47 protein-coding genes, 1 tRNA gene and 6 pseudogenes (1 of these 54 cut by a window edge) are annotated in these 57,538 nt (G+C 61.9%); 29 read left to right on the top strand and 25 right to left on the bottom strand.

The genetic code is table 11. From position 1 onward, the window contains the following. Window positions 1–1,345, top strand: partial view of an anthranilate synthase gene (locus NKH60_RS15015; protein WP_352837278.1) — the 3' portion only. Its footprint begins 845 nt before the window's first position; only the last 1,345 of its 2,190 coding nucleotides appear in the window; the start codon falls outside the window, past its left edge; its stop codon occupies window positions 1,343–1,345. 32 nt (window positions 1,346–1,377) lie between these two features. Beyond that, on the top strand, window positions 1,378–2,307 hold the full coding sequence (locus tag NKH60_RS15010) for a cation diffusion facilitator family transporter (RefSeq protein ID WP_502895031.1): 930 nt from the start codon (window positions 1,378–1,380) through the stop codon (window positions 2,305–2,307). Between the two features lie 222 nt (window positions 2,308–2,529). On the opposite strand, the gene NKH60_RS15005 is transcribed toward NKH60_RS15010, so the two are convergent. Beyond that, a complete protein-coding gene (locus NKH60_RS15005) occupies window positions 2,530–3,618 on the bottom strand; it encodes a hypothetical protein (RefSeq protein ID WP_352872601.1) in 1,089 nt (362 codons plus the stop codon). Between the two features lie 101 nt (window positions 3,619–3,719). Between NKH60_RS15005 and NKH60_RS15000 the strand changes: the two genes are divergently transcribed. From NKH60_RS15000 to NKH60_RS14975, 6 genes are all read left to right on the top strand, one after another. Continuing rightward, complete coding sequence (locus NKH60_RS15000) at window positions 3,720–4,172, top strand: DsrE family protein (RefSeq protein WP_352835031.1); 453 nt, start codon at window positions 3,720–3,722, stop codon at window positions 4,170–4,172. 171 nt (window positions 4,173–4,343) lie between these two features. Next, window positions 4,344–5,141 carry an SDR family NAD(P)-dependent oxidoreductase gene (locus NKH60_RS14995; RefSeq protein ID WP_352835029.1) on the top strand — a complete coding sequence of 266 codons (798 nt, stop codon included), beginning with the start codon at window positions 4,344–4,346 and terminating at the stop codon, window positions 5,139–5,141. A gap of 49 nt (window positions 5,142–5,190) precedes the next feature. Then, the gene (locus NKH60_RS14990; RefSeq protein WP_352450553.1) at window positions 5,191–5,499 is read left to right on the top strand and encodes a putative quinol monooxygenase; all 309 of its coding nucleotides are present in this window, start codon (window positions 5,191–5,193) and stop codon (window positions 5,497–5,499) included. A 270-nt stretch (window positions 5,500–5,769) separates the two neighbouring features. Further along, window positions 5,770–6,858: an AbrB family transcriptional regulator gene (locus NKH60_RS14985; protein WP_352835026.1), complete on the top strand. Its 1,089-nt coding sequence runs from the start codon at window positions 5,770–5,772 to the stop codon at window positions 6,856–6,858. A 182-nt stretch (window positions 6,859–7,040) separates the two neighbouring features. Continuing rightward, on the top strand, window positions 7,041–9,128 hold the full coding sequence (locus NKH60_RS14980) for a TonB-dependent siderophore receptor (protein WP_352872598.1): 2,088 nt from the start codon (window positions 7,041–7,043) through the stop codon (window positions 9,126–9,128). Beyond that, on the top strand, window positions 9,128–10,342 hold the full coding sequence (locus NKH60_RS14975; RefSeq protein WP_352835020.1) for an MFS transporter: 1,215 nt from the start codon (window positions 9,128–9,130) through the stop codon (window positions 10,340–10,342). The genes NKH60_RS14980 and NKH60_RS14975 overlap by 1 nt, the downstream gene beginning before the upstream one ends. A gap of 20 nt (window positions 10,343–10,362) precedes the next feature. On the opposite strand, the gene NKH60_RS14970 is transcribed toward NKH60_RS14975, so the two are convergent. The 4 genes from NKH60_RS14970 to NKH60_RS14955 form a co-directional block, all read right to left on the bottom strand. Beyond that, on the bottom strand, window positions 10,363–11,439 hold the full coding sequence (locus NKH60_RS14970; RefSeq protein WP_352872595.1) for a siderophore-interacting protein: 1,077 nt from the start codon (window positions 11,437–11,439) through the stop codon (window positions 10,363–10,365). A gap of 195 nt (window positions 11,440–11,634) precedes the next feature. Beyond that, the gene (locus tag NKH60_RS14965; protein ID WP_352835014.1) at window positions 11,635–11,949 is read right to left on the bottom strand and encodes a YybH family protein; all 315 of its coding nucleotides are present in this window, start codon (window positions 11,947–11,949) and stop codon (window positions 11,635–11,637) included. Between the two features lie 18 nt (window positions 11,950–11,967). Next, a complete protein-coding gene (locus NKH60_RS14960; protein WP_352620494.1) occupies window positions 11,968–12,744 on the bottom strand; it encodes an esterase family protein in 777 nt (258 codons plus the stop codon). A gap of 4 nt (window positions 12,745–12,748) precedes the next feature. Further along, window positions 12,749–13,915, bottom strand: a complete 1,167-nt coding sequence (locus tag NKH60_RS14955; protein WP_352872593.1) for an ATP-grasp domain-containing protein — start codon at window positions 13,913–13,915, stop codon at window positions 12,749–12,751. A gap of 675 nt (window positions 13,916–14,590) precedes the next feature. On the opposite strand from NKH60_RS14955, the gene leuA reads away from it, so the two are divergent. The 4 genes from leuA to NKH60_RS14935 all read left to right on the top strand — a co-directional run bounded on the left by leuA (window position 14,591) and on the right by NKH60_RS14935 (window position 20,050). Continuing rightward, on the top strand, window positions 14,591–16,327 hold the full coding sequence (gene leuA / locus NKH60_RS14950) for a 2-isopropylmalate synthase (protein WP_352835010.1): 1,737 nt from the start codon (window positions 14,591–14,593) through the stop codon (window positions 16,325–16,327). A gap of 143 nt (window positions 16,328–16,470) precedes the next feature. Then, window positions 16,471–18,267: a tetratricopeptide repeat protein gene (locus tag NKH60_RS14945; RefSeq protein WP_352835007.1), complete on the top strand. Its 1,797-nt coding sequence runs from the start codon at window positions 16,471–16,473 to the stop codon at window positions 18,265–18,267. 227 nt (window positions 18,268–18,494) lie between these two features. Continuing rightward, complete coding sequence (locus NKH60_RS14940) at window positions 18,495–19,298, top strand: alpha/beta fold hydrolase (RefSeq protein WP_352835005.1); 804 nt, start codon at window positions 18,495–18,497, stop codon at window positions 19,296–19,298. Between the two features lie 134 nt (window positions 19,299–19,432). Continuing rightward, window positions 19,433–20,050: a hypothetical protein gene (locus NKH60_RS14935; protein ID WP_352469693.1), complete on the top strand. Its 618-nt coding sequence runs from the start codon at window positions 19,433–19,435 to the stop codon at window positions 20,048–20,050. A 75-nt stretch (window positions 20,051–20,125) separates the two neighbouring features. Here the strand turns inward: NKH60_RS14935 and NKH60_RS14930 are convergent, their stop codons facing one another. Beyond that, window positions 20,126–21,058, bottom strand: a complete 933-nt coding sequence (locus NKH60_RS14930; RefSeq protein WP_352835043.1) for a metallophosphoesterase family protein — start codon at window positions 21,056–21,058, stop codon at window positions 20,126–20,128. 53 nt (window positions 21,059–21,111) lie between these two features. On the opposite strand from NKH60_RS14930, the gene NKH60_RS14925 reads away from it, so the two are divergent. Beyond that, complete coding sequence (locus tag NKH60_RS14925) at window positions 21,112–21,609, top strand: NUDIX domain-containing protein (RefSeq protein WP_352835002.1); 498 nt, start codon at window positions 21,112–21,114, stop codon at window positions 21,607–21,609. A gap of 306 nt (window positions 21,610–21,915) precedes the next feature. Here NKH60_RS14925 and NKH60_RS14920 read toward each other — a convergent pair whose 3' ends face one another. Next, window positions 21,916–22,065 carry a hypothetical protein gene (locus tag NKH60_RS14920; RefSeq protein WP_352540966.1) on the bottom strand — a complete coding sequence of 50 codons (150 nt, stop codon included), beginning with the start codon at window positions 22,063–22,065 and terminating at the stop codon, window positions 21,916–21,918. A 119-nt stretch (window positions 22,066–22,184) separates the two neighbouring features. After that, a pseudogene (locus NKH60_RS14915) lies at window positions 22,185–23,173 on the bottom strand (glutathione S-transferase family protein). Between the two features lie 281 nt (window positions 23,174–23,454). On the opposite strand from NKH60_RS14915, the gene NKH60_RS14910 reads away from it, so the two are divergent. The 4 genes and pseudogenes from NKH60_RS14910 to NKH60_RS14895 all read left to right on the top strand — a co-directional run bounded on the left by NKH60_RS14910 (window position 23,455) and on the right by NKH60_RS14895 (window position 26,126). Further along, window positions 23,455–24,009, top strand: coding sequence for a GNAT family N-acetyltransferase (locus tag NKH60_RS14910; RefSeq protein ID WP_352815212.1), 555 nt, complete (start codon window positions 23,455–23,457; stop codon window positions 24,007–24,009). A gap of 63 nt (window positions 24,010–24,072) precedes the next feature. Then, window positions 24,073–24,836: pseudogene (locus tag NKH60_RS14905) on the top strand (SDR family NAD(P)-dependent oxidoreductase). A gap of 16 nt (window positions 24,837–24,852) precedes the next feature. Continuing rightward, window positions 24,853–25,614 carry a HugZ family pyridoxamine 5'-phosphate oxidase gene (locus tag NKH60_RS14900; protein WP_352834995.1) on the top strand — a complete coding sequence of 254 codons (762 nt, stop codon included), beginning with the start codon at window positions 24,853–24,855 and terminating at the stop codon, window positions 25,612–25,614. A 173-nt stretch (window positions 25,615–25,787) separates the two neighbouring features. Beyond that, complete coding sequence (locus tag NKH60_RS14895) at window positions 25,788–26,126, top strand: ArsR/SmtB family transcription factor (RefSeq protein ID WP_023679553.1); 339 nt, start codon at window positions 25,788–25,790, stop codon at window positions 26,124–26,126. A 73-nt stretch (window positions 26,127–26,199) separates the two neighbouring features. On the opposite strand, the gene NKH60_RS14890 is transcribed toward NKH60_RS14895, so the two are convergent. Continuing rightward, complete coding sequence (locus NKH60_RS14890) at window positions 26,200–27,204, bottom strand: L,D-transpeptidase (protein WP_352469686.1); 1,005 nt, start codon at window positions 27,202–27,204, stop codon at window positions 26,200–26,202. A gap of 311 nt (window positions 27,205–27,515) precedes the next feature. Here NKH60_RS14890 and NKH60_RS14885 point away from each other — a divergent pair, with 311 nt between their 5' ends. Continuing rightward, a complete protein-coding gene (locus tag NKH60_RS14885; RefSeq protein ID WP_352835040.1) occupies window positions 27,516–28,313 on the top strand; it encodes a TrmH family RNA methyltransferase in 798 nt (265 codons plus the stop codon). A 37-nt stretch (window positions 28,314–28,350) separates the two neighbouring features. Here the strand turns inward: NKH60_RS14885 and NKH60_RS14880 are convergent, their stop codons facing one another. Together NKH60_RS14880 and NKH60_RS14875 are read right to left on the bottom strand one after the other, a co-directional pair. Continuing rightward, entirely contained in the window at window positions 28,351–29,514 is a 1,164-nt protein-coding gene (locus NKH60_RS14880; protein ID WP_352834992.1) for a coiled-coil domain-containing protein, read from the bottom strand. Window positions 29,515–29,661: 147 nt separating this feature from the next. Further along, entirely contained in the window at window positions 29,662–30,243 is a 582-nt protein-coding gene (locus NKH60_RS14875) for a DUF1134 domain-containing protein (RefSeq protein WP_023679557.1), read from the bottom strand. A gap of 340 nt (window positions 30,244–30,583) precedes the next feature. Between NKH60_RS14875 and chpT the strand changes: the two genes are divergently transcribed. Together chpT and NKH60_RS14865 are read left to right on the top strand one after the other, a co-directional pair. After that, a complete protein-coding gene (chpT, locus tag NKH60_RS14870; RefSeq protein ID WP_352452917.1) occupies window positions 30,584–31,213 on the top strand; it encodes a histidine phosphotransferase ChpT in 630 nt (209 codons plus the stop codon). A gap of 238 nt (window positions 31,214–31,451) precedes the next feature. Next, window positions 31,452–31,820 (top strand): response regulator, encoded by a 369-nt coding sequence (locus tag NKH60_RS14865; protein ID WP_352772470.1) that lies wholly within the window; start codon window positions 31,452–31,454, stop codon window positions 31,818–31,820. 105 nt (window positions 31,821–31,925) lie between these two features. On the opposite strand, the gene ctrA is transcribed toward NKH60_RS14865, so the two are convergent. Continuing rightward, complete coding sequence (gene ctrA, locus NKH60_RS14860; protein ID WP_006203583.1) at window positions 31,926–32,621, bottom strand: response regulator transcription factor CtrA; 696 nt, start codon at window positions 32,619–32,621, stop codon at window positions 31,926–31,928. A 450-nt stretch (window positions 32,622–33,071) separates the two neighbouring features. Here ctrA and NKH60_RS14855 point away from each other — a divergent pair, with 450 nt between their 5' ends. Beyond that, window positions 33,072–33,449 (top strand): flagellar export protein FliJ, encoded by a 378-nt coding sequence (locus tag NKH60_RS14855; protein ID WP_023719275.1) that lies wholly within the window; start codon window positions 33,072–33,074, stop codon window positions 33,447–33,449. A 61-nt stretch (window positions 33,450–33,510) separates the two neighbouring features. On the opposite strand, the gene NKH60_RS14850 is transcribed toward NKH60_RS14855, so the two are convergent. Continuing rightward, a complete protein-coding gene (locus tag NKH60_RS14850) occupies window positions 33,511–33,906 on the bottom strand; it encodes a winged helix-turn-helix transcriptional regulator (RefSeq protein WP_352683855.1) in 396 nt (131 codons plus the stop codon). A gap of 93 nt (window positions 33,907–33,999) precedes the next feature. Between NKH60_RS14850 and NKH60_RS14845 the strand changes: the two genes are divergently transcribed. Next, window positions 34,000–34,926, top strand: coding sequence for an NADP-dependent oxidoreductase (locus NKH60_RS14845; RefSeq protein WP_352849939.1), 927 nt, complete (start codon window positions 34,000–34,002; stop codon window positions 34,924–34,926). 57 nt (window positions 34,927–34,983) lie between these two features. Here the strand turns inward: NKH60_RS14845 and sciP are convergent, their stop codons facing one another. Beyond that, complete coding sequence (gene sciP, locus NKH60_RS14840; protein ID WP_023679563.1) at window positions 34,984–35,259, bottom strand: CtrA inhibitor SciP; 276 nt, start codon at window positions 35,257–35,259, stop codon at window positions 34,984–34,986. A 261-nt stretch (window positions 35,260–35,520) separates the two neighbouring features. Between sciP and mnmA the strand changes: the two genes are divergently transcribed. Next, the gene (mnmA, locus tag NKH60_RS14835) at window positions 35,521–36,711 is read left to right on the top strand and encodes a tRNA 2-thiouridine(34) synthase MnmA (protein WP_352456412.1); all 1,191 of its coding nucleotides are present in this window, start codon (window positions 35,521–35,523) and stop codon (window positions 36,709–36,711) included. Window positions 36,712–36,724: 13 nt separating this feature from the next. Here the strand turns inward: mnmA and NKH60_RS14830 are convergent, their stop codons facing one another. Continuing rightward, the gene (locus NKH60_RS14830; protein ID WP_352834986.1) at window positions 36,725–37,699 is read right to left on the bottom strand and encodes a Gfo/Idh/MocA family protein; all 975 of its coding nucleotides are present in this window, start codon (window positions 37,697–37,699) and stop codon (window positions 36,725–36,727) included. Window positions 37,700–37,935: 236 nt separating this feature from the next. Between NKH60_RS14830 and NKH60_RS14825 the strand changes: the two genes are divergently transcribed. Beyond that, window positions 37,936–38,012, top strand: a tRNA-Met gene (locus NKH60_RS14825). Here the strand turns inward: NKH60_RS14825 and NKH60_RS14820 are convergent. Beyond that, window positions 37,969–39,597, bottom strand: a complete 1,629-nt coding sequence (locus NKH60_RS14820) for a recombinase family protein (RefSeq protein WP_352872639.1) — start codon at window positions 39,595–39,597, stop codon at window positions 37,969–37,971. The two genes, NKH60_RS14825 and NKH60_RS14820, sit on opposite strands and share 44 nt — an antisense overlap. A gap of 426 nt (window positions 39,598–40,023) precedes the next feature. Continuing rightward, window positions 40,024–43,392, bottom strand: a complete 3,369-nt coding sequence (locus NKH60_RS14815; RefSeq protein ID WP_352872587.1) for an AAA family ATPase — start codon at window positions 43,390–43,392, stop codon at window positions 40,024–40,026. Between the two features lie 500 nt (window positions 43,393–43,892). Between NKH60_RS14815 and NKH60_RS14810 the strand changes: the two genes are divergently transcribed. Beyond that, on the top strand, window positions 43,893–44,174 hold the full coding sequence (locus NKH60_RS14810; protein ID WP_352473173.1) for a hypothetical protein: 282 nt from the start codon (window positions 43,893–43,895) through the stop codon (window positions 44,172–44,174). Window positions 44,175–44,520: 346 nt separating this feature from the next. Next, window positions 44,521–44,677, top strand: a pseudogene (locus NKH60_RS14805) (ferritin-like domain-containing protein); the annotation flags it as partial. Between the two features lie 200 nt (window positions 44,678–44,877). On the opposite strand, the gene NKH60_RS14800 reads toward NKH60_RS14805, so the two are convergent. From NKH60_RS14800 to NKH60_RS14780, 4 genes are all read right to left on the bottom strand, one after another. Beyond that, window positions 44,878–46,398 (bottom strand): FAD-dependent oxidoreductase, encoded by a 1,521-nt coding sequence (locus NKH60_RS14800; RefSeq protein ID WP_352872585.1) that lies wholly within the window; start codon window positions 46,396–46,398, stop codon window positions 44,878–44,880. Between the two features lie 751 nt (window positions 46,399–47,149). Continuing rightward, complete coding sequence (locus tag NKH60_RS14790) at window positions 47,150–48,997, bottom strand: adenylate/guanylate cyclase domain-containing protein (protein ID WP_352872583.1); 1,848 nt, start codon at window positions 48,995–48,997, stop codon at window positions 47,150–47,152. 194 nt (window positions 48,998–49,191) lie between these two features. Then, complete coding sequence (locus NKH60_RS14785) at window positions 49,192–49,665, bottom strand: hypothetical protein (protein ID WP_352872581.1); 474 nt, start codon at window positions 49,663–49,665, stop codon at window positions 49,192–49,194. After that, a complete protein-coding gene (locus tag NKH60_RS14780) occupies window positions 49,662–49,925 on the bottom strand; it encodes a hypothetical protein (protein WP_352872579.1) in 264 nt (87 codons plus the stop codon). Before NKH60_RS14780 ends, NKH60_RS14785 begins: the two co-directional genes overlap by 4 nt. A gap of 119 nt (window positions 49,926–50,044) precedes the next feature. Here NKH60_RS14780 and NKH60_RS14775 point away from each other — a divergent pair, with 119 nt between their 5' ends. Beyond that, complete coding sequence (locus NKH60_RS14775; protein ID WP_352872578.1) at window positions 50,045–50,275, top strand: helix-turn-helix transcriptional regulator; 231 nt, start codon at window positions 50,045–50,047, stop codon at window positions 50,273–50,275. Between the two features lie 77 nt (window positions 50,276–50,352). Here NKH60_RS14775 and NKH60_RS14770 read toward each other — a convergent pair whose 3' ends face one another. Beyond that, window positions 50,353–52,464: a DUF3363 domain-containing protein gene (locus tag NKH60_RS14770; RefSeq protein ID WP_352872576.1), complete on the bottom strand. Its 2,112-nt coding sequence runs from the start codon at window positions 52,462–52,464 to the stop codon at window positions 50,353–50,355. Between the two features lie 641 nt (window positions 52,465–53,105). Continuing rightward, a pseudogene (locus tag NKH60_RS14765) lies at window positions 53,106–54,187 on the bottom strand (IS110 family RNA-guided transposase). A gap of 522 nt (window positions 54,188–54,709) precedes the next feature. Here NKH60_RS14765 and NKH60_RS14760 point away from each other — a divergent pair. Together NKH60_RS14760 and NKH60_RS14755 are read left to right on the top strand one after the other, a co-directional pair. Continuing rightward, window positions 54,710–55,456, top strand: coding sequence for a transposase (locus tag NKH60_RS14760; protein WP_352872574.1), 747 nt, complete (start codon window positions 54,710–54,712; stop codon window positions 55,454–55,456). Between the two features lie 460 nt (window positions 55,457–55,916). After that, a pseudogene (locus tag NKH60_RS14755) lies at window positions 55,917–56,375 on the top strand (Ros/MucR family transcriptional regulator); the annotation flags it as partial. A 185-nt stretch (window positions 56,376–56,560) separates the two neighbouring features. Here the strand turns inward: NKH60_RS14755 and NKH60_RS14750 are convergent. Both NKH60_RS14750 and NKH60_RS14745 read right to left on the bottom strand, forming a co-directional pair. Continuing rightward, window positions 56,561–56,848 (bottom strand): annotated as a pseudogene (locus NKH60_RS14750) (DUF736 domain-containing protein); the annotation flags it as partial. A 374-nt stretch (window positions 56,849–57,222) separates the two neighbouring features. After that, the coding region (locus tag NKH60_RS14745; RefSeq protein WP_352872572.1) for a hypothetical protein at window positions 57,223–57,538 on the bottom strand (316 nt) is incomplete at its 5' end.

The following is a 57,538-nucleotide window of genomic DNA, read 5'->3' as shown; positions in this document are numbered from 1 at the left end:
CGAGATTTCCCGCAAGCTGAAGAGCATCAACCCTTCGCCCTATTCCTTCTTCATCAATCTCGGCGAGGGCGAATATCTGATCGGCGCCTCGCCGGAAATGTTCGTGCGCGTCAACGGCCGCCGCGTCGAGACCTGCCCGATCTCCGGTACCATCAAGCGCGGCGACGACGCCATCTCCGACAGCGAGCAGATCCTGAAGCTGCTCAATTCGAAGAAGGACGAATCCGAACTCACCATGTGCTCGGACGTCGACCGCAACGACAAGTCGAGGGTCTGCGAGCCGGGCTCGGTGCGCGTCATCGGCCGCCGCCAGATCGAAATGTACTCCCGCCTGATCCACACCGTCGACCACATCGAGGGGCGGCTGCGCGAAGGCATGGACGCCTTCGACGCCTTTCTGTCGCATGCCTGGGCGGTCACCGTCACCGGCGCGCCGAAATTATGGGCCATGCGGTTCATTGAGCAGAACGAGAAGAGCCCGCGCGCCTGGTATGGCGGGGCGATAGGCATGGTCAATTTCAACGGTGACATGAACACCGGCCTGACGCTTCGCACCATTCGGATCAAGGACGGCATCGCCGAGGTGCGCGCCGGCGCCACGCTGCTCTTCGACAGCATTCCCGAGGAAGAAGAAGCCGAAACCGAACTGAAGGCATCCGCCATGCTCTCCGCCATCCGCGACGCCAAATCAGGCAATGCCGCCAGCACCGAACGCAGCACCGCGCGTGTCGGCGACGGCGTCAACATCCTGCTGGTCGACCACGAGGACAGTTTCGTCCATACGCTCGCCAACTATTTCCGCCAGACCGGCGCCAACGTCTCGACGGTGCGCACGCCGGTGCCGGACGAGATCTTCGACCGGCTGAAGCCAAACCTGGTCGTGCTGTCGCCCGGCCCCGGCACGCCGAAGGACTTCGACTGCGCCGCCACCATCAAGCGGGCCCGTGCGCGCGACCTGCCGATCTTCGGCGTCTGCCTCGGGCTGCAGGCGCTGGCCGAGGCCTATGGCGGCGAGCTGCGCCAACTGCACATCCCGATGCATGGCAAGCCGTCGCGCATCCGCGTGTCGAAGCCGGGCATCATCTTCTCCGGCCTGCCCAAGGAGGTGACGGTCGGCCGCTATCATTCGATCTTTGCAGATCCGGTGCGGCTGCCCGATGGTTTTGTCGTCACCGCCGAGACCGAGGACGGCATCATCATGGCCTTCGAGCACCGCAAGGAGCCGATCGCCGCAGTGCAGTTCCACCCGGAGTCGATCATGACGCTCGGCCACAATGCCGGCATGCGCATCATCGAGAACATCGTCGCGCACCTGCCGCGCAAGGCCAAGGAAAAGGCCGCTTAATTCGAGGGCTCAGTGTTGGGATCTTTTCCCCAGTGACCGCGGCGGAAATCAAAGCCGCCGCCAGGCAGAAGGTCGCCAGCCTCGCCTTCTGGTCGATCGTCGTCGCCTGCGTCGTGCTCGGCCTGAAGCTGGTGGCCTGGTACGTCACCGGTTCGGTCGCGCTTTATTCGGACGCGCTGGAATCGATCGTCAACGTCATTGCCTCTGCCGCCGCCTATTGGGCGATCCAGGTCAGCTACAAGCCAGCCGACCAGGACCATCCGTTCGGCCACCACAAGGCCGAGTATTTCTCGGCCGTCCTCGAAGGCGTGCTGATCGTGCTTGCCGCCTTGCTGATCCTCAATGAGGTCTGGTGGTCCTGGCAGCATCCCGCCCTGCTGGAACAGCCATGGACCGGCCTTGCCGTCAATGGCGTCGCAACGGTCATCAACGCTGTCTGGGCCTTGACGCTGATCCGCACCGGCCGAAGCGAAAAATCGCCGGCTCTCGTTGCCGACGGCAGGCACATCATGACCGACGTGGCGACCTCGGTCGGTGTGTTCATCGGCCTGGTCGGCGCCGTGCTGACCGGCTGGCAGGTTCTCGATCCGGCTCTTGCCGTGATCGTGGCGCTGAACATCCTGTGGCAGGGCTGGCACGTCATCGGCTCGTCGATGAACGGGCTGATGGACCGCGCCGTCGACACCCAGGAACATATCCGCATACGCGACATCATCTCGGCCAATTGCAAGGGCGCGCTCGAGGTCCACGACCTGAAGACGCGCATCGCCGGCCGCGCCACCTTCATAGAGTTCCACCTGGTCGTCGACGCCGACATGTCGGTCGGCGCCAGCCACGTCATCTGCGACCGCATCGAGGACGCGCTGCAGGCCGAAATCCCTTCCGTGCGGGTCATCATCCATGTCGAACCCGACGATGAAGCGAAACTGCCCAAAGGCACGACCGCCGTGCCCTTCGCGTGAGGTGGCGTCGCGGAGAAAAATCGCTCAGTCGTGATCCTTCGCGCCCCCCTCTGTCCTGCCGGACATCTCCCCCTCAAGGGGGGAGATTGGATGTCGCTTCGGCTTTCGCCAATCTTCAAAGAAGAACGCTGTCGGTGAAGCTGCCGATCTCCCCCCTTGAGGGGGAGATGTCCGGCAGGACAGAGGGGGGTGCTGTCTCGCCGGCATCGCGTCTCTGAACTGCTACAGCCCGCAGGCAGCCTGCGGCATAGGCTCCAGCCGGTAGACCTTGTCGTCGGAGCTGGTGTCGCCTTCCGCCGCTTTCGAGCACAGATCGATGATCGGCAGGCCGCTGTTCGGGTTGGCCAGCATCACCGTGCCGTTGGCGCCGCGGCGAAGGAAGACCTCCCTTTGCGCGATGTCACACGACGCAGCACCCGTCTTCGAGCTCGCCGCGCAGCGCCACTGGTCGCCCTCGCCCTGACAATTATAGACCTGCGTGACCTTGGCCGATTTCTGCCGCGTGGTAACCGAAACGGCGATATCGGCGCCGCTTGGCCAATTGGCCGGATCGCCCTCTTTGGCGAAAGACGCCAGTTCGACCGCTCCGCGGAAAACCCTGATCGACTGGGTCAGCTGGTCGGGATGCGAGCCGAGATGCCCGGCGTCGTAGTCGCGTCCGTAGCAGAAGGGCTGGTCCGGCTTCAGCCGCTCGCGCAATGGCGGGTCAAGTGCCGGGTCGATCGGGTCGATGCGCGCGAACTCCGCCTTGCAGGTCGCGGCCGGCATCGGGTCGAGCCTGAAGCCGTTATCGTCCTTGCCCAGCGCCTGCCTTTCGTACTCCGCCTTGCCGAGCTCGTCTTCCGATCCCGCGTCGAGATAGAGGTCGGGCTGCACGTCCGAGACGATCAGCCGGCCTTTGTCGTCGACCTTCAGCGAAGCCATGGTGCGGTCGCAGTCCATGCCGCAACGGATCGGGCCGGTCTTGCCGTCCTCCGACTCATGACTGCACCAGCCGCCAAGCCATTCAGGCGCCTCGGCGCCGCGCACCGTCGTCGCCATGAAGCCATTGTAGGAGGAATCGAAGCCGGTGCTTGGCTCCTCGTTTGGCCGGCTGACCGGATCGCGGCCGTAATAGAAGAAGATGCGCGTTACCTTCTGCTGCGGATGCGACTTGAGATGCGCGGCGTCATAGACGCGGCCGAAGCAGGCGTCCTTGCCGTCGGGGCTGAGCTCGGTGAGTTTGAGCGTGTCATCGGCGAAAGCAGAGCCGGCGACGGCAGCAAGCAAGGCAACCCCAACTCCGGCGCCCATCACGGTCCTTGATATCATGCTGGCTCCCCCTGCCCCGACAAGACGTGGCTTCAATTTATGCTAGGATCGAGGCCGAGGCCACGCAATTTGCGCGCGCCGGCCAAATGGGAGATGAAGCCATGCGACGCCGCGATATTTTCCGCGTCGGTCTTGCCGGGGCCGCCGGGCTTTTCGGGCTGCGCCCCACCAAGGCGGCAGCCATTGAAGTCAAGGCCGTCGAAGAGGAAAGGCAAAAGGTCGCCTATCACCTCAGCGATCTCGACAAGGTCAATTTCGTGCTCGGCAACATCAAGAACCACTTCGAAGGCACCGACGGCAAGGTCGACATCGCGCTTGTCGTGCACGGCCCAGCACTTGCCGCCTTCAAGTCGAAGTGCATATCGGCCGCCATTTCCGGGCGGTTCGCCGGCCTTGTCCAAGATGGGCTCAGCCCGCACGCTTGCGCCAACACCATGCACGGCATGGATATCGGCCTGGCCGACCTGCTCGACGGCTTCCATGCAGCCGACAGGGGCGGCGTCGTCAAGCTCGCCGAATTGCAACGCCAAGGCTACGCCTATCTCAGGCCATAGGGCAATTCCAGGAAAAGTGTGAAACGGTTTTCCGTCCGGAATTGCGTCAAGACAAAGAGGGAGCGGTTCGCCGTTTCCGTGAAACGGTGAACCGCTCTAAACTTTTACGGACTTGAACGCGAGGACTGCGAGGGCCTACGAAGAGCAGGCAGAGTCCCCGGAGGAATAGACGTGCCAGCCACCACCACCCTTGTCAGCCCCTCTCTGGTCATCCCCGACCTTGACGGAAAGGCGGTCCTGGTCACCGGCGCCTCGACCGGCATCGGCGCGGCGCTCGCGCTCGCCTATGCCGCGCAGAAATGCCGCGTCGCGCTGCATTACAATTCGAGCCGCGCGGCTGCCGAAAACCTGGCCGCGACCATTCGCAACGGCGGCGGCGACGTGTTCCTCGCCCAGGGCGATTTCTCGATCCCCGCCGATGTCGAGCGCGTCGTCGAGGACAGTGCGCAACATTTCGGCCGGCTCGACGGCCTCGTCAACAATGCCGGCGGCATGCTCGGCCGCGTGCCCTATGCCGAGCAGACCGAGGCGCATTACGACGCGGTGATGGACCTCAACGCGCGTTCCGTGCTGACAGCTTCGCGCAAGGCAATCCCATGGCTGAAGCGGCAGGGCGGCTTCATCGTCAACACCTCCTCGATCGCCGCGCGCAACGGCGCCGGTGGCGGCGCCGGCCTTTACGGCTCGGCCAAGGCCTTCGTCTCCAACGTCACGCGCGGCATGGCCAAGGAGCTGATCGGGTTCAACATCCGCGTCAACGCGGTGGCGCCCGGCACGATCGCGACACCTTTCCACGAGCGCTACTCGACCGACGACCAGATGAAAGGCATGATCGCCACCATCCCGCAGGGCCGCGCCGGCACCGCCGAGGACTGCGTCGGCGCCTATCTGTTCCTCTCCTCCGATCTGTTGAGCGGCTACATCATCGGCCAGGTGATCGAGGTCAATGGCGGGCAGTTGATGCCGTAGACGGCGAACTGCATACTCCCGGTTGCGTCATCTCAACGGAGCAAAGCGAATGTACGGACTGATCGGCAAGATGCGGGCGATGCGCGGCCAGCGTGACGCAATGATGGATATCCTGCTCGCCAGCACCGGTGCCATGCCCGGCTGCCTGAACTACATCATCGCCACCGACCCGGCCGATGCCGACGCGATCTGGGTGACCGAAGTGTGGACCGACGCCGAAAGCCACAAGGCTTCGCTGCAGCTGCCCGAAGTCCAGGCGGCAATCGCCAAGGCACGGCCGATCATCGCCGGCTTCGAGTTCCAGGTGGAGACGCATCCTGTTGGCGGGTTCGGGTTGCCGGCGGTGAAGGCGGGATAGAGGGAGAGGCCTATGGGACAGCGCCCCCCTCTGGCCTGCCGGCCATCTCCCCCTCAAGTGGGGAGATTGGCAGCTTCGCCGACAGCGCTCTTTTTTGGAGATTGGCGAAGGCCGACGTGACATCCAATCTCCCCACTAGAGGGGGAGATGTCCGGCAGGACAGAGGGGGGCGCGAAGGATCGCTGCGGATGGTTGGTGCCATTACCACCCAAGCCCTTTTCCGCGCAAAAAGGGTTCGCATTTTTTCGCCACCGGTCTAAGAGCCCATCTATGGATTCTTCCCCGAACCCGCCGGCCATCGAGCACCTGGCGCGGATCCACAAGGCCTGGCAGTGGCCCGTCCTGGTGGTGGTCTCGGTGCTGTTTGCCGGCGTGCTGGAGCTCGCCGCCCTGCCCGCCGCGCTTTTGATCGGACCGATGCTGGCGGCCATAGCTGCCGGCACCAACGGCGCCACGGTGCGCGTGCCGCGGGTTCTGTTCGGTTCAGCCCAGGCGGTCGTCGGCTGCCTGGTCGCCAGCTCCATCTCGGCCGATATCTTTCCCGTCTTCTACAGGGAATGGCCGCTGTTCCTTGGCGTCGTGATGGCGACGGTCGCGGCATCCAGCCTGCTCGGCTGGCTGATCAGCCGCTGGCGCATCCTGCCCGGCACCACCGCGGTCTGGGGCTCGTCGCCGGGCGCCGCCACCGCCATGGTGCTGATGGCCGGTGCCTTCGGCGCCGACCAGCGCCTCGTCGCCTTTATGCTATATCTGCGCGTCATCTGCGTCTCGATGACGGCAGCCCTGGTGGCCAAGCTCTGGGTCGACACCTCGGGCATCGAGGTGCCGGCCACCGTCTGGTTTCCGCCGATAGACCCGCAAGGCTTGGCCGCAACATTCGGCGTGGCGCTGGTCGGCGGCCTCGCCGGAAAGCTTTTCCGGCTGCCGTCGCCGTTATTCCTCGGCACCTTCATTTTCGGCACCGTGATCCATCTCGGGCTCGGCGTGACCATGCAGTTGCCGCCCTGGCTGCTTGCCTTGAGCTATACGATGATCGGCTGGAGCATCGGCCTGAATTTCACCAGGGCCATTCTGCGCCACGCGGCCCGCGCGCTGCCGCAGATCGTCGGCTCGATCATTGCCCTGATCGTCTTTTGCGGCGGCCTCGCCTTCCTGATCAGCCGCCTGCTCGGCATCGATCCGCTGACCGCCTATCTGGCAACCAGCCCCGGCGGCATGGACAGCGTCGCCATCATCGCCGCCGCCGCACAGCATGTCGACATCTCCTTCGTCATGGCGCTGCAATCGGCACGCTTCCTGATCGTGCTTCTGGTCGGCCCAAGCGTGGCGCGGCTGGTGGCGAGAAGCCTCAAATCATAGCAGCTTGCCTCTCCCTGATTGGTAGCCTGTTTTCCTGAAACCGGTCGCACTTTGCTGTCGCCGACCGTATCGGGCCAGCACCCGCACGAGCTCAAAAAATAACTTGACTCAAATACTCAGATTTGAGAGCCCCTTCCGTCAATGTACGGAAGAGTGGAGACGAGTTGATGCGGAAACGGACGATGACATGGCTCCTGGGGTTATCACTGCCGGGCAGCGTTGCCCTGCTCGGCCTGTCCGGGCCGGCTCACGCTCAGGACCAGGGCGGCGTCACGGTTCTCAACAAGATCGAGGTCGATGCCGAGAGCGACGAGATCCTCGTGCAGGACGGCTATGTCGCCAAGAAGGACCGCATCGGCACCAAGACCGACACGCCGATGGTCAAGATTCCGCAAGCCGTTTCGGTTGTGACGCAAAAGCAGATCGAGGACCAGAAGCCACGCACGCTGAACGAATCGCTCGGCTATGTCGCAAGCGCCAATCCCAACAGCTTCGGCTTCGACACCCGCTACGACGCCTTCTTCCTGCGCGGCTTCCAGGCCTTTTACAACGGCATGTTCCGCGACGGGCTGCGCCAGTACAACGGCCCCTCGGCCTGGTTCAAGACCGAGCCCTACGGCATCGAGGGCGTCACCATCCTGAAGGGTCCGGCCTCCTCGCTTTACGGCATCAGCGGTCCGGGCGGCATCGTCAATCTGGTCACCAAGCGCCCCAAGGAAGAACAGTTCCGCGAAATCGAAATGCTGCTAGGCGAACACAATCGCTTCCAGGCCGCACTCGACGCTTCCGGCCCGGTGAACGACGACGGCAGCATTCTTTACCGCTTCACCAGCCTCGGCCGCACCAGCGACACCGACCTGCCCGGTTATCCCGACGACAAGATCTATCTGGCGCCGGCCGTCACCTTCAAGCCGGACGAGGATACCAGGCTGACCATCCTCGGCGAATATTCGAAATCCGTCACCGGCGGCACCGCTGCCTTCTACAATTCAGGCGGCGCTCTGACGAACCTCTACGAGGGCGATCCCGCCTGGAACGACTTCGACCAGACCCAGGGCCGCATCGGCTACGAGTTCGAGCACCGTTTCAACGACGTGCTGACGGTCCGGCAGAACCTTCGCTACAGCGCCGTCGACAGCGACATCGAATATAGCGGTCATTACCCGGACGGCGTGGATCTGAAACGCTATTGGGGCCACTACACCGAGACCATGAAGAACTTCGTCGTCGACAACATGGCGCAGTTCGAATTCGATACCGGCCAGGTCAGGCACACGGCGGTAGCCGGCATCGACTACGCCTGGTCGAATTATGACGCCGGCAGCGGTATCTCCTACGTTTCCGTCGGTGACATCAAGGCCGCTCCGGTTCCTTACTCTGGCGGGCAGGAGATGAACCAGCTCGGCGCTTATCTGCATGACCAGATGGAGTGGAACGATTTCACCCTGTTCGCCAGCGGTCGCTACGACTGGGCCGACACCACCTCGACCGCCGCCGACTTCACCAGGTCCAAGCAGGACGACAGTGCCCTTTCCGGCCGGCTCGGCCTGTCCTACCAGACCGAATGGGGCATCACGCCCTATGTCAACTATTCGACGTCGTTCTCGCCCAATATCGGCTTCGTCTATGACGATGTCAGCAGCCCGATCGGTCGCGTCGCCCGTCCGACCATCGCGACGCAAAAGGAAATCGGCGTCAAATACGAGTTTGCCGATTACAACGCCGCCGTCAGCGCCGCTCTGTTCGACATCGACCAGAAGGATGGCGTCGTCTTCGACGCCTCGACCCGGATCAACAAGCAGCGCCAGCTCGACCTGAACTCGCGCGGCGTCGAACTGGAAGCCAGCGCCTCGCTCGACAACGGCCTCAGCATACTCGCCTCCTACACCTATCTGCGCGTGAAAATCGAACGCGGCGCCACGGGAACCGCAGGCAAGGAACTGTCGGCGACGCCAAATCACATCCTGTCGCTCTGGGGGCAGTACCAGTTCGAGGACGGCACGCTGCAGGGGCTCGGGCTGGGCAGCGGCGTTCGCGTTGCCGGCTCGAGCTATGGCGACGACACCAACACCTTCAAGAACGACGCGCGCGCCTTCGTCGACGCCTCGCTCTCCTACGATTTCGGCTACCGCAATCCCAAACTCGAGGGCGTGAAGCTGCAGGTCAACGCCAAGAACCTGTTCGACACTCAAAAATCCATCTGCTCGGCCGGCTATTGCTACCGCGACGAGGGCCGCTCGCTGTTCGCCAGCCTGCGCTACCGCTTCTGATGTCGATCGCCGTTTCCAGCCGGGCATCGACGCCTGTCGCGATCGTCCTGGCGATCGGCGGGCTCTACGTCGCGCAGAGCGTAATCGGCGGCATCACCTGGGCGGGCCTGCCGGCGGTGATGCGCGACCAGGGCCTGCCACTCGACCGGATCGGCCTGGTCTCGCTGATCGCGCTGCCATGGGCGCTCAAGTTTCTATGGGCGCCGGCCGTCGAGCGCTATCGGCTGCCGCCGGTCGGCAAGAACCGCACCGGCACGATCGTCGCCGCCGGTGGGCTCGTGTCCATCGCCGGGTTGTGGGCCGTCGGCGCGCTCGGCCCGGAGGCCTGGTGGCCGGTTCTGGCCTGCCTGACCATCGTCGCCTTCGCCGCCTCGACCGTCGACATTGCCTGCGATGGTTTCGCCGTGCAGAGCCTGGCCAGGGAAAACCACGGCTGGGGCAATGCCGCGCAGGTCGGCGGCGCCTATCTCGGCTCGGCCATCGGCGCCGGCCTGTTTCTGCTTCTGGTCGACACTTTTGGCTGGCGCATCGCCGTTTGGGCGATGGCCTTGCTGCTCCTGCCGCTCGGTCTGCCCTTCCTGCTCGGCGCGGCCAGCCGCGCGCGCGAGGAGACGCGCGAGCATGTTCCCAGCCTCCTCGACGCGTTGAAGCGTCCCGAAATTCGGCGCGGCCTGGCAGCGTCGGCCATCTATGTCCTGGCCCAGAAGGCGGCACTCGCCATGCTCGGACCATTCCTGATCGACGCCGGGCTCGACCTCCCGATGGTCGGACTTGTCAACGGCGTCGGCAGCATGTTCGTCGGCCTGGCTGCCGCACTCGCCGGCGGCGCTCTCGTCAAATGGTTCGGCCCGCGCAACGTGCTCGTCCTGGCGCTTTTCCTGCAGGCCGGATCGCTGTTCTTCTTTTCGGTCTTCGATCTTCTTGGTGGCTTCTCGACCACCGCTTTGATGGCCATCGCGGTGCTCAGCTCGTCCGGCTTCATGGCTCTCGGTTTCGTCGCGCTTTACGCGCAGTTCATGCGCTGGTCAGATCCAAGACAGGCGGGCGTCGACTTCACGCTGTTCCAGTGCATGGACGCACTGATGAGCATGGCCGGCGGGATCGCGGCCGGCTACGCAGCGCAGTATTTCGGCTATGGCGCGTTCTTCGCCGGCGCCGGCCTCGTCGCGCTGCTGGCGGTGCCGGCGATCATCATCGTATCCGACCGCCGGTGACCGCGGAGCATCGTCGCGCACTATTCTTCGCCACCGTCCGCCGCTTGCGCCCCGCGGCGCCAGTAGGCGGTGACCAGATGCCGGTCGCGCGGCACACCCCATTCCTTGCGGACGATCCTGCGGATCTCGCGGAAATCGCCGAACTCGCATCCGGCCCAGACATAGAGATTGTCGGCAAGCGCGGTGCGGTTCCGCTGCCGCAGCACCACCGGCAACAGGCTGGCCGTGCCGCCCTCGCGCCCATGCCGATAGAGCCAGGTGACGGCAACGGCCTCGCCCGCGGCCAGCGGCATCCGATCGTCGGGACCATCGACCTCGATGAACGCTTCGGCGCGGGTTGACGGCGAAAGCTGCTCCAGGATCCTGCCGATCGCCGGAAGCGCGGTGTCGTCGCCGAGCAGCAGCAGGTTTTGCGCCTCGGGCACGCCACCTCCGCCCGGTCCGATCATGCCGATGATCTCGCCGGCAACTGCCTTTTCGGCGAAAGCGGCCGCCGGCGTATCCATACCGGGGTGGAGGACGAAATCGACATCCAGCCAGCCGCTTGCGGCGTCCAGTGCCCGGATCGTGTAGACCCGCACGACGAGCGCGTCCTCGCCCGACGGCCAGACCATCAGGCCGTCGGCGCCCATCGACGGCCACACCGGTGGCCTGCCGCGCGGCGGCAGCAGCAGCCGCACATGCAGGCCGCCACGGCCAAAGCGGCCGAGTTCGTTGCTGGCGAAGCGGACGCGCTGCATATGCGGAGAAATCCGCGTCGAGGACAGCACCGTGATCTCGCGGAAGAACACCGGCGGACCGGCATCGCTGCCGTCGCCCTGCCAGGCGATGCCCCTGGTCGTGCCGAGATGTTGCGAAAAATGGCCGGCGACCGCCATCTTCATGTAGGACAGGCAGGTTTCATCCTCGGCCGCGACGCGGATCAGCACGTTGTCGTCACCGAGCGTCGCCTTCAACGAGCCGTAATGCGTGCGAAATTCCCAATGATCGGCAAGGCCGGTATCGATCTCGGATTCGCCATGCTCGGCGCGCAGCCTGTCCATCACCGACCGGATAGCGGCACCGCTGATCCGGGTTTGCGCACTCAAATGCTCCATCGCTCAGCCTTTCGATGCCGTTGAATTCGAGATCGCCATACGGCGTCCTCGCCACGCCGGAATGCCACAGCCGGCCTGGCGTTTCCACTAAAAGATGATAAATAGAGTCATGTTTTTGGCATCAAGCCAATGAGTCCCGCGCGAGCAACGGCGGCCGTGGCGGCGAGGTGGCCTAAACGGCCCTCAAAATGTCCTTCAGCTAATCACCAGGCTGGAGATGCGGTCGCCGTCCAGGGTGAACGCCATGTCGCCCTCGCCGTTGAAGCCGTTGCCTGTGACAGCGATGCGGACCTTGTAGGTATCGCCCGCCGGTTCGATACGAATGATGCTAAGTTTGGACTGCACGCCGATATTGTCCGACTGGTTCCAGCGCGCAATCTGCTCGCGGCCCTTGAAGGACCGGCCCCAGTCACTCAGGAACGAATCGGGCGTGAACGTCTCGAGGAAAGCTTTGGTGTCGCCGGCGTTGGTGGCTTCGACAAAGCGGCGGATGGCATCGGGCGTGGTCATTTCCTTCCTCCAGGTGGCCTAATCCAGCCGGTGCATCAGATCGTCGTCCAGCCAGCGGGCGAAGAAATAGACCAGTTGCTTGTGCCACCACGGCCAGTCATGGGCGACATCGCCGCCCCAGTAGTCGACCCAGGCCGGAATCGACTTGTCACGCAGGATCTGTTCCAGCGCCTGCGTGTCGGCCAGCATCCGTTCCTCCCAGGCACCCTGCCCGCAGCAGAAGATCAGCCGCAGCGCCTTCAGCCTGACGAGCAGCCCCGGATCGACGATACCCGGCAGGTAGTCGAGCGGCGAGTTGAAGAAAATCTGTCCGTCGAGCGCGCTGCCGAAGAAATCGTGGGTGGAGTAAACCCCCGACAGCGCGATGACGCCGCTGGCCAGTTCCGGAAAGCGGAAGACGAAATTCGACGAATGGTAGCCGCCCATCGAGCAGCCGCAAAACAGCGGCTTCAGCGTACGCCCGCCATTGGCCTCGGCTGCGACAGACAGGAGTTCCGGCAGCGCCTCCTCGCGCACATAGCGGAAATACGCTTCATGCCGGGCGATGCGATGGGCCGGCTCGGCGTGGCGGTCGAAGAAGGATTCCGCATCGATGCCGTCCAGCGTGAACAACTGGATGCGACCGGTGTCGACGAACTCGGCGAGAGCCGAGACGGCGCCGGAATCCTCGAACTGGTAGAACCGCCCTTGCGAAGTCGGGAACACAACCACGGGTCGGCCGGCATGGCCGTAGCGCTTGTATTCCATGTCGCGGCCGAGGTTGCGGCCAAAACCCTTGTGGTAGGAAACGTCCATCGCCTCACGCCTTTTCCGCATGGATGTAGTCGACCGCCCGGCGCAGCGCCTTCGGGTCGGTGGAGCGCAGCTGATAGGCGTAGTTTCCCATGGCGCGGCTGAAAACCTCCTCGATGGCGTGATGATGGACGATCATGTCGCCATGGGCGGCCAGCACGTCGGCATGGCTGTGCACATAGTTGAGGTGCCGCTTGCGGCTGGCATAGGCGGTGAAATACTTGCCCCTGTAAGGGCCGCCGGCGGCGTCCTTGACCACCATGTCGGCCCAGGCGGCATAAACATCGATATCGAAGGTGTAATTGATGGCATCGGTCATCCAGGCGCCAGGCGGCCGCATGTTGACCTCCAGCGCGATGACCCGGTCGTCCCTGGTTTCGAACAGCTCGATGTGGAAGAAGCGCTCGCGCACGTCGAACGCCTTGAGGATTTTCCTGCCGGCCTCCTCGACCGCCCGGCTGATCTCGGGAAAACAGACATAGCTCATATGGCGGTCGCGGTTGACCACCTCCATGACGCTCTGGTCGTAGCGGTGGCTGGCGGCCAGCACCACCGCGCCGTCGCGGTTGACCAGCCCGTCATAGGTCACCACCAGTCCTTCGATGAATTGCTCCATGACGAAGCTGACGCCTTCCGGCTTGTCCCTGAAGAAGCTGTCGAGTTCGCCGGCGTTGGAGATTTTGAAAGTGTTCGAGGCGCCGGAGCCCGAATCCGGCTTCACCACCACGGGATAGCCGACACGTCGGATGAAGGTCATGGCGCCGGCGCGGTCGGAGCATTTGCGTTGCGGGATGGTTTCGACGCCGCTCTTGCGGAAGAACGCCCGCATGCGGCTCTTGCGTTTCAAATTCTTGACGAAGTCGAGCTTGGTGCCGAAGATGTTGAAGTCGGTGCGGATATTGGCTTCCAGCTCCAGCCAATGCTCGTTGAGCGATTCGAACCGGTCGACGCGGCCCCATTTGTGGATGAAATGGCCGATCGCCCGGAACACCGGCTCGTACTCCTCCATGTCGTCGATGCGGTAATATTCCGAAAGGGCTGCCTTCAATTTGCCGTCCAGCGCATCGAACGGCGCGTCGCCAATGCCGAGCACGGTGGCGCCGGCCTTCTTCAGCCGGTCGCAGAAATCGGCGCCATTGGCTGGAAAATGCGGCGAGAAGAACACGAAGTTCATGGACGATCCCTCCCGGCGGCGAGCCATCGCACCCCGCCGACAATCGACTCTGGCGCATTTGCCGGGCTCGGGGAAGAGCAACTGGATCAGGTGAGCGGCTGGACCCGCGAAAGGTGACGCCAAAACCGTGAAATAAAAACCCGCCTCGACAGCGGGTCCTCGGCGCCAGTCAGCACCATACTCAAATTAGTAGCATAGCTGCCGGCACAAAGCAAGAACAAAGTTGCTATAATCAGGAAAAATCGCTTCATGTCGGCGCCGCGCCTTCATTGCAGCTTGGGTTCCTCTCTCCCATTTCGCGACGGCGCGGAACCCCGGTCTTGAGGCTGGATCGGCAGCTTTCTGCGACAGCGAGGCCCCCACTTGCCTCGCTTTGCCCGCTCCTGTATGAAATCCGCCATGAGCCTGCGCGCCACCTCTTTTGCGTCCCGTCCGACCGGCATTGCCGGCCAGACCGTTCGCGCGCTCGCCTCCACCCTGCTGCTTCTCGGCCTTATCGGCGATCGCCGGGTTCGCTGAAGGAGCGCCCGGCGGTCGAATTCGCCGCTCACGCGCACGCTCCTTGGCCAGTTACAAAATTGGCACGTCACATCAAGCGAACGAAATTCTGGTAAAGGCGCCGCTCGCCACCAATCCGCCTGAAGCTGGATCCGCGAGCCGCCGGGAGAAAAGACGATGAACGCACGAGAAGATATTCGTCTGAATGTAGAGGAAACCGCCAGCCCCGCGAGGGGCATGCCGGATGCTGCCCGGAAGTACCAGCCCTATCCGACCGTCGGTCTTGCCGATCGCACCTGGCCCTCGAAAGTGATCGACAAGGCGCCGATCTGGTGCTCGGTCGACCTGCGCGACGGCAACCAGGCGCTGATCGATCCGATGGGCCAGGAACGCAAGGCGCGCATGTTCGCCCTGCTGCTCGACATGGGCTTCAAGGAGATCGAGATCGGCTTCCCGTCGGCCTCGCAGACCGACTTCGATTTCGCCCGCTGGTGCATCGAACAGGGCAACGTGCCCGCCGACGTCTCGCTGCAGGTGCTGGTGCAGTGCCGGCCGGAACTGATCACCCGCACTTTCGAGGCGCTGAAGGGCGCCACCAACCCGATCGTCCATTTCTACAACTCGACCAGCGAATTGCAGCGCCGCGTCGTCTTCGAGAAGGACGTCGCCGGCATCAAGCGCATCGCCACCGATGCGGCCAAGATGATCACCGACATGGCGGCCAAGGCCGGCGGCGGCTACCGTTTCGAATATTCGCCGGAGAGCTTTACCGGCACCGAGCTCGAAGTGGCGCTGGAGATCTGCAACGCCGTCACCGAGATCGTCAAGCCGACGGCGGAGAACAAGCTGATCATCAACCTGCCCTCCACGGTCGAGATGTCGACGCCCAACATCTATGCCGACCGCATCGAATGGATGTGCCGCAATCTCGACGAACGCGAGAACCTGTTGATCTCGCTGCATCCGCACAATGACCGCGGCACCGGCATCGCCACCACCGAACTCGGCCTGATGGCGGGCGCCGACCGCGTCGAAGGCACCCTGTTCGGCAACGGCGAGCGCACTGGCAATGTCGACATCGTCACGCTGGCGCTCAACATGTACACGCAAGGCGTCGATCCCGGGCTCGACTGCTCCGACATCAACCGCATGAAGGACGTCTACGAATACTCCAACCAGCTGAAGATCCCCGAGCGCCATCCCTACGTCGGCGAGCTCGTCTACACTGCCTTTTCCGGCTCGCACCAGGACGCCATCAACAAGGGCATGAAGGCGCTGCGCAAGGCCAACACGCCGCACTGGGAGGTGCCCTATCTGCCGATCGACCCGGCCGATGTCGGCCGCAGCTATGAAGCCATTATCCGCATCAACTCGCAGTCCGGCAAGGGCGGCATCGCCTATGTGCTGCATGCGGATTACGGCCTCAACCTGCCGCGCAACCTGCAGATCGAGTTCAGCCAGGCTATCCAGGCGATCACCGACTCCGAAGGCAAGGAGGTGCCGGTCAAGCGCATCTACGAGCGCTTTCTCGACACCTATGTCGACCAGCCCGGCGCGCGGCTGAAGTTCCTCGACCACCACACCTATCCCGACACCGAGGTCAAGGGCCGGCGCGTGGTCGAGGCGGTGATTCTCGACAAAGGCAAGGAGGTGACCATATCAGGCACCGGCACCGGCCCGATCGACGGCTTCGTCGATGCGCTGTCGCGCCATGTCGGGGTGCCGATGTCGGTGCTCGATTATTCCGAGCATTCCATGCAGCGCGGCTCGAATGCCTCGGCCATTTCCTATGTCGAGATGGAACATCCGGACGGCAAGCTGTTCGGCGCCGGCATCAACACCAACATCGTCGCCGCCTCGCTCGAAGCCGTGGTTTCGGCCGCCAACCGCATCGTCGGCCGAAAGGGCGGCTAGCCGGGACTGCCAGGCCCGCGCATCAGCCCACCGGAAATTTTATCCGGTGGGTACGCTATCGCACCATAAGCACATGCTTGTAAGGCGCCGCCAGCGCGATATGATCGTACCTCAACCTGTGCCGAATTCGAAGGGATCGACACTTGCAGCATACCACGCCTGCCGCCCCCGCAGTGCGCGAAACGTTGGAGCGATTGCTTGCCAGCGAAACGTTCGGACGATCCGAGCGCGCGCGCAAGCTGCTCCGCTACCTCGTCGAGCGCGAGCAGGCAGGCGAAGCCGACAGGCTCAAGGGCTTCTCCATCGCGATGGACGTGTTCGGCAAGGACGGCGATTTCGATCCGTCGACCGATGCGGTGGTGCGGGTGCAGGCCGGCAGGCTGCGCGAGCTGCTGCAGCAGTATTTCGCCAATGAGGGCGTTGCCGAACCGGTCCGCATCGCCATTCCGCGCGGCGGCTATGTTCCGTCCTACGAACTCAACGCCATTCGCTTGCCGGCGGAGGTGGAGCCCAAGGCAGAAAGCAAGCCGGAGCCGGCAACAGAGGAAGCGGCGACGACCGCCCCGCCCGGATCGCTGGAGGACGCCCGCAACCGGGCACATCCGGCTGCATTGCTGAGCGTTCCAGCCGTCGCCCCTGCTGCTCCTTCGCTGCAACGCCATTTGCAGTTCTTCTGGCTGGCGATCGCGCTGGTCATCCTCATGCTGGGTGTGCTGATCCTTCGCCAGGGCAGCGTGGTGTTGCTGACCGGCGGCGACACGGCGATCGAGACCGCGGTGGCGACCGGCAGCATAGCAGCGCCTCCGGTTGAAAACCTCCCCCAGGTCTACATCGCCATCAAGGCCGACAGCGACCTGGCTCGCCGTGTCGCCGCATCGCTGCGCGCCGGCCTCAGCGGCTTCGATACCATCAATTTCATTGGCCGTGATGCCGACAGCCCGCCCGATCCAGTAACCGACGCCGCCAGCTTTGTATTCGATGTCCTGCCCGGGCCGCGTAGCGGCGACATCATGCTCGAGCTGCAAAGCGTGGCGACCGGCCGCGTGCTGCTCTCACGCAACCTGACCGCCGGCGACAGCGCAAACACCGCCATCGAGGACCAGATCTCCGGCATTTTGAGCTCGGCTCTTCCCGCCTCGGGCACGATCTACAACTACATCGAGCAGAGCGGCATCCAGACCGGGCTGACGGCGTGTCTGGTGCTCAACGGCAAATATTATCTCGACCAGAATGCCCAGACGCACGAAGCCGCCTACCGCTGCCTCGAAGATCTTGCCAACCGGGAGGCGAAGTCGTCGCTCGTCTATTCGGAACTCGCGTCCTTGCATCTCGAAGCGGTCACCGACCACTATCCCTACCCCGCCGACGCGACGATCGACAAAGCCATGACGTTTGCCCATCGCGCCATCCAGATGGGCCCGACCAGCCCCTACGCGCACCGCGCCCTTGGTTACCTCAATTCGCGCATGGGCGATTCCGCGGAATCGATCCGCTGGATGCGCAAGGCCTATGAGCTCAATCCCTACGATCTCGCAATGGCCGCCGCCTATGGCTACGGGCTGGTTTTCGCCGGCAGGTACGGCGAGGGCACCCCGATCATCGCTCACGCGGTGGACATCGCCAGCGCCCATCCGACATGGTGGGATTACGGGCTGTTCGCCGGAGAGTTCATGATCGGCGACATGAACAAGGCGACGCTTGCCAGCGACGGCTTGCGAACGACGGAAATGAAATCGCATTATCTGGCGGCGCGGCTGATCGGCGCCAGGGCTGCCGGCCGCGAGAAGCTGGCGAGCAGGTTGCTGCAGGAACTGACCGCTAAATTCCCGAAATTCGCAGCCGATCCGCGCGCAACTTTCGTCGAACGAAGATATCCCGCCGATCTGACCAACCGGCTGGTGGAGGCCCTGCGTGCCGCCGGGCTTGGCGGCGCCAGCTGACGTCTCCCGGCGCGTGCACGACGTCAGGTGATCGCGAAGATTTTACTGGCCATCCGGACGGCCAAAGCGCAATTCAGACACAATTTGAACCGGCCAATCTGATCCCCCATAGGTCTGATCCCGCATAGGCTGATCTCCACATAAGTCTGACCTCCCGCAAAGACTGATCCTCGCATAAGACCGCCCCGGCATCCTGATTGATTCCGGCACCAAGCCATAAAGTTTGCATGACCCCATCCCTTTACGCTGCCGAACGGGGCGCCGGCCCGACAACGATCGCCTTCCTGCATGGTTTCGGTGGCTGCCACGACGACTGGCGCGATGTGGCCGAGTCTCTGGCGCCCGGCGCGCGGACCCTGGCCTATGATCTGCCGGGACATGGGCTGTCGCTCGATTTTCCGGGCGGCGGTCCGGCCAGGATTGCAGCCAGTGCCGTCCTTGCGGATCTTTCCGCTCGCGGGATAAAGCGGGTCCATCTCGTCGGTCATTCGATGGGCGGCGCGGTGGCCGCCCTGATGGCATTGAGCGAGCCCGAAAGAATGGCGTCGCTGACGCTGCTGGCGCCGGGCGGTTTCGGTCCTGAGATCAATGGTCCGCTGCTGCGTCGCTACGCCGCCGCTGCCGGCATGGATGAAATCCGCGCCTGTCTTGCCGCCATGTCGGGACCGCAAAGCCGGCTGCCGCAGCATAGGGTCGAACTCGTCAGCGAGATGCGCCAGCGGCCCGGCCAGTTGCGTACACTTGTCGAGCTCGCAGCCGCCATGACCAGGGATGATCGGCAAGGCGTCATCCCGAACGAGCGGCTTGAAACGCTGAATATGCCAATCATGGTGGTTTGGGGAACCGACGACGCGATGCTGCCCGTCAGCCAGGCGGACAGCGTGCCGAAGCATTTTCATCTGCACCACGTGCTGGAAGCCGGCCATATGCTGGTCCAGGAAGCGCCCGGCCTGGTCGTCGAGGCCGTCCGTCGCAATATGCGGCGCCGCAGCAGGCGACTTCGTCCAGGATTCGCCGCTGCGGCGAGCTGATCGGTCTTGGCGCAGGCACGGCGGCGGCGCTTGTGCTCATCCAGCGAACCCCTTGCCGGCCCATCGATCTCGCAAGTGCATTTTGCCGGCGGCTGTGTTAATTCGGTGTTAACCAAACCCGCGAGGCAACGCCGATGAAGGACGCAGGCGAGAACATCACCCAGATCGATCAGTCGCGAAAACTGTCCGATGCCATTCGCGACGTCAAGAACGCCTTCGCCGACCGCGACGACGTCGTCGTCGAGATGCGCGAAGCGCATCGCATGCGGCTCGATCTGCTTGCCGCCGAACTCGCGTCGGTCTTCGGCGACGTGCCCACCGACATGGACAGTTTCGACTTCGCCGTCTCGTCCGGCCTGCAGCCACGGCTGTGGATCGACGCCGTCAGCCATGTCGCCATGGGGCGCGACCGTCGCACCTACCGCTTTCTCAAGGACACGCGCATCGGCCGCGTCGTCCTCGCCGAATCGACCGAGATGAAGGTCGTTGCCGACCAGGTGACGCGCTATGTCGCCGAGCGCGTCGTCGAACGCCAGAGAATGATGGAAGGCGGCATCGAGCAGGCCGTCGCCGGCCTGAAACGCGCCCTGGTGGCGGAGGCTGAGCCGCCGCTGCATGTCGCTGCGCGCAGCAACGGCTGGTCGGCGTTCTTCTCGGGCCTCGGCCTGATCGCCGCCGGCGCCCTGGTCGGCCTGGCGATTTCGCTCGTGTTGTTCTGGGACCGCATCGTTGCAATGAAAATCAGCTTTTAAAGCATTTGCAGCCAAGTGATGTCACTTGGCGTCGCAGAGTGCGGCTGACGACCGGCGAGACGCTCCCATCTGAGTTCACCGCGCCTCGGCAAGCGTGGCCTCGGCCCCCACGCCAAGCTCCATTGTCTGCAGGTCGCTGGGCGGCAATGCCGGCCCGGTCAGGCCGCGGCGCGTCAGCCTGATCCGCCAATTGTCCTTTTCACCGTCGATGTCGAGCAGATTGTATTGCGCCGGCGCATGCGAACTGCCGGGCGCCTGCCCGGCGGCGGCGACCCCGACCACCGGGATTTTGGTCTTGCGGGCGCCGATGAAGAAGAGCGACGGCACATGCGAATGGCCGTGCAGCACAAGCTCGGCACCATGCCGGTGAAGAACCTTGTGGAAGCGCGAGATGCCGAACAGCCGCTTGTTCTGCGAAACGGCGCCGCGCACCGGCGGGTGGTGGATCATGATCACCCGGAACAGGCCGCTCTTGCCTGTGGCGTCGAGCATGCCGCGCAGCCTTTCCGCCTGGCCTTCCAGAAAGAAGCCGTTGGCCATGAAGGGAGCCGTGGCGCGCGCCGTGGAGACGCCGATCAACGCAACATCGCCGCGCACGCGCAGATACGGAAAGGTGTTGCGGTCGACCGGCGTATTGACGCCGTCGCCGGTCATCCACGCCGCCCAGGACCGGCAGGTCTTGTCGAAGGCGCCCGGCACATAGGCGTCATGGTTTCCCGGCACGACCGACACGTCATTGGGCGAGCCCAGCGTCTCCAGCCAGTGCTTGGCCATCTCGAGCTCACCGTCGAGCGCCAGATTGACAAGGTCGCCGGTGATGGCGAGATGGTCCGGCCCGCTGGCCTTCATGTCGGCGACGATGGTGTCGATGACTGCATCATGCATGTAGCGGCGGCGGTTGCGCTGCCAATTGACGTAACCGACCACGCGCTTGGAGGCGAGATCGCGATAGGTTACATCGGGAAGCGGCCCCAGATGGACATCGGAAATATGCGCGAGCCTGAACATCTTTTCTTCATAGGCGAGCCGCGCGCGGCTTTCCACTCACGGTTTCGCGGACGATGACGCCGGATCCGGAGCAAGCCCTGCGCCAGACCGGCTGGCCGGGCTTCAGGGCGAGGCTGTTTCACCTGTATTTCGTACTGCGGCGGCCGATGACGCTCGGCGTGCGCGGCTTGATCCACCACCGCCCCTCCAATTCCGTCTTCCTCATCCGCCACACCTATGTCCCGGGCTGGCACCTTCCGGGCGGTGGCGTCGAGTTGGGCGAGACGATGATCGAAGCGCTGACACGCGAAGTCTTCGAGGAAGGCAACATCGCGCTGACCGGACCGCCGGTGCTGAAGTCGCTGCATTTCAACCGCCGCGCCAGCCGCCGCGACCATGTCGGCCTCTATCTGGTCGAGGCGTTCAACCAGACAGCGCCCAAGCTGCCCGACCGCGAGATCGCCGAAGCCGGCTTCTTCCCGCTCGACCGCTTGCCCCAGGGCACGACACCGGCGACGCTGCGGCGGATTGCCGAAGTTTTGGGGGGGAATTCGGCATCGCCTTACTGGTAGATCATCTCTTCAACAGCTTTGGCTGCGTCGGTATAGACCGGCAGCATTCATTGTTCTCAGAGAGATAAATGCTGAGCGATGAGGAGAAAAAATGCAACACAGCCAAAACGATAGATTTAGAATCGCGCTCTATGTATCACTTTACACGGGAATTAATGTGATAACATTTTCAGTTATAGCGTTAATTTCGACAATAGTTCTTGGGATAGATCCATACATGTTAGCAAAAGTTGGAAGATTTATCCAATTCACAATACAATTAGTTGCGGCATTCGTGACATATTTCGTTTTTATAAAGCGACATGCTCAGCTTTTTACTCGCACTGAATTCTGGAAAATGGTCGGATTCTCAACCCTGATAGAAATGATTTTGGGAATGGCTGTGCTTCTGCCGTCGGGATTGTTACGCGCAATCCCGCCCCAGATGTCGGTCGTGATCGTCATGATCAGCGGCATCGTTGCGTTCCTTGCAACGTCGCTCGGCTACTCCAATCGATTTGGAAGTACCATATTGAAAGCTGAACTCGTTAGAAGGGCAAAGATGGACTCCGAGACCTTCCGCTAGATCGCTGATTTCACGCCGCCTTCCTGAACCTGTCCCGGTCATGCGGCGCGCCGTAGTCCAGCTCCGGCCCGACCGGCACGATGCGCGTCGGGTTGACCGTCTCGTGGCTGCCGTAATAATGCGACTTGATGTGGTGCAAATTCACCGTGCCGGCGACGCCCGGCACCTGGTAGAGATCGCGCAGGTAATTCGACAGGTTCGGATAATCGGCGATGCGGCGCAGATTGCACTTGAAATGGCCGACGTAGACCGGGTCGAAGCGGACCAGTGTCGTGAACAGCCGCCAGTCCGCCTCGGTGATGCGGCCGCCGACGAGATAGCGCTGCCTTGACAGACGGTCCTCCAGCGTGTCGAGCGCCGAGAACAATTCGCCGAACGCCTCCTCGTAGGCTGCCTGCGTGGTGGCGAAGCCGGCACGGTAGACGCCATTGTTGACCGCGGGATAGACCAGCGCATTGATCGCATCGATCTCGCCGCGCAACGGTTGCGGATAAAAATCGAGCCTGGCATCGCCCCATTCGTCGAAGGCCGAATTGAGCATGCGGATGATCTCGGAGGATTCGTTGGAAACGATGGTCTGCTCGCGTTTGTCCCACAGCACCGGAACGGTGACCCGGCCCGAATAGCCGGGATCGGCCCTGGTGTAGATCTGGTGCAGGAAATCGAGGCCGTAGAGCGTGTCGCCGGTGGCGCCGTCCTCGGCCAGGAACGTCCAGCCGTCGGCGCCCATGAAATGATGGACGACCGAGACGGAAATCACGTCCTCGAGTTTTTTGAGCACGCGAAAGATCAGCGTCCGATGCGCCCACGGGCAGGCGAGCGAGACATAGAGGTGATAGGGGCCGGGCTCGGCCTTGAGCCGCGTTTTCGCCCTTCGACCGGCGTGCCGTCGCGGGTCACCCAGTCGCGCCACTGCGACTGTGCCCGCACGAACCTGCCGCCGCTCTCCCCGCTATCGTGCCAGCGGTCCTGCCATTGGCCTTCGACTAGCAATCCCATGCAATATCCTTTCGCGTTCCTGCTCGATGTAGGGCACCAAGCGGCGCCGCGGAAATCCCCGATGCTGAACAGATCGTCAACGGCTGCGTCGTCGAGTGCGCGTCGGCTGCGCGGGCCAATTGCGGCGGCTGAAAATTGGTGCTAGCGGACATCCGCATGTTCGACTTTGCCGTGATCCGGTTCGACCGACGACGAAAGAGCGCCCGCGCTTGATGAAGCGCTGACTGGCGAACGCTGCCGCTTGCAGCAAACCTTTCCTCGCATACCGGAACGCAAAGACCATGAGCCTTGCCGACTTGAAATACCTGGCCGACGTGAAATACCTGCCGGAAACTCCGGCGCACGATCCTGAAATCGAAGCCATCAATGACGAGGCCTTCGGGCCAGGTCGTTTCGTGCTCGCCGCCTACAAGATCCGCCAAGGTGGCCCGCATGAACGGGCTTTGTCCTTCGTGGCCGTCGATGGCACAATCGTCGTCGCCTCGGTACGGATGACGCGCATCGCCGCCGGCGCTGGCCGCGCGCTGATGCTCGGGCCGCTCGCTGTGCGGCCGGCCTTCAAAAATTTCGGCATCGGCCGCCGGCTGGTGGCAATCGCGCTGGAAGCCGCCGCCAAGGCCGGCGCGCCGGCGGTGATGCTGGTCGGCGACGAACCCTACTACGGCCCGCTCGGCTTCAGGAGGCTGCCGCGGGGGCAGATCTCGATGCCGCGTCCGGTCGACCCCGACCGGCTTTTGGCGCACGAGATCGTGCCGGGCGCGTTGGCGAGGCTGGCGGGCGAGGTTTGCCACGCCGACCAGGCAAGGATTGCCGCGCACATCGCCGCGATGGCATGACCGTGCCGGTGCTGTCGCACGGTGGCTTGGCGGCATAGTCTGGGCACGGAGGAGGACGTCGAGATGAACCCGAACGGCCAGATTGCGATCGTCACCGGTGGCGGCTCCGGCCTTGGCGAGGCGACGGCGCGCGCTCTTGCCGCCGGCGGCGCCAGGGTAGCCGTTCTCGATCTCGGTATCGAGCGTGCGGCCAAGGTGGCGGCTGACATCGGCGGCATCGCCGTCCGATGTGATGTGAGCGACGCCGAGAGCGGTGCCGCCGCAGTCGCGGAAGCGGCAGAGACACGCTCGGCGCACCGCGCATCCTGGTCAATTGCGCCGGCATCGTTGTCGGCATGAAGACGATCGGCAAGGACGGACCGCATCCGCTCGATCAATACCGCAAGTTGATCGAGGTCAATCTGATCGGCACCTTCAACATGATCCGCCTGGTCGCCGACCGGACCGCCAGGCTCGAGCCGCTGCAGGGCGGCGAGCGCGGCGTCATCGTCAACACCGCATCGGTCGCAGCCTATGACGGCCAGATCGGCCAGGCCGCCTATTCCGCGTCCAAGGCCGGCGTCGTCGGCATGACGCTGCCGGTGGCGCGCGATCTCGCCCGCTCCGGCATTCGCGTCTGCACCATCGCACCCGGCATCTTCAGGACGCCGATGATGGCCGGCATGCCGCAGGAGGTGCAGGATTCGCTCGGCGCCGCTGTGCCCTTCCCTTCCCGTTTGGGCGAGCCTTCGGAATACGCGGCACTTGCCTTGCACATCATCGAGAACCAGATGCTCAACGGCGAGACCATTCGCCTCGACGGCGCCATCCGCATGGCGCCGAAATAAATGCGGTGGTGATGCCTTGGACGAACCCAGGAAAGACGTGATCCGCGCGACCGATGCCGAGGCGATCAGGCTGGCAAAGACGCTGATCCGCAGCGCCCGTTTCGGCGCGTTGGCAGTGCTCGAACCAGGAACCGGTTCGCCGCTGGCCAGCCGGGTCGGCGTCGCCACAGACATCGACGGCACGCCATTGATCCTGGTGTCGATGCTGTCCGCTCATACCGGTGCCATCCTTGCCGACCCGCGCTGCTCATTGCTCGTCGGCGAACCCGGCAGGGGCGATCCGCTGGCGCATCCGCGATTGACGCTCGTCTGCCGCGCCGTGCGGCTGGAGCGCGGATCGAACGAACACGCCCGCGCCGAGCGGCGCTACCTCAACCGCAACCCCAAGGCAAAACTCTATGCCGGGCTCGGCGACTTCTCGATTTTCCGGCTCGAACCGGAGCGCGCCAGCCTGAACGGAGGCTTCGGCAAGGCCTATCTGCTCGACCGCACCGATCTGGTCGCGACGGGAGCGATCGTCGAAGAGCTTGCCGCCGGCGAGCAATCGGCGCTCGACCACATGAACGCCGACCATCTCGATGCGATTGCCCTCTACGCAAGTCATTTCGGCGGGGCGGAGAGTGACGGCTGGATCGTCACCGGGTTCGACGCCGACGGGATGGATCTCATATCGGGCGACAATGTCTGTCGGGTTTTCTTCCCCGAGCCGCTGAGAGCGGCGCGCGACCTCAGGCCTGTCCTGGTTGACATGGCCAAGGCTGCCCGATCGGCAAATTAATCACAGCCGCACAGTTAATCGGCTTGCGTGGAAAGCAAGCCTTGAGATTTGAGCGAAATGTTCTACCTTTGCGAGTGACGCTGAATCGCTGGCGTGCATCTATAGGGAAAGTCTATGGAATCCGACGCTATTGCCCCCATAGCGGCGGATGAGCAAGAAGGCATGGGGGATCTATGGTCTCGAACAAACTAGTCGCCAACGCCGGAACCGCGGCTGCGTTTCTGACGCTGATGGGCAACGAAAAACGTTTGTTGATCATGAGCTATCTGGCCGAGGGCGAGATGTCGGTCGGCGCCATAGCCGAGAAGGTATCGCTCAGCCAATCCGCCCTGTCACAGCATCTGGCCAAGCTCAGGGCTTCCGACCTTGTCGAGACCCGCCGCGACCGGCAAATGATCTATTATTCCTGCAAGTCCGCGGCGGTGCGCGAATTGCTGCACATGCTGGACGGCATTTTCGGCGAAGGTGAACTGTCGCAGATGGCTCACCGGCTGCGTCGCGCCGGGACCTGAGCGGCCGAGGCGGAGAATGCCCCGCCAAGTCCGCCTTGCTGCCAAGTCCGCCCCTCCTGCCAAGTCAGCCTTGCTACTGAACGCGCTCGTCGGCGGCCTGCGCAATCTCGTCCTTGAACTCGACCTTCGTGCCCGGCTGCACCATGGAGGCAAGGTCTTCGGCATCCCAATTGGTCAACCGGATGCAGCCATGCGAAAAGGTCGTGCCGATCTTGCCTGGTTCGGGCGTGCCGTGGATGCCGTAGCTTTCGATGGAGAGGTCGATCCAGACCGATCCCACGGGATTGTTCGGCCCGGCAGCGATGGTGAAGGGCCGCTTGGTCTTGACCCCCTTGAAAGCGAAGTCCGGATCGTAATGATAGGTAGGGTTGTGCACCACGCGCCTGACCTCCGCCATGCCGCTTGGCGCCGGCTTCTCCTCGCTCCCAATCGAGGCCGGGTAGACCGCCAGCCATTTGCCGGCACGGTCGAGCACACGCACCAGGCGAGCGCCCTTGTCGACCTCGACGGTGGCGACGCCGGCGGGAGGGTCGCCTCTGCCGACATCAGGCACCACCAAGGTCCTGCCTGGTTTCCTGAGGCTGGTGCCCGGATTGAGCATTCGCAGCAATTGGTCGCTGACGTGGAAGCGCTCGGCCAACCTCTCCACCGCATTGCGGTAGCCGAGCCGCCGCAAGCGGGCCATCCTCTCCAAGCGAGCCGGAATACGCCTGGTGAAAGGTCCGCGCACATCCTTGCGCATCACCTCATAGGTCACCAGCACCGGCTTGGCGGAGGTTGCGATGAGTTTGCTCCAGGTTTGTGGACTGAGCTTGCCATCGGGCGGAAGTCCGTTTGCCGCCTGAAACGCGGCGACGGCTTTGGCGAAGTTCCGGGAAAGGCGACCGTCGATGAGGCCCGGCGAGAAGCGGGCGCGATCCAGAAGGATCTGCGCCTTCAGCAGCATCGGATCGACACCCTTCGGTTCGCCGATAGTGAATTGGGACTGATTGACGGTGGCTGGATCGAGCTTGGCCGCGCGGGCCACGCCGCATGCGAGGGCAAGTGTGGCGGCAAAGACGAGGAGGAGCCTGATCATCGATGTCGTCCCAGGACCGCAGCAGGAGCCCGCCTCTATGACGCGGCATGGCCCCGTGGGGTTCCTTCGCCCCATCGAAATTCTGCATTGAAGCGGCTTGGCCGAAGTGCCGTGCCGCGGGAATCAATATCTCCATGCCGCCAGGAGGCCAGGCAAGGCGTCTCGGCCCGGCGCCTTGTGATTGGATTTGACCGTTAGAACGGCGTGCATCCATTTGGACGCTGAGATACGGTCAGAGCTTCGGATCCGGCATCATGCCTTCCGAAGCCGAATCCCGATTCGCGGCCGACGCATGGTCCGCCGAGGAAGCCATGAATCCGATCCGCATAGACGACCCGCAGGATCCTCGCGTCGCCGCCTATCTCGACATCCGGGAGCGAGATCTTGCCGGCCGGCAAGGCCGTTTCGTCGCCGAAGGCAAGGTGGTGCTCGACACGCTGCTCGCCGCCCGGCGCTTCGAGGCAGAATCGGTGCTGGTGCTCGAGAACCGGCTGGCCGGCCTCGATGACGTCCTGCGCAAGGCGCCTGCCGGGCTTCCGATCTATGTCGCATCCGGCGAAGTCATGGACAGGATTGCCGGATTCCACATGCATCGCGGCATATTGGCGATCGGCCGCAAGGGCGCGGCCGTCTCCGCTGAAGCTTTGCTCGGCGCACTGCCCGCCCGCGCGCTGATCGTGGTGCTGGTCGGCATCGCCAATCATGACAATATGGGATCGATCTTCCGCAATGCCGCCGCCTTTGGCGCGGATGCCGCGCTTCTCGATCCGACCTGCTGCGATCCGCTGTACCGCAAGGCAATCCGCGTCTCGGTGGGCGCGGCCTTGAAAGTCCCCTTCGCCTGCTTTGCCGATACCGCCGGCTGCACCGCCATGCTCGACCGGCAAGGCTTCAGCCAATTCGCCTTGTCGCCGCGCGGGCAGATCGACATTCGCGATGCCAAGAGAAACGGCCGGCTGGCGCTCTATCTCGGCACCGAGGGCGAAGGCCTGCCGGAAAGCCTGCTTGCCCGCCTGCAGACACTGCGGATCGGTATGGAGCAAGGCTTCGACAGCCTGAACGTCGCCGCCGCGTCAGCCATCGCGCTGCATCATTTTTCCGGAGCCTAATTTAGAGCCGGGGCGTCCCGCTCGCGCTTGTGGAATCTTAGTCGGTCGAAGCGGCCTTCTGCAGCGCCCGCACCCGATCGGCAAGGCTGCGTCCGCCGCTCCCCGGCCGCGTATCCTCAGGCGCTGCAAGCGCCCGGGCGATCGGCGAATCCGGCCCGTCGAGCTTTGCCGTCAAGGCCACGACTTGCGCCGCCAGATCGTTCATCTCTTCGCGCAATGCCGCGCTGGCGCTGCCGGTATCGTCTCCGGCCTGTGATTTCGACGTTTCGACGGCGGCAAGATCTGTCTTCAGCCGCCTGTTCTCGCGTGCCAGCGATGTCAGCCTGGCCTCCAGCCGCTCGCGGTCGGCGTCGAGCTTGGCGGTTGTCTTTTCGATGTCGCCGTTGGCGGTCGCATTGACCTGACTGCCTGGCACGCCGGCAAGACCCACCGCAGGCGTCCTTTCAGCGCCTTTCGGCTTTTCGCGAAGGCGCACCAGTTCCTTCTCGCGGCGCTCCAGCCTGTCCTCGCGATCGGCCAGCGAGGCGAGCAGGCGTTCGACCTTCTTTTCCAACTCGCCGGTTCTTTTCTTCTCGGCCTTCAACGCATCCCGCAAAACCTTGCTTTCGGCTGCCAATTCCTGGCTGCGCCTGTCCGCCTCCTTGCGCTGGCCGCGCAGCAGCGAAATGTCGCTTGCCAACTTCTGCAGCTCGGATTCGCGCGCCACCAGCTCGATCTGCCGGCTGCTGGATGAAAAACTGGCGTCGTCATACATGTGCTCCAGTTTCCGCAGTTCGAGCCCGCGCTTTTCGAGGGCGCGCTCGGTCTCCGCAAGCCGTTCCGACAGCTGCTGCAGTTGCTCATCGCGCTTGCGAAGCTCCTCGCCGCTGGCTGTAAGATCGGCGACGACCCGGTTCTTGTCCTGTCGCTCGGCCGCCAATTCCTTCAGGGCTTCGCGGTCGCGGCCGATCTCGACCAGCTGTTCGGCGGCTTTCTCGCGCAATGACTTGACGTTCATTTCAAGCCGGCGCACCGAAACCGCGAACTCGGCGCGAATGCGATCCTTGTCCGCCTGGATCTCGGCCAGCGTCAACGGCATCGAGCCCTCGACGCGCTTGCGCGTCAGCGCCACCGCCCGCCGCCACACGGCCGGAGCAATCATCAGCGCCAGAAAGCCGGCGCAGAGAAAGCCGAGAACAAAGAACAGGATCGACTGGACCAAGATGACTATCCGTTGTGCATGGCAACCGCCAAAGGTCGACTTTGCCATCTTCGCATGACGGAAATCCGGCACCACGGCAAGAGTATGCTGCGGCAAAGCTCAGACCGTGGGATCACAGCTCCAATCGCAGTGGCGCCATCATGCAGGTCAGAACGGATTCCAGGTCGCGCGCTGGGTGAGCTTGAGGTAGCCGAGATTGACGCCGAGACGAGCGCCGACGCCGGTACGGATCGGCACGAGCAGCACATTGTTGTTCTTCAGCACGTTGAAGCCGACGCCGGCGACGACATAGGCGGAGCCGGCGACGCCGCCAAAACGATTATACAGGCTGCTCACATCGTCGAGATTGTAGACCAGCATCATGACGCGCGAGCCCTCGCCGCCGAAATCCCAGCCGAGCGAAGGGCCTTGCCAGAACACTTTGTGGTCGCCGGCATTCTTGGTGTAGAGCGTGCCTTCGCCATAGGTCAGGCCACCGATCAGCGCCCCGGACCCCTCTTCGCCGAGCAGATAGCCGTTCGGCAGGCCATAGGTGGCGAAAATCTTCTCGACGACGGTGGCGAGCCCGCCCGACGTCGCGCCGAAGAATTTATGACCGGAATCGACGATCTCCTGCGCGGTGTATTCCTGCGCCCGCGCGGCCGATGCCGAAAAGGCGACAAGGCCGATGAGCGCGATCGTCATTGAGATGACACGGAAAAAAGTCCGGTCGTAGAATCGGGAAACCATGCTTCCAATCTCCGTCAGGGAGCACTTTCGCCGACGCCTCGCACCCGTACGGCTCTTTGGCGGCCGTTAAGGATGACTGTTAGGGGCAAACTATGCCGTAATCCTTTTTCAACCATTAAACTCCCACATGAAGATGGCGGTTCGAAGGCTGTTTTCACATCGCCCGCGCAGCACCCTGCTGCGTGAACACGCCATTTTCGACAATCATGATTTCGGATTTGTTGCTGCACGCACAAGCGCTGTGTATTCAGAATGCTTGGGAGAGAGCGTGATTCGTGTGGACAGGCGTGATCATGATCGCCCGGTCATTGTGTTGTGAAATTTGCAGGGATTTTTGCCGATGGCCGAGCTTTTCACCCTTTCCGCACCCGATCTGGCAGCGCTGCTGTGCAGCCGGGTCTGCCACGACATCATTTCGCCGGTCGGCGCCATAAACAACGGGCTTGAGCTGCTCGACGAAGGCGGCGCCGACGAAGACGCCATGAAACTGATCCGCCAAAGCGCCAAAAACGCCTCCGCCCGCCTGCAATTCGCCCGCATCGCCTTCGGTGCCGCCGGTTCCGCCGGCATGCTGATCGACACCGGGGACGCCGAGGCCGTGGCCATCGCCTTCCTGAAGAACGAGAAGCCGGAACTGATCTGGAACGGAACCCGCGCACTGTTGCCCAAGAACAAGGTCAAGCTGCTGCTCAATCTCATCCTCGTCGCTAACGCCGCCATTCCGCGCGGCGGCAGGCTGGTGGTCACGCTGGAGAACCTCGAGACCGAGCCGCGCTTTGCGCTCGCGGCGAGCGGCCCGATGCTGCGCGTGCCGCCCAAATTCCTGGAATTGCATTCCGGCCACAGGCCGGAAGAGCCGATCGACGCGCATTCGGTGCAGCCCTATTACACGCTGCTCCTGGCCCGCGAAGCCAACATGACGATTTCGATCCATGCGACCGCCGACGAGATCGTCCTTTCCGCAGCCTGAAGTTCTCCTAAAGAGCGGGGAAAGTATTTTTCTCAAGTCATATTTGCGGCGTTGTCCTAACATCTGTGGGCGGGCTTGCGGATTGATTGCGTGAAGCATTGCGAAAGAAGATTTCACTTAAAACACCTTCAGGAAAATTTTACCTAACGGCTTTTCGGCTTCTTTACCAGATCGGCCTATGTTCCCCGGCAGATGCCACGACGCTGCCGGTTCGCCGCATGGCAAAGAGGGTCCCGGAATGAAACGCTGCATGTTCGTCGACAATTCGAGCGTCATCAGGAAGGTCGCAAGGCGTATCCTGGGCGGTTCCGGCATGATGGTGATCGAAGCCGCCAGCGGCCACGAGGCGATCGAGATGTGCGCGGCCGACATGCCTGATATCATCGTCATCGACGGCGCCTTGCCGGACATGCAGGCGCAGGACCTCATCCGCCGCCTGCGCGCCATGGAAAGCCCGGTATTGCCGCAGGTTTTGATTTCGCTGGTCGAGGTCGATGTCGGGGCGATCATGCGGGCAAAACGAGCCGGCGCCCAGGGCTACCTGCTGAAGCCGTTCAACCGGCCGCAACTGCTCGAGTGCTTCCGCGCCTTGAAGATTGCCGCCTGATCAGAGCTGTTCCATTCCGACGAAAATCGGATCGGCTCTATCTTGTTGTTTTGCCGGGTTCTTTTCCGAAAAAATCGGCGCCCACCTTGGGATCACGCCCCTAGTTCAGGCGCTGACGCGGATATCTTCGGGCTCACGCAGCACATAGCCGCGGCCCCAGACGGTCTCGATGTAATTCTGCCCGCCAGACGCGGCGTCAAGCTTCTTGCGCAGCTTGCAGATGAAGACGTCGATGATCTTCAGCTCCGGCTCATCCATGCCGCCATAGAGATGGTTGAGGAACATTTCCTTGGTCAGCGTGGTGCCCTTGCGCAGCGAGAGCAGTTCCAGCATCTGATATTCCTTGCCGGTCAGATGCACGCGCTGGCCACCGACCTCAACGGTCTTGGCATCGAGATTGACCACCAGGTCGCCGGTGGTGATGACCGACTGGGCGTGGCCCTTGGAACGCCGCACGATGGCATGGATGCGGGCGACCAGTTCGTCCTTGTGAAAGGGCTTGGTCATGTAATCGTCGGCGCCGAAGCCGAGGCCGCGCACCTTGTCCTCGATGCCGGCCATGCCGGAGAGGATGAGGATCGGCGTCTTCACCTTGGACAGGCGAAGTGTTCTCAAAACTTCATAGCCCGACATGTCGGGGAGATTGAGGTCGAGGAGAATGATGTCGTAATCGTAAAGCTTGCCTAGATCGACGCCCTCTTCGCCAAGGTCGGTCGTATAGACATTGAAACTTTCCGATTTCAGCATCAGCTCGATGCTTTGTGCGGTTGCACTGTCGTCTTCTATCAGCAGAACGCGCATTTCATTCCCCTTTTCTGCTGCCGGACCATTTCACGACCCGTCCAGGACCGGAGCAGTGATTGCCTGAGCAGAGGCTGCCATCGAATGGTTAATAAAACCTAATTCCCCGTCCATGACGGTATCAGATTTTTTAACCCCTTTCTACACCTTGTTGAATCCAATAACGAATCACAGACCCAAACCGTTAATGCAGCACATTAATAAGCCAGACTAAGCGACTCTTCGGACTCGTTGGCCGGGTTTCCCGACGAGAAGCAGAATTTTTACCCGCCCTTAAGTCCTGAGCCGTATGATTAACAATGCCCGTAAACGAATGGTTACCGCCGGCAAAAAACTTTAGGAGTTTGTTTCCCATAGTTCGGGGAAAGCCGGTGGAAACGGGTCAAGCCTGGGCCTTGCCGGGTGAATTGGACGATATGTGCAGGTGTGCGTTTCCGGGAGTACCGAATCATGAAGTCACGTGAAAACCTCGTTCGGCTGAAGCAATTTCAGGTGAGCGAGAAGCGGCGGCAGCTGCTGCAGCTCGACATGATGATCGCCGAATTCGAGCGCATGGCCGTCGAGCTGGAACTTCAGATTGCTGCCGAAGAGAAGAAGGCCGGCATCACCGACATCAATCACTTTGCTTATCCGACCTTCGCCAAGGCGGCACGTCTGCGCCGCGACAACCTTAGAAATTCGCAAAGCGACCTCGCCCAGCAGCGAAATGTCGCCGAATCATTGCTGAGCGAAGCCGAAGCGGAGCTTTCCAAGGCCGAGATGCTGGAATCGCGCGACACCAAGGCGCGCGACACGGAAGCCGGCGGCCGCAGCGCCATGATCGGCTGAAAACAAGACTCTAACGCGCGTCGCGCTTGTGCGCTATTGCTGCGCACCGACTGTGCCCGCCTCAGGCATCCAGATCTACTTGCTGTTCCGCCGCCCGTGCGCGCGCATTTTTGATGTCGGGCACATGCTGCTCCGACCAGGCTCTGATCTGATTGAGCAGCCCTGCCAGGTTCTGGCCAAGTTCGGTCAACTCATATTCGACCCGCGGCGGAATGACCGGGAAAACCTCGCGCCGCACAAGCCCGTCGCGTTCCAGGATACGCAGCGTCTGCGTCAGCATTTTCGGCGTGATGCCTTCGAGCTTGCGCGCCAATTCGCCGTTGCGGAGCCGGCCCCGGCGCAGCGCACAGATCACCAGGTAGACCCATTTGCTGGCGAGCGTCTCGAGCACGGCGTGTGACGGGCACGACCGCCGAAAGGCGTCATAGCCAAAAGGGGAAACATCTTCACTATCCATGGGGTGCATATATATCAAAAAGGTATATACTAGACAAGAGAAAATAACTATCCAAATGATAGTGGCACATCAAAACCAGCAGGAGAGCCTTCCATGCGTGCCATTATCCAGAATTCCTTCGGCGGACCCGATGTCCTCGTCATTGCCGATCGCCCCGCGCCATCACCCGAAGCCGGCGAAGTGCTCGTCCGCATCGAAGCGGCCGGCATCAATCCGGTCGATGGTGCGGTGCGCGGCGGCCACTATCCGCTGCTTGGCGAGCCGCCTTTTGTCCTTGGCTGGGATGTTTCGGGGACTGTCGAGGCGCTGGGCTCCGGCGTCTCCGGCCTCAAGGTCGGCGATGCCGTGTTCGGCATGCCGCGCTTTCCCAAACAGGCGGCAGCCTACGCCGAACTCGCCGCTGTCCCGGCTGATGAGCTTGCGCCGAAACCTGAAGGCATAGATCACGCGCAAGCCGCCGCGCTGCCGCTGGCCGGCCTGACGGCCTGGCAAGGCCTTGTCCGCCATGGCCGGCTCGATTCTGCCAAGCGCGTGCTGATCCACGCCGGAGCCGGCGGCGTCGGCCACCTGGCGGTGCAGATCGCCAAGGCGCACAGCGCTTACGTCGTCGCGACCGCCAGCCCGGAAAAGCTCGATTTCGTCCGCTCGCTCGGCGCCGACGAGGTGATCGACTACACAAGGGATGATTTCACCGCGAAGGCCCGCGACATCGATCTGGTTCTGGACCCGTTCGGCGGCGTGCATGCGGAGCAATCACTGAAAGTGCTCACTGCCGGCGGCGTTCTGGTGTCGCTGCTCGATGTCAGCGATGCCACCAAGGCAAAGGCCAGGACGCGAGGCATCCACGTCGAGCGCATGTCCGTAGTGCCCGACCGTGCCGCTCTGGTGGAGCTCGGCAAATTGATCGACGCGAAAAAGCTGGCCGTCCACGTGGCAAAGGCGTTTCCCCTCGAACAGGCCGGTGCCGCCCATGCCTTTCTCGCCACCAGGCCGATCGGCAAGGTGGTGCTGACGGTCTGAAATTGCAGATCGTCGACCCTCGCAGACGTAAGGGCGCTGATCAGCGCCCTTATCGGCCTAATGCCGGTATTGCTGGATGCGCGTGGTGCGCAGGCCGGCAAGGCCGTATTCGTCGATCGACGCTTGCCAGGACAGGAATTCCTCGGTGGTGAGCTTGTAGCGCTGGCATGCCTCTTCGAGGCTCAAAAGCCCGCCACGCACCGCCGCCACCACTTCCGCCTTGCGCCGGATAACCCAGCGACGTGTGTTCGTCGGCGGCAGATCGGCGATGGTAAGTGGGCTGCCGTCCGGCCCGATAACATATTTGACTCGCGGTCTAATTAGATCGGTCATCGTACTCTCTACAAAAAACTCAAAGACCCAATCCCCACCACATTACCGCCACAGCTTTAAAATTTGCCTAAGCAGACCCTAATGGTTAGGTAAGGATCATGAACGCGGCGTTAGCCTTTTCATCGGCATTTGAAACATCTGCCGGCAAGCGCATTGAACCCGGCAGGAAAAATGAGCCGGCCCGGCAAAGCTGGCGCAGCCGAGACGCTTGACCTATATTCCGGCCATTGGCATTGAAGCGCCGCGCAGAACGAAAGAACCATGAACAGCCTCGATCTTCCCGGACGCCCCGAAAACACCCGCGTCGTCGTCGCCATGTCGGGCGGTGTCGATTCGTCGGTCGTTGCCGGCCTCCTGAAGCGCGAGGGCTACGACGTCGTCGGTGTCACGCTGCAGCTTTATGACCACGGCGCGGCAACGCACCGGGCCGGCTCATGCTGCGCCGGCCAGGACATCGACGATGCCCGCCGCGTCTCCGAGACGCTCGCCATCCCGCATTACGTCCTCGATTACGAGGAGCGCTTCCGCAAGGCGGTGATCGACCCGTTCGCCGAGAGCTATGTCGCCGGCGAAACGCCGATCCCTTGCGTTTCCTGCAATCAGACGGTGAAATTCGCCGACCTTCTTGCGACCGCCAAGGAACTCGGCGCCGACGCGCTGGCGACCGGCCACTACATCCGTTCCGGCGCCAATGGCGCCCACCGCGCGCTTTACCGGCCGGTCGACGCCGACCGCGACCAGAGCTACTTCCTGTTCGCCACCACCCAGGCACAGATCGACTATCTGCGTTTTCCGCTCGGCGGCCTGTCGAAGCCTGAGGTTCGCGCCATCGCCGAGGAGATGGGACTGACGGTTGCGGCCAAGCAGGACAGCCAGGACATCTGCTTCGTGCCGCAGGGCAAGTATTCCGACATCATCGCCAAGCTGAAGCCGGCTGCCGCCAATCCGGGCGACATCGTCCATATAGACGGGCGCGTGCTTGGCCGCCACGAGGGCATTTTGCGCTACACCGTCGGTCAGCGCCGCGGCATCGGCATCGCCTCGGGCGAGCCGCTCTACGTCGTTCATCTCGACGCCGACCGGGCCCGCGTCGTCGTCGGCCCGCGCGAGGCGCTGGAGACCCACAAGATCTTCTTGCGCAACATGAACTGGCTGGGCGATGGCCCGCTGACCGCTATCCCGGCGGCCGGGCTTGAGCTTTTCGCCAAGGTGCGCTCGACGCGGCCGCCGCGCCCGGCCGTGCTACATCACCGCGCCGGTGTCACTTCGGTGGAACTGGTAGACGGCGAATCCGGCATCGCGCCCGGTCAGGCTTGCGTGCTCTATTCCGACGATGGCAACGAGGCGCGCGTGTTCGGCGGCGGCTTCATCGAGCGCTCCGAGCGCGGCGCGGAGGCCGAGGCGATGCTGACGCGGCTTGCCGTCCAGCCGGCGCGGGTACCCGCCGAATAGACGGCGTTTTCTCTTAGGGCCTTGTATGGGCGGGCCTTGTATGGGCGACGGTGCCGGCGGTCAGGATGCGCAGCACGCGGATGGCCTCCTCGCCGCTGGTGCGCGGTTCGGCCCGCGTCTCGATGCAGTGGATGAAATGCGCCAACTCGCGCGTCAGCGGCATGCCCTCACCGACCGCGACATAGGACGGCTCGTTGGCGGTGAACGCCCATTGGCCGCTGTCCTGCCACACCGCGTGGCGATAGACGGCAAGCTTGCGCTCCCATGGCTCGACATCGTCGAACACCGCCATCGCCTTGGTGCCGACAACGGTCAGCCGCCGTTCGCGGTAAGGGTTGAGCCGCGAGGCGAACAGATGGCCGCGCAGGCCGTTGGGAAAGCGCATGTGCAGATGTGCAAAGTCGCTGAGATTGTCGAGAAGAGCAGCGCCTTCGCCGCGCACTTCGACCGGTTCGGTGCCGGTGATGGCCAGGATCATCGACAGATCGTGCGGCGCCAGATCCCATAGCGCGTCGTTTTCGGTGTGGAACTTGCCGAGGCCGAGCCGATGCGAATGGATGTAGCGGACTTCGCCGAGTTCGCCATTGTCGATCAGCGCCTTCAGCGTCTCGAAGGCGGGATGAAAGCGCAGCACGTGGCCGACCATGAAGACACGGCCATTATCGGCGGCCGCCTGCACCGAGCGTTCGGCATCGGCCACCGTCAGCGCGATCGGCTTCTCCACCAGCACGTCCTTGCCGCCGAGCACGGCGCGCACCGCCATGTCGGCATGGAACTGCGGCGGCAGCGCCATGACAATGGCGTCGACATCGTCGCGGGCAAACAGCGCCTCCGGCTCTATCGCAAGGCAATCCTGCTCGCTGGCAAAACCCTCCGCACGCGCGGGGTTGACGTCCGAAACCGCATGCAGCGCGCCGAGCGCCTTTAGGGTGCGGATGTGGTTGCTGCCCCAGTATCCGCAACCGAGGACTGCAATGCGCGGTTTCATCAATTCATGACCATGACTTTCGTGGCCGAGACATAGCGACGTGCCTCGCTGAACTCAACCCCGGCCTGTGCGCCCAAATGTCTGCCCGGCAAAGCTTTCGGGGCCAGCAATATGCCGGCGCGGCAGCCACTTCGATGCTTGACAGGCTTGGCCTCGCAACCTTATATCCGCGCGACCTTGGCGAACGCGCCGATATGCCTGCCGATTTAAGCTGGATTTCGGGCCTTCGCCGCCCTGGCGGGGTAGCTCAGTTGGTTAGAGCACGGGAATCATAATCCTGGGGTCGGGGGTTCAAGTCCCTCTCCCGCTACCACCTTTCCCCACACTCCTTTGACGCCGTTGGGAAAGGCATCCTCGCCCAGGAGCGCGGTCAGACGCCCCGCGATTTCGACTTCAATGCCGCCGATCCTTGATGGATCTCGAAACACAGTAACAGTTTCGATCAAGTCCCGCATCGCCTCTGCAGTTTCGGAATCGCCGGCCACAACGCCTTCGGCAAGCCCTGTTTGAAGCTGGTTTAGTTGTTCCTCGTAGCGCGCCAGCACCGCAGGATGCAGTGCAATGACATCAGTCGGCGCGGGCACGTTGTCCAGCTCGGCTACAATGCACTTACGTTCTTCATTGAGCGCCGTTGATTGCGGCCCCAACACGGCTGGGTCGCCATGACCCTTGGCGATGGCATTGACCAGCCGATCGATCTCCCGAGATAGCTCTCCAAGCCGTCGTTCCAAACGAGTGCGCTTCGCATCGGTTTCGGCTGCCAGGCGCCTTCGTTCTTCGTGATACGTCTGGACGTACTGGGCTATCACATCCGGATGGCGCATCTCCGCGGTGAGCCCGTTTAAGACAGCATTCTCGACCGTATCCAGATAGAAAGTCTTCGGATCAGGGCATGTCCCGTTCTCTGTCGCCGCCGAGCAACGGATACGAATTCGCCTGGACTTGTCCTTGCCGTTTGAGGACATCCCCGCTCCACAAGCACCGCACCTCAAAAGCCCCGACAACATATGTCGGGGCCGGCGCTGATGGCTTGGGTGTGTAACTGCACGAGCCTTTTTCCTGGCTCGTGCCGCTTCAAACAGTTCGGGCGAGATAATGGCAAGGTCGGGAACTTCGACAGTTTGCCATTCGCCTCTAGGATTTGGGCGCGAGATACGTTTGCCGGTGTCGGGGTCCTTGACCATTCGGACCTTGTTCCAAATCAGCCGGCCGGCATAAAGTTCATTCTGAAGCAGCCCAGTCCCTCTTTGTGCATTTCCATTGATGGTGGAGGCATTCCAGACTCGACCGCGAGGTGGTGGTATGCCGTCTTTATTGAGATTGTAAGCGATGTCGCGCGGCGTCCGTCCGTCAACGTATTCCCTAAAGACGCGACGCACGACCTCGGCTTCGTCCTCTGCGATCAGGCGCTTTCCAGGGTCGCCCAGCAGGTAAGAATAGCCGTAGGTTAATCCACCCGCATGGAGTCCTTTGTTAACTCGGCCAGCTTGGCCTCGCCGAACTTTGTGAGCATTGTCCTCTCGATAGAGCTGCCCAACAAGGCCGCGAAGCCCGACCAAGACTGTGTTTACCACCCCCTCATGAACGGCACGAATTTCGATCCCAAGAAATGAGAGGCGCTTGTGAATGCCGGCAAGGTCTTCCATGTCACGAGAGAGCCGATCAAGCGCCTCGACGACGAGCACATCAAATTCGTGCTCACGAGCTTTGTCCATAAGGTGGAGCAAACCATCGCGCCCCATGACCGAACCGCCGGAGCGAGCTCGATCGTCAAACGTTGCGACAACGTTCAAACCCTCACGCTCAGCGTAAGTTCGGCAGAGCGTGAGTTGATCGTCTATTGATCGTTCATTCTGAAGATCGGTTGAGAAGCGTGCGTATATCGCGGCTCGATTCATGATCTATTTTCTCGGCCTGTTCGCGCGCGTGATCTTCGCGGGCCGCTTGGCGCGCGAGAGCGCTTGCAAGACGCAGAATCGCTCTGTCGGGCGCCGGGCGCAAGATGCTTTTGTGGGATTTCACCACCATTGCGGGTGGCGCTCGTCATGGAAGAATAGCCAGGGGCACAATCTCGCGGAAAATACCAGTCCGCAGAATGCGCGGCCTCCTTCAAGCCTGCCGAGATCACTTTCTTGGTCCATGTCTCGCAAGATGTGTTCAGGCGCGAGACAAGAGAAGGCATCAAATCCGTCGGTCGCAAAAAGGGATAGCAAGGCGTGCTATTCGGAAACCACAAGCTTGATCGGTTGCTCTCGTTGAATCAGCCCTTGCGCTTGGCAGCTGCTGCTCGGCCCCTCGTCGGACTCCAGTGATTGCTCGTCAGCCTACAACACCGATGCGAAAATCGCATCAGCTTCGCGGATGACCGAGGTTTCCAGGCCTTCAGCGGTCTCGCTAATCCGAAGCTGATTCCGACAGTCAGCTCGGAGCTCCTGGCCCGAACTTGTTGAGAGCTTGGCCGACTCGGTTGCAGCACGAACCGCCAACCAATGCGCGCCCTGACTTATCGCAGTGTCATAGGCTTTAGTTAGGACTTTCATCCCTCGGGTCACATCCGCCTTGGCGATCAAGCAACCCTCAATACGTTCTATTTCAGCCTGCGCCCATCTCTCGTCGGTCTTGTCCATCGCCTCGATAGCATTCTCGATCGCCCCGAGGCCCTCATCGATCCGTCCATGCCGGAGGCAAATATCCGCAATCGACGAATAGAAGTGTGGCAAGTGCAGTTCAGAGCCCGTCGAGCGCCAACGGTTAATGCCATCTCGCAGCATTTTGAGCCCTTCGTCGGGTAGGTCGCTGCCGATGGCCCAGCCGAGCAACGTGCGAGCACCGCCGGACCAGGATGCCAGTCTGCGGTTGTCAGCTAAAATGAGCATCTGTTCAGCGATCGCGCGGCACTCGACCGGCTCATTGCGGAAACGTCGAGCAAGGGCGAGGTTCATGAGGATAAATGCCAGATTGAGCGGATGATCGAGCCGCTCCGCGGTTTCAACGCTCGACGCACAATTGGCGAGCCCGGTATCGACCCGCCCTGCGAGCACCTGCGCCACGCCGAGATAACTGCGACAAATCGAGGGGCCGTCCTCTCCATACCTTGCGACATCGAAATGCCTATCGGAGGTCGCCCAGGCATTGATTCCAGCCTCGGCCTCCCGTGCAGCATCCCCAATGGCACCGAGATAGAAATAGGACGTGGCGAGCGCCCGATGCGCCAAAGTCGTTTCCTCAACGTTTTCTCTGCGCGAGGCTTCGACAAGGAGTTCCTTGGCCAAGTGTCGGCTCCGGTGCAGGTCAGGCCGGTCAAGATAGAAGTTCCAAAGCGAACGTCGGGCAAAAAAGAGGTTGGACGTGAGGCCCGTGGATATACAAAGCTCTTCGGCACGGAGAAAGTTCGCTTCAACCTTCTCCGACGCATATCCAGCTGACGCGTTCAGCGGGACGCCCATTTCAATCCGGATTCCGAGTTCAAGCTCATTTGCATCGCCCGAGTTAGTGACTGCTTCCAGGGCGTGCAGCGCGCTCGTGAAATGCGCGACCGCCTCCGGATTGGCAAATCGCGCCGCGGCAGCGCGCCCAGCTTGGAGGAAGCATTCAGCTGCCTCACGATACCGCTTTGCCGCCATGAGGTGGTGTGCAACCAGCTCCGGTTCGGCTGTCGACTCCGAGCCGAGTTTGTCGGCCAGTTGGCTGTGTATGTGCTGGCGCACCGATTTCAACATGCTGTGATAGGCAGCATCGCGAACGAGCGCGTGCTTGAACGTGTATCGTGCGTCCGAGCCCCGTCCGCGACGGAAGACGAGCTCGGCATCCACGAGCTGATCGAGTGCCTCTTCCAACTGGGCAGCGCTGAGCCGCGTGACCGATCGAAGGAGGTCGTGGCGGAATTCGCGGCCGATGCATGCGGCCATTTGCGCAACTTCCTTGACCGGCTGCAATCGGTCGAGGCGGGCCATCAGCGAATCGTGCAACGTTAGCGGAATGTCGAGATTTGCGAGTCCGGCATGATCTTCGTCGAAGACGGCTGCGCGATCGAAGTGGCGGGCTTCAAGAACACCCTTTGTCAGCTCTTCAATGAACAGCGGCACACCATCCGTCGTGGCGATGATCTTGTCCACAATGGTGGGCGGTAGTCGAATATCGCCAGCGAGCTTCTCGATGAATGCGGTGGTCTGTTCACGGCCCAGGCGATTAAGCGCCAATTTCGTCACTATGGGATGTCCGCCAAAACCGTGTTCGAAGGTCGGTCTCGTCGTCACCATCATCATGACCCGAGCGTGCTGAATCCGTTCGACACATTGATCCAACAATTCGAGTGTTGTCGCGTCAATCCAGTGGATGTCCTCGATCACGAACAACAATGGCAGCCTTGCTGCAGCGTCGAGAATGTCGTCCAACAATCCGTCAAGCGTTCGCGCTCGCAGTTGCTGCGGATTCAGGCCCGTCAAAGCATCGCTGTGGTGGTTTTGAAGATCGAGCAGGGAAGCGAAAATAGGCAACAACGGATTTGCTGGACCTTTGGTGGCTTCGAGTTTTCTGACCTTCTCTTCATCCTCATCGGCTTCTCCAATACCGATAGTGCGGCGGAGCTGCTGAACAGCTGGATAGAGCGGCGAGCCAGAGTAATAGGGCGAGCACTGATAGCTCACCCGCACATGGTTCTCTTGAGAGACCGCGTCGATCAAGGCGCGGGTGATGCGAGATTTTCCGATACCCGCCTCGCCGCTGAGAAGCACGAGCTGGCCTTCGCCCCTCTTCGCTTGGCCCCATCGTTCGAGAGCAAGTCCGAGTTCGAGGTCTCTTCCGAACATGACTTGAGGAGCGCTCGTGACGCGCGCGTCATAGCGTGTCTCGATGGCATGTTCCCCGACAACCAGAAATGGCGAGACGGGTACCGAAAATCCCTTCAGTTCGATAGGACCCAGGCTCTCGACCGCGAATATTCCGCCGAGCAACTTTCTCGTGCTCTCGGCGACCACCACATATCCCGGTTGGGCCAGGGCTTGCAGCCGAGCGGCGAGATTGGGTGTTTCGCCAATGACGACTTCTTCGTGTGCGGACCCAGTCCCGATGACTTCTCCGACGACACATAATCCCGTGGCAATTCCCACTCTAGCTGCCATTGGCACTTGAGCAGGAGTGCGCAAACTGGCGACAGCTTTCACAATGGAACGTCCAGAGCGGACCGCCCGCTCGGCGTCCTCCTCGTGGGCGAGTGGCCAGCCGAAGTAGCACAGCACGCCGTCGCCCATGAATTTGGCGACGTAGCCATCATAACGGGCGACCTCTGCGGCGACCAACGATTGATATGCGGCTATGACCGAGCCCAAGTCCTCAGGATCGAGCGTCGAGGCCAGCACGGTCGATCCCACGAGGTCGACGAACATAACCGTCAGGTTGCGCCTCTCTGCCTCACTCCCCTCTCGCCTAGGCACTGCACTTTGGAGAGCATCCCGCTTGGCATTGTCGTTTGCTTTCGGCGGTTGGGCCGGTGGATGCGAGAGCTCGGCGATCGCGGCCAGGATTCTTCTCCGGTGACCAACAGATTTTACGCCAAGCTCCCGCAGGTCATCGTCGGAGAGCTTTGGTAGAATTGCCGGTTCAATGTCGTTGTCGATGAATGCGCCGGCATACTGCTCAAGGCCCAAACCTTGCAGCCATGAAGCGATCTCCTTGCCGCCCTGCTGACGATCCATCGAAGCAGTCAAGCGCACATACTCAAAATGTCAATCGGACCGCCTAAGAATGCGTCACCGTTTGTGGTCAGGTGCGGACGAGCAGCGTCCGCGCTGCACCGAAGCGCTCCCCATCCGATTGCCTGGGCTCACCGCTGCTCCTGGCGCAACCGCGACCTCCAAAATGATCGCCAACAATGTCTGCGTTCAGGCAGTGGCAACAGTGCCTTCAATGGCTGACATGAGGCGCGAGGCGGACCTGCCCGATGTTTCATGCGCCGAATGCCCGAGATGCGAGCGCAGCCATTAACCATCGATTAACTATTCGGTCGCCTTTAATTCAATTTTGCAGCATACTGATTTGGGTAGCGTGGCTGCTCAAGGAGATTGGGACAAGAGAGGGTAATTCTCCTGTTCGCGCACCAGACTTTCACTCACGACATTCGAAATTGAAAAAGAAGCGACGGAACACCGTCGTGTCATGGGGAGGCGCCGCATCATGTTTGATGAGGAGCGCCAGAATGAAGATCGAAGACGCAGTTACCGCAGTGACGTCAGAAGCGAGCGCGCTCATGTCTTGCCTCGGCCAGCCCGTTGTCGCCTACCACGTCACGGAAATCATGAGAGAGACAGACCTGGCACACGCCCGCGAGATGCAGCTCGCGCTGGTGCGACGAACCATCGAGGCTCTTGTCGATGACGGCCTGGAAGGCGTCGCCGCCGAACATTTTGCATCCGAGTTCGATGGCAGCATCGGCTTGACCTGGAGACTTCTGCACGCATCCGACGGCGTGGCGCATTGATCAAGACCAGAGCGGTCTTGGTCAAGCTCTGGCAAGGTCAGCTTCTAGCGCTAAGTTGCCCGTTCCGGCGGCCGGCTCAAGCGGCAAAATCTGACCCCGTTGCCGACATCAGTCCGGACAAGTACCAGTTGCAGGGTCTTCAGGAAGAAAGAAGCTTCACCGCTCGCAAGGGGTGAGTTCGCGAGGGAGGTGCGCCGGGCGAAGTCAATGAGGTCGTTGGGTGTCTGGAAAACGCGAACGATACGGACCCTTTCTTCGCCGGAAATAATTGCGACTTGGGTGCCGTCGGAACTGAAAGCTGCGCGTGTAAGGCCCGGTCGGACGGTCACTTCGTCTGGCTGGCAAGGGCAGAGCCAATATCGTTCCATCGACCCCGGATGCGATCGCCTTCACGAGGACGCCCCAGGAAGTGCTTCGGATCGTCTATCTCGACCGACAAGGCCGGCGTCAGCAAGGGCGGCTTCTACCCGAACGGGATGAACGGAACGCTCAAAAGCACCTGACGTTTGCGATGGAGGAAAGGTGGAATTGAATGCAGAGTGATTGGCTGCACAGCGGATTCCAAAGCCGAGAAAGATTCGGGGATCGACCTACGAATTACCTGGCGATGGGGTCCATCGGGTGCCAGTGTCGAGCGGCTACCAAGCAGCATCTTCGCCTGAGCTGGCATTGCGGCATCTCGCCTCAACGGGAGTCGCCATAGCTATTCCACCTCAGCCAGGGGCGCTACGGCCGGTCCGTTCAAAGCCGTGCCATCGACGGCAAAATGCGAGCCGTGGCAGGGGCAGTCCCAGCAGCGTTCCAACGAATTCCAATGGACATGGCAACCGATATGGGTGCATGCGGCCGATCGCTTGTAGAGCGTGCCGTCCTCATCGCGAAAGGCAGCGACTTTGGTAAGCCCCTGGCGGACGATAGCCCCCTGTCCGGGCCGCAGCTTATCGGCGGCATCAATTTCACCAGGCGCGACATACTCGGCAAAACTCCTGATCGCTGTCGCATTCTCCGCCAAGTAATCGCCGATCGCGCGTGCCGTCTTGCGAGAGGGTTCGTAAAGTTCCCGCCAGGGGCTTTCCCCCTTCAGGATCAGGTCGGAAATCAATTGGCCGGCCACAACCCCATGGGTGATGCCCTGACCGGAATCGCCGGTAACAACGAAGACGTGCCCGTTGCCGGGATTACGGCCGATGAACCCGGCGTAATCGACGGTCTCCATTACCTGCCCGGACCATCGATTGGCTTCCGCGCCGATATCGGCCACCAACCCTTTGGTCCAGGCCGCCAGGGCAGCGAAGCGGTCGTCGGCGTCGTCGGCCTGCCCTGTCTTGTGATCCTCACCACCGACGATCAGAAAGTCGGTCTTGCCTTCGCCAGGCTGCAGACGGACGTAGTGATAGGGGTCCAGCGTGTCCCAATAGAGTGCATCCGGCAAAATGTCGCGCGCGATCTCGAATGCCATCGCGTAGGTCCGATACGGCGCCTGTTTGGTGTGGAGCGCCACCCGATCGTTGATCGGCGAGTTGGTGGCGACAACGGCCGATCTGGCAGACACGGCAAAGCCCGAGACCGTGGTTACGCGCACGCCGCCGTCAGTCTCCTCGACTTTGTCGACGATGGTATCCGCATAAAGCGCGCCGCCGCGCGCGCGGATGCCGGCAGCCAGCCCGCGGAGATATTTGAGCGGGTGGAATGTCGCCTGATTGAGGTAACGAAGGACGGGCGCGTCCGAAAACCCAGCAAGCGGCACTCCCACGGTTTTCTCGACGTCGACACCGATCTTCAGAGCGGCGTCCAGTTCGCGCTCGATGACGGATTCCTTCCTGCCCGACGCCGGAAACAGAAAGCCTTCGAGGCGGCGGAAATCACACGGCATGCCCTCCGCCTCCTGAATCGATCGGATACGGTCGATAGCGGCCGACTGGCTTTGGTAGTAGATCCGCGCCAGTTCCTCGCCACGCAATTTGATCAGTTCCGAAAAGTAGTCGTCGCAGATCGATGACAGATGCGCGGTGGTGCGGGCCGTCATGCCGCTTCCGATCCGGCCGCGATCGAGCACTGCCACCTTTTGCCCGGCGATGGCCAGTTCGAACGCGACCGACAGTCCGGCAATGCCAGATCCGACGACCACGACATCGACCTGTTCACTCCGCTCGAGCGGAACTGCATCAGGCGCTACTTCGGTTGCCGCCCAAAGGGATACAGTCCTTTCGTCGCTGACATTCATGGCGGAACTTTCCGGACGCGATAGCCGGTAAACGGCCGCGACGGTTCAAAGTTCCTCGATAGCTTTTTGAATGCCGGCAGGGCTATCTGCGCCTCAACCTGGCGTTTTCCTTCTGGGTCATGTTGTCGGCGGCGATGAGCCGCTTCAACGACCGCATGATCGCCCCGCGCGTCCATCCCGCCTCAATCAGCAATCGGCGATCGCCTGGAAGCCGGGCTCCATTGCCTCCTGGCAATCGATCTCGCGGTCGGCATAGTCTCCCTGTCGTATTGGCGCTCTGATCATCAGATCAACACGCTGCTTAGAGATATGCTTCGGCATCAGCCCGGTGCTCAAAGCAGAACCAATGGGATGGCCGCCTCGGCTTGGCGAACCCCCATCCGGCATCCTTGCCACAGTCGGGGTGCTCGCACGTATGGTGCTGAATGTCAGGCCGCGTGACGGGCTCCATGGCACCGGGAAGGCGGATCAGCTCGTCGTTCATCGGGATGCTTTCAAAGCAGCGAGCCTTGTGCAGGCGCCTGCTTCGTGCCTTCGTGGCACGAATATGAAAATCCGACCCCTTGCGGACCATTCCCTGATAGGAGGTTAGGGGAACGTCGCGACCCCATTCCGGACCTCTAGAACGGTGAGATCCAAAGGCCCGTTGGTATGGGACACAGACGTTGGCTCAGCTTACGAAGCTGACAAAGTTGCGCCTTAGGAACAAATTTCTTTAGGAACCTATGAATAAACGTGACCTGTTATTCTATTAAATGAAAGTATCGCCGCCAGCATCGCGAATTCCCTTGAGCATGTGATCGTTGTCGGCGTCGTTCCTGTAGGCCCGCCATCTCACAAATGCGGCGGTGAATCCTGGCTCAACTTTCTCGCATTCTGCCAAGGCCTTTTCCGCCGCAGAGCGCTTGCCGAGATTGGTCAAGCAAACCGCTAAGAATAGAAAGGTCAGTGCATAGTCAGACCGACGACTGGCAGCTCGCTGCAACCAAGCAAGTGCGTCGGCGTACCGCCGGGCGTTTAGGTATGCGCCGCCCAACCATGTCATCGCGTAATGCATTCTGGGCTCTAGCGGGTTGAGCCTCAATCCGGTTTCAAGGAACGGGATGCCCTCTTCGGGACGTCCGGCGACGTCCAGGACGTTCCCTAAAACCACATAGGCGAGCGCGTTGCTCGGATTGCAATCGATCGCCCGTTGGACTTCTTCGATGGCGGCGTCGTGCATTCCGGACCACATGTACCCCAATCCTAAACTGAGGTGCGCAGCCGAATCGCTGTCATCGAGCGAGACAGCCTTTTTTGCCGCGTCGACGACTTTCGAAACGGCCGCCGCGTGGTCATCGACCTGCTTCAAAAAAATCTCTTGAAGATACGTTTGTGCGATGCCGGTATATGCCTGCGAGTAGGCGGGATCGATTTCCAAGGCGCGCCTAAACATATCGCGGGCCAGCTTGTGCGCCTGTCCGGTGAATTGGTGCGCTAGCCCCCAACCGCGCAAGTAATAGTCCCAAGCACCAACGTTTTTAGTTCCGGGAACTGCCATCCGGCGCGTTTCGGCCCTCGTTATCGCCGGCTCCACCACTCCAGCGATCTTTTGGGTTAGCTCGTCTTGCAATTCAAAAATGTCGCTCAGGTGCCTGTCATATTTTTCCGCCCAAACGTGATGGCCCCTGGCGGCATCAATCAATTGGGCAGTGACACGAATACGACTTGCAGCTTTCCGAACACCGCCCTCCAGAACAAATCGAGCATCTAATTCGCGGGCTATCTTGCGAACGTCCACAGCGGAGGATTTGTAGGTAAATGTTGAATTGCGGGCAATGACAGGAAAGGTTCGCCAGTGAGACAGGGCTGTAATAATGTCCTCTGTTAGGCCATCGACGAAATAGTCCTGCTCTGGATCGCCGCTCATATTCAGGAACGGCAGGACTGCGACGGCTGGCCTGTCCAATACATTGACAGGCTTCTGGATTGCTTTTAACGCCAGCTTCATTCTGTAGACGTGAACTGGCTCGGAGATGTTCTTGAGTTCTTTTTCGCCGATGTCTTCGAAATCAACGTTTAATTTCTTCTCGACCTGCCGACGGACATCAGCCGAAATGGCTATTCCGCCGGGCGCCGCGAGACCTTCCAATCGAGCGGCGATGTTGACCCCGTCACCAAAAATGTCTTCGCCGTCGACAATGACGTCGCCGAGATGGATGCCTATTCGGAATTCAATCCGTTTATGATCGGGCCCATCCGCGTTCCGCTCGGCTAATGCTTCCTGAATCTCGACGGCGCATTGGACGGCGGCAACCACACTGGCGAACTCGACGAGAAGCCCATCGCCAATTTCCTTGACGATCCTACCTTGGTGTTCGGCGATTTTAGTGTCGATCGGATCGGAGCGAAGCGATTTGAATCGCTCGTGAGTCCCCACTTCGTCCGAAGCCATCAGGCTACTGTAGCCGACCGCGTCCGCAACAAGGATAGCAGCTAGTTTGCGCTGCACGTGGCCCTTGACCATTTCTGCTCCGTGACGGGTGCGAGAAAGCTCCAGTCTACTTTGTAAAAAATGAGCTGTGGAGCGATTGTTCAGCCCGCGCTGAATGTCGCGCACTCTGCCGTCTTGCTTTGTCTAGATCGGGATTTCGGCGCTGCCTGCTCTTTCCGGTACGCCTTACGACGGTTTAGCGGAGTGTGGGCTGTGATTGTGCCAGGATTGTGATAGTCGAGTCACCGACTGTGGCTAAGTTGGTTAGCAAAATCAGCAGGTTACGGTGCCAATAAATTTTGAGGTTCGAGTCCTCGCCTTCATCTTCGTCTTTCAGGCGCCGAGATAGCAGCCAGCCCGCCCGCCTGCGAAGCTGGGGGACGCCGCTCGTCGGCAAAGAATTGTTCCGGCATCGCTGGCTGGGCGATACGCACCAGATCGCTGAGGGCCGAGCGAATTTGAGACCAGGGAAATTCGGAGCATTCCTCCCAAGGCTCGCCCTCACGCAACACAGCATCGAGCTTGCCTGCCACACCGGCGAGAGTCGTGGCAGGCGTCATTGAGAACGCTTCCAGCAGATCCTCCGCTCGGTCGCCAGCCTTGCGCTCGGCCCTGAGCGCGGCAATGTACCCGGTCTCCTCGGCAGCCTCATCCCAGCGTGCCTGATGTGCCGTGAGACCAGCTTCGGCTTTCTGGCGGAGAGCAGCCATATCCGGCCTTCTGCCTAGCAATTCATTGAGTGCCTCAATCGAGTGGACCGTCACGTCCTCGCCCTCGGACACGCGGACGGTCACACAAGGAAAGCCGACGCTCTCGACAAGCCTCGTCTCCAGTCGCTGCTGTCTGCGACAAAGCCGCTCGTCAGCCGGTGGGCCGTCTGCCATTCCCGCCAAAGCGCGAGCGCTGGGTCGGAGAGGGACACGTTCGTCGCGGCAGCGTTGCCGGTGAAAGTACTTTTTTCAAGCATCAAAGCGGTGGACGCGATCATTCCTCCCGCAAGTACTTGCCTACGGGTGACGAAAGGGAGACTCGTGGTATTGTCGGAATCACCCATGATCCGAGCTCCTAACAGCTTGGTTGGGGTTAGGTCGGGCTAAGCGTGTCAGCGCTCAGCTCGGCCGCGTTAGGGAATCTGATCATACAAATTGATTGACGTCAATCGGATTGTAGCCCATGGAAAATGCGCTAACGATAGAGCAGTGTCGCGGCGCTCGGGCGATGCTTGGGTGGAGCCAAGACGAACTAGCTAGAGCCGCAAATGTGGCTCGGCAGACGATTGCGGATTTTGAGCGTGGGGCGCGCATTCCAATTGCCAACAACCTGATAAGTATAAGGCATACACTTGAGAGGGCCGGAATCGAGTTCCTGTCCGAGAATGGTATCCGTTTAAGACCCCGCATCTAACAAACTGTTTGCTACTAGGCTTGGCCAATCGTTGCCGGCGATAGTTGCGAGCCAAAAGTGCCACGTGATGGGCGCTTTCACAGCCCCAGCCCACGCTTTCTGCCGAAACTCCAGTCGATGCCGCCGCTGCTTTGCACGGCGCCGGTGATGTGCTGGCCGATGCGCCTCTCGAGCATTGGCTGCCAAGGAACGAGCTGAAACCCGAGCCCGTCGTCCAGCATGGCGAAGCGCCCGCTGGCAAGACGGGCTGAACCGAGCAGCGTGCCGCCGACATGGTTGCCGCGCTGGACTGGCGCGAAGATGAGGCCGCGCGCAGCGGCCATTTCCTTGCCGACACGCGCGACCTCCTGGCGCTCCAGCGTGACAACAAGATCGCGCGCGAAGGTGATGGTCCCGCTGTTCGCATCTCGTTCGGCATGGCCCATCCTGACGAGCTGGGCAGCCCGCCTGTCGAGAGCGTTATCGACGTCGAGACCAAAGCCTGACCGGACCAGCGGCACGGGGGTCTTGGCCGTGAGCTCCCGGTCGAGCCAGGTGGCACCGTCGCTGCCGATCTGCGCGTCAAGATCGAGCGTCGAAAGCACGCGGACGGAGAAGTCTTTTCCGCCGTTTCGGACATCGTAGGCGATGCCGCGCTCGGTCAGGTCTTTTGGAATGCGCCAGTGGTCTTCGTCGATGCGTTCGACATGGCCAGCCCGGCGCAGCGCTTCGAGACGGCGGACATGGAAACGGACGAAGGCGTCCGGGTCCTTGCCCTGCTCCAAAAACGTCTCGCGGATCGCCTCCAGGTGTGTGCTCGGACGATAGATACCGTCCTCGCCCGCTACTGCGCTGATGTTGCGGTCGGCCGCACGCGGCTCCTCCTTCGGCAGGATCGGATCGAGCGCCACGATATGGCCGCGCTGGATGTCATCGAGCTTTGCAGCATCCGCGGTCTCGACATAGTGTGTACGCCCGTCGACGCCGTCGATGACGAGCGACAGCCGATCGCTCATCTCGTCGCCGGCAAGACCCTTGGCGAGCACGCGGCCGACGACCGGCTCGGTGATGGTCCGGCGGTGCATGACATATTGCGCAGCACCCCGCTCTTCGGCGAGGCCGTGCTCTTCCAGTGCCCGGTGCATGGTCTTGATGATGTCGTTGCGCTCACCAAGCGCTCGCAAAGTACTTTCGGCCCTGTCGGAAACCACCCATCGGCCGGGCTCGATCTCGTTCGCCAGGCCGAAGTGCTCCAGCTTCTTTGCACGATCGATGAGCAGATAGCGGTTGCTGCGAATTGTGTAGCTGTCGCTGGCATTGGGACGGAGGTCGACAAGATCGTGCTCCTGCTGTTCGGCGATCAGCATGTGGTCGAGGCGGGTCAGCCGTTCGGCGTCCACCTCATTGGCCAGCTTGCGGGCGACTTCGAGCTCGCTTTGCAAGCCGAGTTCCCGTTCCACCAGCTCGGTTGCCCTCTGGCGGATGCCATGGGCAATGTAGTCGCCGGCGATGTTCAGGATCTTGCCGTCATCGGTGACGCCGCGCACCAGGATGTGGGTGTGTGGATGGCCGGTGTTGTGGTGGTCGACAGCGATCCAGTCGAGGCGCGTGCTGAGGTCGGTCTCCACCTGTCGCATGAGATCGCGGGTGAAGGAGCGCAGGTCTTCCATCTCGGCGGCATCCTCCGGCGCGACGATGAAGCGGAACTGATGCCGGTCGCCCCGCCCGCGCTCGACGAAGGCCTTGCCGTCGGCCTCGTCGTCGGCGGCAGAGTACACTCTCCCCTTCTCGCCATCCCTGGTCACGCCGTCGCGCTGGAGATAGCGCAGATGCGCATCGACAGCCTTGCTGGTTGTCACGAACTTTTGGCCGCGCCCGGTCCCCTTGCCTCGCCCCGGCAGCTTGACGACGCGCGCCTTCACCACGACGCGGCGCGAGCGAAAGCGCACGCCGCTCTGGTCCTGCCGCCACCCGCCGCTGGCCTTTGGCAAATCTGCCGCCACCTTGCCGCCGCGGCCGCGGGCGTTGAAGCGGCCACTCCCCTTCCCGGTCCGGCTGCTTGCGCCGATGCGATAAGGATTGCCGCCCTGCTTGCGGATGGCGATCTCGACCTGGCGCACAAAGGGCAGCGTGCGCGAATTGACCGGCGCGCCGCTATGCCGCATCCGGCCGGTGCGAACCTGGAATCTATCGGTTTCACGATCTGCCATGACGACAGGATCGGGAATCAGATTCCCTGCTTCAAGATGGCTGGAGCACCGAGCGTGCTACGGCGCGCAAAGACTTGCTGTGGCATAAAACGGCGGATCGCACATTGCTGCGGCACGATAGTTTTGCGTTTCGGATCAATAGCATAGCCGATAGCCGTCGTCCCCGCACCTCGCGTCATTCTGCGTTGCGTCGCCAGCTGCCGGAAAAAACAATGTGCAGACAGACACTTACGAGCGAAGCGAGGGCGAGCGTCAGCTCGCTTTATCTTGCCGTCCTAATCGGGCCCCTAATGTCAACTACAATAATGGCTTTCCAGCTGCATGACATCTCCAATTCTGCTTCATAGTCACTGTAAACTCGTGCGCACTTCTTGCAACCACGCTTCCCTCGGCAGGGTCCCTGCGTTACTACGCGCTCGGCTCAAATCAGCCGTCGCATGCTCTCCTTCGGGCCGTATTGATGGCCTCATGACGAGACGGTCCTAGCGATCGCGGCGCATTCATCCCGGTGGCGGGCGGATGCCGGCAAGATAGCGGACTCAGTCTCATCCAACGCCCTGCCTGGGCGCCGCCCGTGCGCACGGGAACTCTTCGAACTCAGATCTCAGGACCTCCTCTAAACTGTCGAGACGCGCCCATCGTCAAGCCGTTCTCAGCGCCTTCAGCGTCGCGCGCATCGTCGGCGTGACAACCGCCCCGGCGCCTGGATCGAACACACTGCCGTCAACCCACATACGGTGCAGGATGGCGGCAAGCTTGTGGGCGACTGCTGTGATCGCGCACAGCATCGAGCGCTTCTTGGCGATCTTGAGCCCCCACGCCTTGAGTGCCGAGCCGCGGCGCGAACGCAGCAACATGGCCGCTGCCGCCTCGCACAGCGCCTCGCGTGCAGTCATGTCGCCCTGCTTCGTGATGCGTCCCGTGAAGTCGATCGAGCTGCCGGACTGATGACGTCTCGGCGTCAGGCCAAAATGCGCGCCGACAGTGCGGGAGCGGCTGAATCGATGCGGATCATCGATCGCAACCTTGTACGTCAGGGCAGCTACCGGTCCGACCCCAGGCACGGTCATGAAGCGCCGACAGACAGGATCGGCAGCGACCGCATTTAGCAACATCGTGTGCAATCGATTCGTAGCCCTCAAGGACCGCGTTACGGACCGCCAGCAAGCTGTCGATCATCCGTTCGAAGACGAAATCGGCGCCGTCCAGCAGTTCGCGCGCGGGCCTCGAACTCGTGCCGGCCGATCGCGCCAACCTTCAAGCCATGCACCCGCAGCGAGCCGCGAATGTGGTTCTCGAGATCCACCAACTTGCGCTTGAGAAGCTTGCGATTGGCCAGCATCGTGCGAAACCGCTGGTTCTCCACGCCCTTGACCTGGACGGCACGAAACCACCCCATGCGCATCATCTGCGCAATGCCGCGCGCGTCGTTCTTGTCGGTCTTGTTGCGCATCGCGCTCAGGCTCGTGCGCATGTGACGGGCCTCGACGACGATTACCGGCAGCTTCCGCAATAGCAGCTCACGCGGCAGCCAGACGCCTATCGAAGACGCCTCGATGCCGATGCGCTGAGCGCGCTCCACGTAGCCCTTCAGTGCGGAGTGGAGCGCGTCCGGATTGCTCTCCACCTTTGTCTCGAATACGATCTTGCCGTCGCAATCGACGATGCAGATGCTTGTTTCATCCAGCGATGCGTCAAGTCCAATGTAAACCGGGTTGTTCATGAATCTCTCCTGACTGCAGTGAACAAATACGCTGTCAGGTTCTCAGATTCCTTGCGCCGCTACCACTCTCGGCGGTCGATCTTAAGGGCGAGCCCGATTAGGAGAGCCGTCCTAATCGGTTGTGCGTAAGTGTCCGGTCCCTGCACATATTTGGGCTAGTGCAATCTCGCGTCATGTCGGGTTGCTTCGTCATGTGGAGGATCTCCGATGGCGTCCCGCCGCTCGTGGGCCAAGGCCAACAGTCCTTACTGATCGTCGCAAGTAGCGAGTTGGTACCGCAGCAATCTCAGTGCGCTGGAAGTCGCCGTCGTGATCTTTCGATCACGACATTCGAGCTGTGGATGTGCCATTTGGTGAACGCGGATGATCTGCGCAAGCGTGCGGAAAAGCTGCAGAATCTGCGCAGGAAGAAGGCCGGAGTCCGCGCAGGACGCAGCAGCCGACGCGGCTCCAAAGGCGGCCGCGCTATCGTACGGCAGGCGCACGGACAGCGGCCCGATCGCCCTTCGGGTATTCTGGAGCATGCATGTCGAGGCGATGAACTGGAGCGGCATGGGGCATGCAGAGTATGCCGCAGCGCTCGGCCTTTCGCCGAATGCGTTGCGCATCTGGCGCGATCGTCTGAAAGAATCCGGCGACGACGTTGACTGTCGATCGCTGCTTCATCCGAGTGCCCGGGCCCAATTAAGCAGCGCTGCTAATTGCGCGCGGCGCAAATACCGCTTGACATCGGAGGCGGTGGACGGCCGATCGAACCGCCGCCGCTTCAGCGACGAGCAGAAGCGGGCGATCGTGCAGGAGACGGAGAAGCCCGGCGTCAGTGTGGCGGAGGTTTGCCGCCGCCGTGCGATCGCCACCATCATGGCCTTCCGCTGGCGTGTCCAATTCGGCCTGACCGCTCGCAAGGGGCCGCAATTGGGAACGGTTGCGCTCATTCATGCGCCGAAACCAAACCGCCGGCCCACTGACCTGCGCAATCTCGTGCGGCCGCCGGACGGCATGATGGCAGTCCAACTGGACGGTGGGCGGCGCGTCTTTGCATCCGTCGGCAGCAATGCGGATGCAGTCAAGCTGCATCTGGCAGCAAGGGAGAATCATCATGATCATCGTTCCGGCGGGCGTGAAGATGCATCTGGCGCTCGGTCATACCGACTGCGCAAGGGGCTCGATGGGCTCGCGGCGCCGTGGTGGCAAACGAGTTGTCAGCTGCGGGATGGCAAGTGCTTCACAAGCAGCACGCCGTTCGTCAGATATTCGTTGAGCCAGTAGGCTGGCAGCCGTTCGGGCGCATGCGGGCTGCCATATCAACAACGTCCATCCTGCCGATCGGCCCGAGGCGGTGCAGCCCACCTGAACGAGCTTGGATGACTCCCACAAGAGATACGCGCGTGGGCCAATTCAATGCCGGCGGCGCGGTCCTGGTCGCCGCGCAGAGTGTCGCGACGATAATTGTTCATGGCTCAATCCTGCGACGCAGGAGCCATGATTCATGGCGCTGGGTTGCGTTGGGCTGTGCGCTTGGCGAGCGGAGAAGCGAGGGGGAAACCTTCCTGCTTCCCCGACGCGATCGGCAACTTGTCTGCAGCCGGACCGAACGATCGCAGCGACACTTGCCTGCTTGATATTTGCACGGAATGAGGTTTGTTGGCGGAGTAGCGAATTATTTGCCTGATTGGCGAATAGACAGACCATCCGTTTTCAAAGCGCCCTTTGGACAAGAGGAAATTCGATGACCGTTTCTCCAGACCCACGCGACCAGGCTGATCTCGTATCAATCACCGCCGACATCGTTTCCGCCTACGTTTCGAACAATCCGCTGCCGGTCGGCGAGTTGTCGAAGCTAATCGGGGATGTCTATGTCGCTTTGCAAGGGATCGGCACACCTGTCGCTTCGGCCGCAGTCAAGCTGGAGCCGGCGGTGTCGATCAAGAAGTCAGTGTCACCTGATTTCATCATATGCCTGGAAGACGGGAAAAAGTTCAAATCCTTGAAGCGGCATATCGGAACGCATTACAATCTGAGTCCGGACGAATACCGGCAGAAATGGAACCTGCCCTCCGACTATCCGATGGTAGCGCCGAACTACGCGGCCACCCGCTCGGCCCTGGCGAAATCAATAGGCCTGGGACGCAAGGCGGCAGCGCCAGAAACAGCTGCGGCAGAAAAACCAAAACGAGCTGCCCGCGCGGCAGCAGCGACAACAGCCGCAAGGGCAGTCAAGTCGCCGGTGAAGAAGGCGCGCAAGACACCCGTCAAAGCGTAGCGTGCTGCAGCTGGCGGACGTGCCACGCTGTAGGACCTGAACGTGGCAATGCCCCGCCTTGCGGCGGGGCTTCGTGTTAAGTCCGGATTACTCTGCGGTGCGGCGGGACAGATGAGCGAGAATTCGCCCTCGGTGTCGGTCTCGACCAGGCTCGCATAGATCGGAGCGGGAAAGCTGGGATCATCGAGCTTGACGGAGTGGTAATCGCGTCCCTCGCGCGAGGTCTTCGTCCATGCCGCCCCGAACTCGATGGCGCCGGCGAAGATGCGGAAGTCCGGACCCTTTTCGTTGTCGCCGTCGGCCGGGGAGAAGATCACCGTCTTGACGTTGAGGTTGAGGGTCTTGACCGAACCGGAGAAGCCGTTCGCGGTGCGGGAGAAAGTGCCGATCGTAGCCATTGTGGTGTTCCTCTGTTTTCTCGGGCCGCGCCCATTGCTGGCCTCGATGGTGGTCGTGAGACGGCGGACGATCGGCCCGCACCCCGAAGGGGCTAAAAGGAAGTGGAAGACGGCGGCGCGAGGCTTTCTTGGACCGCGAGGAATGGCCGCGCAAACCGGGTCCCCGCCCCGCCCTGCGTGGTGGGGTGGTTCGGCCAGGGGAAGAGAAACGCAGCGCCGTCGTTGCGGGAAGACGATCGAGGATGAGCGAAGCGAAGACGGTGTTCGGTCAGACCCAAATCCATTCGAGGGCACCGTTGGCGTGGCTTGAACGAACAGATGGGCAGGAATCGCTATGACGGCGACCGCGATCGGCACGCGCTCTCGCGCCCAAATCAGCAGCCACCGAGTTGAACGTTGGCAGGCCGGACCTGATTCAGATCGTCCTGCTCGAGTGCCTCGGAACCCACGTAACATCCGGCGCGCCCAGCCAATGAGGACAAACAAAGGGAATGAGGTGCCACAACAGGGTATACCCTGATGTAACTGCCTGGTCGGCTTTGCTGCGAGCCGCAAAGGCCGGTGCGTGCGCCTATCCGCTGCTTGATGACTGTCATGGGGCCGGAGAACGAACATGAAGTAATCGCGGAAGCGGTGGCCACCTGAGATGTGGCGGCGATGTTCGAACATCTGGCCGGCTGGCTGTCCTCC

Origin of the sequence: Mesorhizobium sp. M1006 (assembly GCF_040318825.1) — a bacterium.
GTDB lineage: Bacteria > Pseudomonadota > Alphaproteobacteria > Rhizobiales > Rhizobiaceae > Mesorhizobium.
Note: the sequence above shows the minus strand (reverse complement) of the source record. Positions and strands in the feature narration are given on the sequence as shown.

Bases quoted from the DNA above. Each gene is read 5' to 3' on its own strand.
- NKH60_RS15005 (WP_352872601.1), bottom strand. From the start codon at position 3,618: ATGATATCAAGGACCGTGATGGGCGCCGGAGTTGGGGTTGCCTTGCTT.
- NKH60_RS15000 (WP_352835031.1), top strand. From the start codon at position 3,720: ATGCGACGCCGCGATATTTTCCGCGTCGGTCTTGCCGGGGCCGCCGGG.
- NKH60_RS14990 (WP_352450553.1), top strand. From the start codon at position 5,191: ATGTACGGACTGATCGGCAAGATGCGGGCGATGCGCGGCCAGCGTGAC.
- NKH60_RS14985 (WP_352835026.1), top strand. From the start codon at position 5,770: ATGGATTCTTCCCCGAACCCGCCGGCCATCGAGCACCTGGCGCGGATC.
- NKH60_RS14980 (WP_352872598.1), top strand. From the start codon at position 7,041: ATGACATGGCTCCTGGGGTTATCACTGCCGGGCAGCGTTGCCCTGCTC.
- NKH60_RS14975 (WP_352835020.1), top strand. From the start codon at position 9,128: ATGTCGATCGCCGTTTCCAGCCGGGCATCGACGCCTGTCGCGATCGTC.
- NKH60_RS14970 (WP_352872595.1), bottom strand. From the start codon at position 11,439: ATGGAGCATTTGAGTGCGCAAACCCGGATCAGCGGTGCCGCTATCCGG.
- NKH60_RS14965 (WP_352835014.1), bottom strand. From the start codon at position 11,949: ATGACCACGCCCGATGCCATCCGCCGCTTTGTCGAAGCCACCAACGCC.
- NKH60_RS14960 (WP_352620494.1), bottom strand. From the start codon at position 12,744: ATGGACGTTTCCTACCACAAGGGTTTTGGCCGCAACCTCGGCCGCGAC.
- NKH60_RS14955 (WP_352872593.1), bottom strand. From the start codon at position 13,915: ATGAACTTCGTGTTCTTCTCGCCGCATTTTCCAGCCAATGGCGCCGAT.
- leuA (WP_352835010.1), top strand. From the start codon at position 14,591: ATGAACGCACGAGAAGATATTCGTCTGAATGTAGAGGAAACCGCCAGC.
- NKH60_RS14940 (WP_352835005.1), top strand. From the start codon at position 18,495: ATGACCCCATCCCTTTACGCTGCCGAACGGGGCGCCGGCCCGACAACG.
- NKH60_RS14935 (WP_352469693.1), top strand. From the start codon at position 19,433: ATGAAGGACGCAGGCGAGAACATCACCCAGATCGATCAGTCGCGAAAA.
- NKH60_RS14930 (WP_352835043.1), bottom strand. From the start codon at position 21,058: ATGTTCAGGCTCGCGCATATTTCCGATGTCCATCTGGGGCCGCTTCCC.
- NKH60_RS14925 (WP_352835002.1), top strand. From the start codon at position 21,112: ATGACGCCGGATCCGGAGCAAGCCCTGCGCCAGACCGGCTGGCCGGGC.
- NKH60_RS14920 (WP_352540966.1), bottom strand. From the start codon at position 22,065: ATGCCGCTGATCATGACGATCACGACCGACATCTGGGGCGGGATTGCG.
- NKH60_RS14910 (WP_352815212.1), top strand. From the start codon at position 23,455: ATGAGCCTTGCCGACTTGAAATACCTGGCCGACGTGAAATACCTGCCG.
- NKH60_RS14895 (WP_023679553.1), top strand. From the start codon at position 25,788: ATGGTCTCGAACAAACTAGTCGCCAACGCCGGAACCGCGGCTGCGTTT.
- NKH60_RS14890 (WP_352469686.1), bottom strand. From the start codon at position 27,204: ATGATCAGGCTCCTCCTCGTCTTTGCCGCCACACTTGCCCTCGCATGC.
- NKH60_RS14885 (WP_352835040.1), top strand. From the start codon at position 27,516: ATGAATCCGATCCGCATAGACGACCCGCAGGATCCTCGCGTCGCCGCC.
- NKH60_RS14875 (WP_023679557.1), bottom strand. From the start codon at position 30,243: ATGGTTTCCCGATTCTACGACCGGACTTTTTTCCGTGTCATCTCAATG.
- chpT (WP_352452917.1), top strand. From the start codon at position 30,584: ATGGCCGAGCTTTTCACCCTTTCCGCACCCGATCTGGCAGCGCTGCTG.
- NKH60_RS14865 (WP_352772470.1), top strand. From the start codon at position 31,452: ATGAAACGCTGCATGTTCGTCGACAATTCGAGCGTCATCAGGAAGGTC.
- ctrA (WP_006203583.1), bottom strand. From the start codon at position 32,621: ATGCGCGTTCTGCTGATAGAAGACGACAGTGCAACCGCACAAAGCATC.
- NKH60_RS14855 (WP_023719275.1), top strand. From the start codon at position 33,072: ATGAAGTCACGTGAAAACCTCGTTCGGCTGAAGCAATTTCAGGTGAGC.
- NKH60_RS14850 (WP_352683855.1), bottom strand. From the start codon at position 33,906: ATGGATAGTGAAGATGTTTCCCCTTTTGGCTATGACGCCTTTCGGCGG.
- NKH60_RS14845 (WP_352849939.1), top strand. From the start codon at position 34,000: ATGCGTGCCATTATCCAGAATTCCTTCGGCGGACCCGATGTCCTCGTC.
- sciP (WP_023679563.1), bottom strand. From the start codon at position 35,259: ATGACCGATCTAATTAGACCGCGAGTCAAATATGTTATCGGGCCGGAC.
- mnmA (WP_352456412.1), top strand. From the start codon at position 35,521: ATGAACAGCCTCGATCTTCCCGGACGCCCCGAAAACACCCGCGTCGTC.
- NKH60_RS14830 (WP_352834986.1), bottom strand. From the start codon at position 37,699: ATGAAACCGCGCATTGCAGTCCTCGGTTGCGGATACTGGGGCAGCAAC.
- NKH60_RS14820 (WP_352872639.1), bottom strand. From the start codon at position 39,597: ATGAATCGAGCCGCGATATACGCACGCTTCTCAACCGATCTTCAGAAT.
- NKH60_RS14815 (WP_352872587.1), bottom strand. From the start codon at position 43,392: ATGGATCGTCAGCAGGGCGGCAAGGAGATCGCTTCATGGCTGCAAGGT.
- NKH60_RS14810 (WP_352473173.1), top strand. From the start codon at position 43,893: ATGAAGATCGAAGACGCAGTTACCGCAGTGACGTCAGAAGCGAGCGCG.
- NKH60_RS14800 (WP_352872585.1), bottom strand. From the start codon at position 46,398: ATGAATGTCAGCGACGAAAGGACTGTATCCCTTTGGGCGGCAACCGAA.
- NKH60_RS14780 (WP_352872579.1), bottom strand. From the start codon at position 49,925: ATGGGTGATTCCGACAATACCACGAGTCTCCCTTTCGTCACCCGTAGG.
- NKH60_RS14775 (WP_352872578.1), top strand. From the start codon at position 50,045: ATGGAAAATGCGCTAACGATAGAGCAGTGTCGCGGCGCTCGGGCGATG.
- NKH60_RS14770 (WP_352872576.1), bottom strand. From the start codon at position 52,464: ATGGCAGATCGTGAAACCGATAGATTCCAGGTTCGCACCGGCCGGATG.
- NKH60_RS14760 (WP_352872574.1), top strand. From the start codon at position 54,710: ATGCATGTCGAGGCGATGAACTGGAGCGGCATGGGGCATGCAGAGTAT.